Origin of the sequence: Methylosarcina fibrata AML-C10 (assembly GCF_000372865.1) — a bacterium.
In the GTDB taxonomy this organism is placed as follows: Bacteria; Pseudomonadota; Gammaproteobacteria; order Methylococcales; family Methylomonadaceae; genus Methylosarcina; species Methylosarcina fibrata.
In genome coordinates, this window is the sequence record NZ_KB889965.1 from 2,517,607 (window position 1) to 2,575,277 (window position 57,671).

50 protein-coding genes and 1 pseudogene are annotated in these 57,671 nt (G+C 54.8%); 15 read left to right on the top strand and 36 right to left on the bottom strand.

Features of this window, described 5'->3' with window-relative positions; all coding sequences use genetic code 11:
• Positions 1-212: 212 nt before the first annotated feature.
• The 4 genes from A3OW_RS0111850 to A3OW_RS0111870 form a co-directional block, all read right to left on the bottom strand.
• Positions 213-2,126 carry an LTA synthase family protein gene (locus A3OW_RS0111850; RefSeq protein WP_020563655.1) on the bottom strand — a complete coding sequence of 638 codons (1,914 nt, stop codon included), beginning with the start codon at positions 2,124-2,126 and terminating at the stop codon, positions 213-215.
• Between the two features lie 405 nt (positions 2,127-2,531).
• Positions 2,532-2,960, bottom strand: coding sequence for a YqaA family protein (locus tag A3OW_RS0111860; RefSeq protein WP_033411722.1), 429 nt, complete (start codon positions 2,958-2,960; stop codon positions 2,532-2,534).
• Positions 2,961-2,962: 2 nt separating this feature from the next.
• Positions 2,963-3,625 carry a gamma-glutamyl-gamma-aminobutyrate hydrolase family protein gene (locus A3OW_RS0111865; RefSeq protein WP_026223529.1) on the bottom strand — a complete coding sequence of 221 codons (663 nt, stop codon included), beginning with the start codon at positions 3,623-3,625 and terminating at the stop codon, positions 2,963-2,965.
• Positions 3,598-4,611, bottom strand: a complete 1,014-nt coding sequence (locus A3OW_RS0111870; protein ID WP_026223530.1) for an amidoligase family protein — start codon at positions 4,609-4,611, stop codon at positions 3,598-3,600. The genes A3OW_RS0111865 and A3OW_RS0111870 overlap by 28 nt, the downstream gene beginning before the upstream one ends.
• Before the next feature lie 625 nt (positions 4,612-5,236).
• Between A3OW_RS0111870 and A3OW_RS0111875 the strand changes: the two genes are divergently transcribed.
• From A3OW_RS0111875 to A3OW_RS0111885, 3 genes are all read left to right on the top strand, one after another.
• Positions 5,237-6,676: a PAS domain-containing sensor histidine kinase gene (locus tag A3OW_RS0111875; RefSeq protein WP_020563660.1), complete on the top strand. Its 1,440-nt coding sequence runs from the start codon at positions 5,237-5,239 to the stop codon at positions 6,674-6,676.
• A 252-nt stretch (positions 6,677-6,928) separates the two neighbouring features.
• Positions 6,929-7,240 (top strand): DUF962 domain-containing protein, encoded by a 312-nt coding sequence (locus tag A3OW_RS0111880; protein ID WP_020563661.1) that lies wholly within the window; start codon positions 6,929-6,931, stop codon positions 7,238-7,240.
• A 96-nt stretch (positions 7,241-7,336) separates the two neighbouring features.
• Complete coding sequence (locus A3OW_RS0111885; RefSeq protein ID WP_020563662.1) at positions 7,337-7,726, top strand: group II truncated hemoglobin; 390 nt, start codon at positions 7,337-7,339, stop codon at positions 7,724-7,726.
• 86 nt (positions 7,727-7,812) lie between these two features.
• Here A3OW_RS0111885 and A3OW_RS0111890 read toward each other — a convergent pair whose 3' ends face one another.
• From A3OW_RS0111890 to A3OW_RS0111900, 3 genes are read right to left on the bottom strand one after another with little or no spacing between them, the layout of a single operon-like run.
• Positions 7,813-9,072, bottom strand: a complete 1,260-nt coding sequence (locus A3OW_RS0111890) for a sensor histidine kinase (RefSeq protein WP_020563663.1) — start codon at positions 9,070-9,072, stop codon at positions 7,813-7,815.
• Positions 9,056-9,745 (bottom strand): response regulator transcription factor, encoded by a 690-nt coding sequence (locus tag A3OW_RS0111895; protein WP_020563664.1) that lies wholly within the window; start codon positions 9,743-9,745, stop codon positions 9,056-9,058. Before A3OW_RS0111895 ends, A3OW_RS0111890 begins: the two co-directional genes overlap by 17 nt.
• 42 nt (positions 9,746-9,787) lie before the next feature.
• Positions 9,788-10,252 (bottom strand): hypothetical protein, encoded by a 465-nt coding sequence (locus tag A3OW_RS0111900; protein ID WP_020563665.1) that lies wholly within the window; start codon positions 10,250-10,252, stop codon positions 9,788-9,790.
• A gap of 427 nt (positions 10,253-10,679) precedes the next feature.
• Here A3OW_RS0111900 and A3OW_RS0111905 point away from each other — a divergent pair, with 427 nt between their 5' ends.
• Complete coding sequence (locus tag A3OW_RS0111905) at positions 10,680-11,261, top strand: cytochrome b/b6 domain-containing protein (protein WP_020563666.1); 582 nt, start codon at positions 10,680-10,682, stop codon at positions 11,259-11,261.
• A gap of 26 nt (positions 11,262-11,287) precedes the next feature.
• Positions 11,288-13,213, top strand: coding sequence for a heavy metal translocating P-type ATPase (locus A3OW_RS0111910; RefSeq protein WP_026223531.1), 1,926 nt, complete (start codon positions 11,288-11,290; stop codon positions 13,211-13,213).
• 193 nt (positions 13,214-13,406) lie between these two features.
• Here A3OW_RS0111910 and A3OW_RS0111915 read toward each other — a convergent pair whose 3' ends face one another.
• Positions 13,407-14,285: a hypothetical protein gene (locus A3OW_RS0111915; RefSeq protein ID WP_026223532.1), complete on the bottom strand. Its 879-nt coding sequence runs from the start codon at positions 14,283-14,285 to the stop codon at positions 13,407-13,409.
• 612 nt (positions 14,286-14,897) lie between these two features.
• Here A3OW_RS0111915 and thiO point away from each other — a divergent pair.
• Both thiO and A3OW_RS0111930 read left to right on the top strand, forming a co-directional pair.
• Complete coding sequence (gene thiO / locus A3OW_RS0111925) at positions 14,898-15,998, top strand: glycine oxidase ThiO (RefSeq protein ID WP_020563670.1); 1,101 nt, start codon at positions 14,898-14,900, stop codon at positions 15,996-15,998.
• A 77-nt stretch (positions 15,999-16,075) separates the two neighbouring features.
• The gene (locus A3OW_RS0111930; RefSeq protein ID WP_020563671.1) at positions 16,076-17,107 is read left to right on the top strand and encodes a quinone-dependent dihydroorotate dehydrogenase; all 1,032 of its coding nucleotides are present in this window, start codon (positions 16,076-16,078) and stop codon (positions 17,105-17,107) included.
• 8 nt (positions 17,108-17,115) lie between these two features.
• On the opposite strand, the gene A3OW_RS0111935 is transcribed toward A3OW_RS0111930, so the two are convergent.
• The 5 genes from A3OW_RS0111935 to A3OW_RS0111960 form a co-directional block, all read right to left on the bottom strand.
• Entirely contained in the window at positions 17,116-17,760 is a 645-nt protein-coding gene (locus tag A3OW_RS0111935) for a 2-hydroxychromene-2-carboxylate isomerase (RefSeq protein WP_020563672.1), read from the bottom strand.
• A 44-nt stretch (positions 17,761-17,804) separates the two neighbouring features.
• Positions 17,805-19,304 carry a TolC family protein gene (locus A3OW_RS0111940; protein ID WP_020563673.1) on the bottom strand — a complete coding sequence of 500 codons (1,500 nt, stop codon included), beginning with the start codon at positions 19,302-19,304 and terminating at the stop codon, positions 17,805-17,807.
• Positions 19,297-22,404 (bottom strand): efflux RND transporter permease subunit, encoded by a 3,108-nt coding sequence (locus A3OW_RS0111945; RefSeq protein WP_020563674.1) that lies wholly within the window; start codon positions 22,402-22,404, stop codon positions 19,297-19,299. The genes A3OW_RS0111940 and A3OW_RS0111945 overlap by 8 nt, the downstream gene beginning before the upstream one ends.
• The gene (locus A3OW_RS0111950; protein ID WP_020563675.1) at positions 22,401-23,552 is read right to left on the bottom strand and encodes an efflux RND transporter periplasmic adaptor subunit; all 1,152 of its coding nucleotides are present in this window, start codon (positions 23,550-23,552) and stop codon (positions 22,401-22,403) included. The genes A3OW_RS0111945 and A3OW_RS0111950 overlap by 4 nt, the downstream gene beginning before the upstream one ends.
• Positions 23,553-23,740: 188 nt before the next feature.
• Positions 23,741-24,202: a MarR family winged helix-turn-helix transcriptional regulator gene (locus A3OW_RS0111960; RefSeq protein ID WP_020563677.1), complete on the bottom strand. Its 462-nt coding sequence runs from the start codon at positions 24,200-24,202 to the stop codon at positions 23,741-23,743.
• Positions 24,203-24,407: 205 nt separating this feature from the next.
• Here A3OW_RS0111960 and A3OW_RS28615 point away from each other — a divergent pair.
• Positions 24,408-24,822 (top strand): annotated as a pseudogene (locus A3OW_RS28615) (recombinase family protein).
• A 202-nt stretch (positions 24,823-25,024) separates the two neighbouring features.
• Here A3OW_RS28615 and pmbA read toward each other — a convergent pair.
• The 15 genes from pmbA to pcnB form a co-directional block, all read right to left on the bottom strand.
• On the bottom strand, positions 25,025-26,356 hold the full coding sequence (gene pmbA / locus A3OW_RS0111970; protein ID WP_020563678.1) for a metalloprotease PmbA: 1,332 nt from the start codon (positions 26,354-26,356) through the stop codon (positions 25,025-25,027).
• Positions 26,357-26,609: 253 nt separating this feature from the next.
• Positions 26,610-28,049: a metalloprotease TldD gene (gene tldD, locus A3OW_RS0111980; RefSeq protein ID WP_020563680.1), complete on the bottom strand. Its 1,440-nt coding sequence runs from the start codon at positions 28,047-28,049 to the stop codon at positions 26,610-26,612.
• An 87-nt stretch (positions 28,050-28,136) separates the two neighbouring features.
• On the bottom strand, positions 28,137-28,748 hold the full coding sequence (bamC, locus tag A3OW_RS0111985) for an outer membrane protein assembly factor BamC (RefSeq protein ID WP_020563681.1): 612 nt from the start codon (positions 28,746-28,748) through the stop codon (positions 28,137-28,139).
• A 3-nt stretch (positions 28,749-28,751) separates the two neighbouring features.
• Positions 28,752-29,570 (bottom strand): carbon-nitrogen hydrolase family protein, encoded by an 819-nt coding sequence (locus A3OW_RS0111990; RefSeq protein WP_026223534.1) that lies wholly within the window; start codon positions 29,568-29,570, stop codon positions 28,752-28,754.
• A gap of 11 nt (positions 29,571-29,581) precedes the next feature.
• Positions 29,582-33,415, bottom strand: coding sequence for a YhdP family protein (locus tag A3OW_RS0111995; RefSeq protein WP_020563683.1), 3,834 nt, complete (start codon positions 33,413-33,415; stop codon positions 29,582-29,584).
• Between the two features lie 70 nt (positions 33,416-33,485).
• Positions 33,486-34,940 (bottom strand): ribonuclease G, encoded by a 1,455-nt coding sequence (rng, locus tag A3OW_RS0112000; protein WP_020563684.1) that lies wholly within the window; start codon positions 34,938-34,940, stop codon positions 33,486-33,488.
• Positions 34,941-35,516 carry a Maf family protein gene (locus A3OW_RS0112005; RefSeq protein ID WP_020563685.1) on the bottom strand — a complete coding sequence of 192 codons (576 nt, stop codon included), beginning with the start codon at positions 35,514-35,516 and terminating at the stop codon, positions 34,941-34,943.
• Positions 35,516-35,983 (bottom strand): 23S rRNA (pseudouridine(1915)-N(3))-methyltransferase RlmH, encoded by a 468-nt coding sequence (gene rlmH, locus A3OW_RS0112010; protein ID WP_026223535.1) that lies wholly within the window; start codon positions 35,981-35,983, stop codon positions 35,516-35,518. Before rlmH ends, A3OW_RS0112005 begins: the two co-directional genes overlap by 1 nt.
• Positions 35,984-36,086: 103 nt before the next feature.
• Entirely contained in the window at positions 36,087-39,233 is a 3,147-nt protein-coding gene (gene recC / locus A3OW_RS0112015; RefSeq protein WP_020563687.1) for an exodeoxyribonuclease V subunit gamma, read from the bottom strand.
• 118 nt (positions 39,234-39,351) lie between these two features.
• Complete coding sequence (locus tag A3OW_RS28305; RefSeq protein ID WP_198291316.1) at positions 39,352-39,498, bottom strand: hypothetical protein; 147 nt, start codon at positions 39,496-39,498, stop codon at positions 39,352-39,354.
• Between the two features lie 128 nt (positions 39,499-39,626).
• Positions 39,627-40,013 (bottom strand): aspartate 1-decarboxylase, encoded by a 387-nt coding sequence (gene panD, locus A3OW_RS0112025; protein ID WP_020563689.1) that lies wholly within the window; start codon positions 40,011-40,013, stop codon positions 39,627-39,629.
• A gap of 98 nt (positions 40,014-40,111) precedes the next feature.
• The gene (panC, locus tag A3OW_RS0112030; RefSeq protein ID WP_020563690.1) at positions 40,112-40,951 is read right to left on the bottom strand and encodes a pantoate--beta-alanine ligase; all 840 of its coding nucleotides are present in this window, start codon (positions 40,949-40,951) and stop codon (positions 40,112-40,114) included.
• Between the two features lie 4 nt (positions 40,952-40,955).
• Positions 40,956-41,753, bottom strand: a complete 798-nt coding sequence (gene panB / locus A3OW_RS0112035) for a 3-methyl-2-oxobutanoate hydroxymethyltransferase (RefSeq protein WP_020563691.1) — start codon at positions 41,751-41,753, stop codon at positions 40,956-40,958.
• A complete protein-coding gene (gene folK, locus A3OW_RS0112040) occupies positions 41,754-42,257 on the bottom strand; it encodes a 2-amino-4-hydroxy-6-hydroxymethyldihydropteridine diphosphokinase (RefSeq protein ID WP_026223536.1) in 504 nt (167 codons plus the stop codon).
• A gap of 70 nt (positions 42,258-42,327) precedes the next feature.
• Positions 42,328-43,734, bottom strand: coding sequence for a polynucleotide adenylyltransferase PcnB (gene pcnB / locus A3OW_RS0112045; RefSeq protein WP_020563693.1), 1,407 nt, complete (start codon positions 43,732-43,734; stop codon positions 42,328-42,330).
• Positions 43,735-43,918: 184 nt separating this feature from the next.
• Here pcnB and A3OW_RS0112050 point away from each other — a divergent pair, with 184 nt between their 5' ends.
• From A3OW_RS0112050 to ubiD, 4 genes are all read left to right on the top strand, one after another.
• Entirely contained in the window at positions 43,919-44,098 is a 180-nt protein-coding gene (locus A3OW_RS0112050; protein WP_020563694.1) for a hypothetical protein, read from the top strand.
• Entirely contained in the window at positions 44,099-44,569 is a 471-nt protein-coding gene (locus tag A3OW_RS0112055) for an RDD family protein (protein WP_020563695.1), read from the top strand.
• Positions 44,570-44,720: 151 nt separating this feature from the next.
• Positions 44,721-46,859: a M3 family metallopeptidase gene (locus A3OW_RS0112060; RefSeq protein WP_020563696.1), complete on the top strand. Its 2,139-nt coding sequence runs from the start codon at positions 44,721-44,723 to the stop codon at positions 46,857-46,859.
• On the top strand, positions 46,856-48,322 hold the full coding sequence (gene ubiD, locus A3OW_RS0112065) for a 4-hydroxy-3-polyprenylbenzoate decarboxylase (protein WP_020563697.1): 1,467 nt from the start codon (positions 46,856-46,858) through the stop codon (positions 48,320-48,322). Before A3OW_RS0112060 ends, ubiD begins: the two co-directional genes overlap by 4 nt.
• Before the next feature lie 328 nt (positions 48,323-48,650).
• Here ubiD and A3OW_RS0112070 read toward each other — a convergent pair whose 3' ends face one another.
• The gene (locus tag A3OW_RS0112070) at positions 48,651-49,292 is read right to left on the bottom strand and encodes a hypothetical protein (protein ID WP_020563698.1); all 642 of its coding nucleotides are present in this window, start codon (positions 49,290-49,292) and stop codon (positions 48,651-48,653) included.
• A gap of 319 nt (positions 49,293-49,611) precedes the next feature.
• On the opposite strand from A3OW_RS0112070, the gene A3OW_RS0112075 reads away from it, so the two are divergent.
• Complete coding sequence (locus A3OW_RS0112075; RefSeq protein ID WP_020563699.1) at positions 49,612-50,376, top strand: exodeoxyribonuclease III; 765 nt, start codon at positions 49,612-49,614, stop codon at positions 50,374-50,376.
• Between the two features lie 33 nt (positions 50,377-50,409).
• Entirely contained in the window at positions 50,410-51,003 is a 594-nt protein-coding gene (locus A3OW_RS0112080) for a uracil-DNA glycosylase family protein (protein WP_020563700.1), read from the top strand.
• A gap of 94 nt (positions 51,004-51,097) precedes the next feature.
• Here the strand turns inward: A3OW_RS0112080 and ypfJ are convergent, their stop codons facing one another.
• Together ypfJ and A3OW_RS0112090 are read right to left on the bottom strand one after the other, a co-directional pair.
• The gene (ypfJ, locus tag A3OW_RS0112085) at positions 51,098-51,955 is read right to left on the bottom strand and encodes a KPN_02809 family neutral zinc metallopeptidase (RefSeq protein ID WP_020563701.1); all 858 of its coding nucleotides are present in this window, start codon (positions 51,953-51,955) and stop codon (positions 51,098-51,100) included.
• A 79-nt stretch (positions 51,956-52,034) separates the two neighbouring features.
• The gene (locus A3OW_RS0112090) at positions 52,035-52,736 is read right to left on the bottom strand and encodes a YidB family protein (RefSeq protein WP_020563702.1); all 702 of its coding nucleotides are present in this window, start codon (positions 52,734-52,736) and stop codon (positions 52,035-52,037) included.
• Between the two features lie 290 nt (positions 52,737-53,026).
• Here A3OW_RS0112090 and A3OW_RS0112095 point away from each other — a divergent pair, with 290 nt between their 5' ends.
• Positions 53,027-53,533: a C40 family peptidase gene (locus A3OW_RS0112095; protein ID WP_020563703.1), complete on the top strand. Its 507-nt coding sequence runs from the start codon at positions 53,027-53,029 to the stop codon at positions 53,531-53,533.
• 58 nt (positions 53,534-53,591) lie between these two features.
• Here the strand turns inward: A3OW_RS0112095 and A3OW_RS0112100 are convergent, their stop codons facing one another.
• The 5 genes from A3OW_RS0112100 to rluC all read right to left on the bottom strand — a co-directional run bounded on the left by A3OW_RS0112100 (position 53,592) and on the right by rluC (position 57,255).
• A complete protein-coding gene (locus tag A3OW_RS0112100) occupies positions 53,592-54,269 on the bottom strand; it encodes a response regulator transcription factor (RefSeq protein ID WP_020563704.1) in 678 nt (225 codons plus the stop codon).
• A 25-nt stretch (positions 54,270-54,294) separates the two neighbouring features.
• Positions 54,295-54,549 (bottom strand): PepSY domain-containing protein, encoded by a 255-nt coding sequence (locus A3OW_RS0112105; protein WP_020563705.1) that lies wholly within the window; start codon positions 54,547-54,549, stop codon positions 54,295-54,297.
• Between the two features lie 125 nt (positions 54,550-54,674).
• Positions 54,675-55,655 carry a signal peptide peptidase SppA gene (sppA, locus tag A3OW_RS0112110; RefSeq protein WP_020563706.1) on the bottom strand — a complete coding sequence of 327 codons (981 nt, stop codon included), beginning with the start codon at positions 55,653-55,655 and terminating at the stop codon, positions 54,675-54,677.
• Positions 55,656-55,664: 9 nt separating this feature from the next.
• On the bottom strand, positions 55,665-56,312 hold the full coding sequence (locus tag A3OW_RS0112115; protein ID WP_020563707.1) for an HAD-IIIA family hydrolase: 648 nt from the start codon (positions 56,310-56,312) through the stop codon (positions 55,665-55,667).
• A complete protein-coding gene (gene rluC, locus A3OW_RS0112120) occupies positions 56,296-57,255 on the bottom strand; it encodes a 23S rRNA pseudouridine(955/2504/2580) synthase RluC (RefSeq protein WP_020563708.1) in 960 nt (319 codons plus the stop codon). The genes A3OW_RS0112115 and rluC overlap by 17 nt, the downstream gene beginning before the upstream one ends.
• Positions 57,256-57,671 lie beyond the last annotated feature (416 nt).

Here is a 57,671-nt window from a genome sequence, read left to right on the forward strand (position 1 = left end):
AAAATCGGGCGAAATTGCCTTTTAACTTCCTGCATCAACCATTTTACGGATCGTTTTTCGGCAGCCGGAGATTTCCTTTCGGTCCGAACCTTTATCAAAGGCTCGGCACTCGCAAAGAATTCGATTTCATCCGTTCATGGTGGATGCACTGCTTAAAAGATAGCGCATTTATGCGGATTCGGTGTTTTTATTGATGGTGCCGCAGTTGAAGACTATCGGTAACGGCTCAAGCGATGAGTCCAGATATAATCCGCGGACTGATAATACGCCATGTCTTCGAGAAGAATCCGGGGCTCGGCATCGGCAGCTAAAGGCTTGTGCGCGCCCAACGGATCGGCGATGACTTCTATCTTTTGTTGAGGAGACAAAATGACCAGTTTATTGTCCTTGAATAATCCGAGCTTCTGATAGTTGCTGATTAATGCCCTGCCTTCGCCCTGCGGCATCTGCATGATGTTGCGCCCGTAAAACTGGCTTTCATAGCTGAAATTCAATAATCCTAAAACCGTCGGCGCGACGTCGATCTGACTGGACAGCGTGTCGTTCCTGCCCGGCTTTACGTATTTGGGCGCATAGATCAATAACGGGATATGGTACCGATCGACCGGAAGATCGACTTTGCGGGCGCTGCCGGCGCAATGATCGGCCACCATCACGAACACGGTATCGTCGAACCAGGGTTTGCCGTGGGCGGCGCGGATGAACTCGCCCAGGGCGTAATCGGTGTATTTGACGCCGCCTGCACGGCCCGTCCCCGACGGTATGTCGATCCTGCCGTCGGGATAGGTATAAGGGCGGTGGTTGCTGGTCGTCATGATTTGAAAAAAGAAGGGTTTGCCGTTTCGATAATCGTTGTCGGCTTCCTTGATCGTGCGCTTGAAGATAATATCGTCGGATACGCCCCAGGCATTGGCAAAGGTGACTTCCTCGGGGGTAAATTCGGTTTGATCGACGATGCGATAGCCGTTCCCCGAAAAAAACGCGTTCATGTTGTCGAAATAACCTCTGCCTCCATATAAAAAAACGGTATCGTAGCCATGCTGTTGAAATACCCGCCCCAAATTGAACAATTTGCCGTTGTCGGGGCGTTTGACGATGGACTGTCCCGGTGTCGGCGGAATGGACAAGGTCAAGGCTTCCAGTCCGCGGATGGTTCGAGTACCGGTCGCATAAAAATTGGTAAACAGCAAACCTTGTTTCACCCATTCGTCCAGGAAAGGGGTCCATTGTTCCGAACTGCCGAAAGCCCCTAAAAATTCGGCGCTCAGGCTTTCCACTGTGATCAGGATCACGTTCAGCCGCTTTTCCGCTCCGGACGGCTTGATCATTCGCCTGATGTCGTACAACCCTTCTTCCTTCGTTGCCGGCGACTCGGCCAGTTCCGAGCGGATAAGGTCGGACAAGCTCCGGTCGTCCGCCAGCCTGTAAAAGTGGCGGTAATCCAGTTCGTTGTTTCTGTACGCCGCAAAAAATTGATACGGACCGTTGCCGGCGATTTCGTTGAGATAGGTATTGGCGGAAAACTGATGCCAGGTCTGGCCGACCACGGCATAGCTAAGGGCGGGAAAAAACAGCAATGGGACGGCGATTTTCGAGCGCGAAGAAAAAGCTTCACGGGCGTGAAAGCATTCGAACAGCCATTTTTTCACGAAGATAAAGCAGGCGGCGCTCAGTATCAAGAGCCCCGTCAGAATCCATGCCAACGGATACGATTCGACAATATTGCCGACGACTTCATGAGTGTAAACCAGATAATCGACCGCAATGAAATTAAACCGGACGCCGAATTCGTCCCAGAAAGTCCATTCGGCCGTTTCAATAAAAAACAGCAGATACAAATGAATAAAAAAACCGGCAGACACCAGCCGTTTATTCAAGTTGCTCCGGAAGAGAGAATCCGGAAGGATCAGCAAATACAACGTGAACGGAATCGATACGTAACTATAAAAAGCCAGGTCATTAATAAAGCCCAACATAAAAGCCGAACCGATTTGATCAAGAGAAGTGTCGATGTCAGGCCACTGCTTTACCAGCAACGCCAGCCGAAGCAGGGCGAATGCGGCCAGATTAACCAGCAAGAACAGTAGAATGAGAGAAAATCTGGACTTTTTGAATAGTTTTGACATTGCCGTGAATTTTTTCGAACAAAAAATTAACTCAAAGACGATCGGCCCGCCTCTAATTACCCGAATTCATGACTTCGGCCTGGAGTAAAAAAGCGCACGCCGTTCCACTGCCGAAGCGGACGAAACGCTCCGGCTCGGAACAAGAAATTTCTTGGGCCATGTCGAGAAGAAAATAGGGAAAAAATGCAGCGGATGCCGTTCGAACGAAAACTGCCGGCACTCTACTCGATTCCGGATTAACCGGAGGTTAATGGAGGGTTAATTTTGTGTTAAAAAAAGGATTTGCCGGGAGGAATCCGAACTCGATCCGGTCTGTCCGGAATTAAGCCTTTGTTTTTCATGCGCTATTAACACGGCAGAATTCGTTAAATTGAACTGTCTGACCCTTTCCTAACCAAGCTCCGTTCACCGCCACAGCGGAACGGTGAAATAAACCAGGAAAATATAACGCAGCGCCTTGCCGGCGCCGACCAACAGCAGAAAAAGCCACAACCTTACTCTCATAATGCCGGCAATCAGGGTCAGCGCGTCGCCGCCCACCGGCATCCAGGCCAGCAGCAGCGACCAGTAACCGTAACGCTGATACCAGCGTTGGGCCTGTTCGATCTGCGCCTTGCTGAAATAAAACCAGCGCCGGCCCTGAAAATGCAATAGATAAAGTCCCAAAATCCAGTTCACGACCGAGCCCAGGGTGTTGCCGACCGTGGCGATTACCGTTAAAACCCAAGGATCGCCGCCCTGGCGCAGCAGCGCCAGCAGGGTCACCTCGGAATAAAAGGGGAAAAAGGTCGCCGCAAGAAAAGCGGAACCGAAAAGTAACAGATACGACGCCATCATTATTCCTTATGTAAAAGCCATCTGAAAAGAGCAAATTGGGAAGGCAGATACAACAGATATTCCGGATGCCACTGAACGCCGAGAATCCGGCGTTCCCCGCAGGATTCCACCGCCTGGACAATCCTGTCAAGATCCCATCCCACCACCTTGAGCCCCGCGCCCGGCCTGTGGATGGCTTGATGATGCAGGCTGTTGACCCGAAATTTCCATTTTCCACAGATTCCGGCCAGTTGCGAATCCGCCTCCAGGCGCACGCGCTTGGTCGGCAGCAAGCCGGGCCGGTTGTGGGTATGCACTCGGAGCGAACGGATGTCCTGATAGAGGCTGCCGCCGAGCACGACGTTGATCAACTGAGCGCCGCGACAGATGCCCAAAAGGGGCAAGTTGTCCCGCAAGGCTTTGTTGATCCATTCAATTTCCAGGAGATCGCGGTCCGGATCCAGCTTGACCCTGGCGTTGAGATCGCCGTCGTAATGCTCCGGACTGATGTCGTTGCCGCCGCCGATGATCAAGGCATCCAGAGGCTCGCCGCTGGGCGGATGGCGAACGCTGATGCGTTCAGGCACAGCTCCGGCCAGACGCAAGGCCAGCGCGGTGCACCACCAACCGGGAGCCCACCGCCGGGCGTTTCCGGTTACACCCACTCGTTGCCTTTTAGCCATCGATCCATATACTCCACCCAATCGCTGCGGTTTACGCCGATCACAAGCCGGTCGGCATGTAAAAAATCCGCACCCAGCTTGTCAAGATCGGCCGGCCGATAAGCCAGTTGTTCCACGATCCACCATTTATTCCAGGCCTCCGACAGCGACCAGTTTTTCCGGTCGATCCGGCAATTCGGCAGACGGTAATGAAAGGCGGGACGGGGCTGCACCTTCGGATCGTTCACGACCCGATGCACGGCGATGCTGTCGATATGCGCCAGCATCGGCAATAAATCCAGGGCCCGGTTGCGACTCGGGTTGTATTCGAGATAATCGGCAACAATTTGTTCCATCGACGGTTTCGGCTGAGACAGCAATTTTTTCAGGTAGGCTTCCGGATAAAGATCGATGTATGGACTTATTTTGCGAGTAACGTCGACTTCATGCGCATCCACCAACCACCATTGCAGCAGGGCAAACGCCTTCAAATAAGAAAGCAGAGTTTCGGCATCCAGGCCGGGAATTTCGGTATTGACGTGCACGCCATAGGCCGCCAGAAGCGATTCCTCGGTGCCGACGGCGCCGGCGTTGCGCAAGGCCTCGACCATAGGCAGCAAGGCTTCGACGTCGGTAAAAACAATCGGCGGGCAGGCAATTTCGACAGGAACCAGAAGCATCGCTCCCTGAGCCAAAAAATCGACCCAGGCTTGATTCAGCAGGCCGGCCCAGTGTTCGTTCGGTTTGTCTTGTTCATTCTCTTCGGCCAACCGTTTCAGATAGCTCCAGTCGAGCTCCAGTTTGAAATCGCCCAGTTTCTCCTGATGGAAGATCCATTCTACCGCCGTTTTCTTTTTAAGTGTACCGCCGAGAGAGGTTTTGAGCACCTCGGCCGTTTGTTCCAGGCTTAAACCGGAAAACTCCAATTCGAACCCGACCCGCCTGGGGTGGCCGTCCTGTTTATGGGTAACGGGCGGAGACTTGAAACACACACCGGAACATGACATAGCACACTTTGCATCAATTGAATTCGGATTTTTTAAGCGTCTCCAAAATGGAAAAGCCAATATTGAATAATACGCCAAAGCCGCCCGATTTTACCTGCGGATAAATGGCGGCTTTCGAGTCTGCGATTCAGGCCGTTAAAAAACGGTGACTCATCTAAAGACTCCTGCCGGGATAAAAAAATCCCCCGGAGAAAAACGGAAAAGCGCCTCAACCGGGATTTCTCGCCGCACGAAAGCATAATAAAAACTCGTATGACCGGAAGCGGCTCGGGTCTAATCGCAGGATTTTAAGAGCGACGGTTTGAGCAACTCAAATTCCATTGGTCGAGCGGCATCGGCGCATGCAATTTTCTCTTTTAGTACTTCAGTACAATAGGTATCCTGTGCAAGTTTCGGTATATTTCGAATCAGCCAGGTTTATGGGTTAGCGTCAGAAAAATTCTGCCCCCGATTCAGTTGAACGGATGTCGGTTTTCATCCTTGGCGGCTCTTGAGTTCAATCGGTCGAAAGAAGCTGCTCAAGTAATAGGGATATAACTATAAAAATATTCCGGGCTTGGATCCGAGCTCCCTAACGTCAATCGCTACAACGAATACGCAAATACAATCATAGGAAGTCTGAATTATGTCGTATTTAGATAATTATCAAACGCTCGACAACCGCATGAGCGGCCGGCGGAAGCATGATCAGTTTTTCATGAAACTGGTGGAAACCATGAATATCGGAGTGGCGGTAACCGACTCCGAACGCAAGATCATCTATTCCAACAAAAATGTCGGGGTAATAACCGGCCATTCCGATAATAACCGGATCGGAATGGATTTGGCCGATTCGTTTGATTATTTAAATGGCGAGATTGTCAAAATCACCTATCAGGATTGTCTTAAAGACACCAAAGCCTCAGTGGAACTCTCCTGGCAGCAGCCGAATGGAAAACCCGTCAATGCCCGTATTTGCATAACCTCCTTCGATGCGCCAAGCCAGAAAAACCGGCTCTTTCTAGTAGCGATCACGGACATCACGGAGTTTAAAAATGCGCAAAGGGCCATCGTTCATTCAGAAAACAAATACAAAGCCGTAGTGGAAAACTCCCTGACCGGCCTGTTCATCGAACAAGACGATAAAATCGTCTTTGCCAACGAACGGTTGAGTGAAATGTTCGGTTTTGAAAAGGATCAATTGATCGGCACGGAAACCCATCGTTTTCTTCCACTCCGCGCCAAGGGATTTACCGAAGAAATCCAGACGCACCGGAAAGACGGCAAATCCATCTGGATTAAATTGAAAAGCCGTAGCATAACTTATCATGGCAAGCCCGCCGTTTTATGCAACATCATTGAAATTTCCAGAGAAAAAATGATGGAAAACCGTCTGCTCGACCTCGAACGCAAACTATGCGATCTATCCGATAGCCGGCATGCCGATCATCTGAATCAAAGAAAAAAAACCGCCGCAGACATTCATAACGGAGTCGGAAGAGCGCTGGCCACAGCCAAAAACCTGCTGGAAAAAGCGATGGCGTCCCGGACGGACGATCAGGATCTTCTGAAGGATTTGAATAAAATTAACGTCATTCTGCAAAATGCTTCGTCTGAAACCAGAAGAATTACGCGTCTCCTTCATCCGGCGTTGCTCGACGATTTGGGGTTGAAAGCAACCATTGTCTGGCACTGCCACCAGTACCAGGACCTTTATCCTTCGATAAAAATTTCTTTAGCCGTGACGATCGAGGAAAATAAACTGGCCGAGCCGCTGAAAACGGCGATTTATAGGATTCTACAGGAAGCTCTCAACAACATAGCCGAACATTTGGGCACGACCCGGATCAAGATTCATTTGTTCTCGGGCATGGGAAAGCTCAATCTGGTCATTAAAGACGACGGCTTGAGCCTTTCGTTTCTTACCGATGAGCTCCTCGCTCCGCACCGTTTCGGCCCAGGGCAAACCGACATAAAGGAAATAGCCCGAAAGACCGGAGGAAAATTCGCCACCGGCAAAAACATCGATAATCAGGGGCAATATCTCTGCTTTTCCTGGCCCATGGATTCTTCTCATCGCGGATGAGTTCGGGAAAGACCGGCCGCATAGGCCGGCTTTGCCGGAAAAAGGAGCCTGGTCAGGGACAAAAAACAGTGTTTCGCTTATCCTTCCGTTGAACGCTCCTTTGTTCAGATTATCGACCGTGCGTTCAAAAAAGGGAGAGAATGCCGCCAAGGCATGTGTTTTAATCCGAACCCAACGGGCTGTTAACTGTTGCGAGGATACAGGCCGGCTCTCCGTAACAAGGGCAGTGCGTCGAATCGAAGGAGTTCTCCCATGAGCAAACCCCAAAGTTACCGCACCTTCAATGAGTTTTATCCGTTTTACCTTGGCGAGCACACCCACCGGGTTTCCCGCCGGCTGCATTTCGCCGGCACCTCGATAGCTCTGGTTCTGCTCGTTGCGGCCGTCGCCGCTTCGATTTGGTGGCTGGCGGGTCTGGCCTTCCTTCAGGGCTACGCCCTTGCCTGGTGCGGGCATTTCTTTTTCGAGCACAACCGGCCCGCCACCTTCAGATATGCCTGGTTCAGTTTTCTTGCCGACTGGCGGATGTGGTGGGAAATTCTAACCGGCAAGATTCGCTTGTAAAACATCGAATCTTTTTGAAGGGGTAAAGAGCGCCTTGAATAATGCTGATGCCAACCCTACTATAACGGATTACCCTGACTTGAAGAGCACTATGCCATGACCTCTCTGACGCCTTACCGCCTGCTCGGCGGCGAACCGGCCCTGCGCTGCCTGGTCGACCGCTTTTATTTTTATATGGATATTCTGCCCGAGGCTCAAGGCATCCGCACCATGCACCAAGCCGATCTGGCCTCCGCCAGGGACAAGCTGTTCAAGTTTTTATCCGGCTGGCTGGGCGGCCCCAATTTGTTTATCGAAGAATTCGGCCATCCCATGTTGCGGGCCCGCCATTTGCCGTTTGCCATCGGCGAGGCGGAGCGCGACCAGTGGATGCTGTGCATGAACAAAGCGCTGGCGGAAATGACCATGGATTCCCAGTTGAGAACCACCATTCAAAACGCCTTGCAGCAGTTGGCGACGCACATGATTAATCGGGAGCCGGATTAAAACCCGCCAGCGCTGCGCCAAGCTTTGATAAATAAACCCTTGCGCTCTTCGGCGCCGTCCGGCCCGAGAGCCTGCCTTTCGATGCGTTATCCGAACCGCCATCGAACCAGGGTACCGGCCTGTTTCACGCTGTCCACGGTAAGCCGCCAGCGGTAATGCTCACAAATGCGTTTCGATATGGCCAGGCCCAAGCCGCAGCCCCGGCTCAAGGAACCGCGAAACCCTCGATCGAATATCCGCCCGAGGTCTTTCTCGTCGATTCCTTGTCCGGTGTCTTCCACCGCAAACTCGTGCTCGGTCAGACGGATCGTTATCGATCCTTCCCGGGTATAAAGAAACGCATTTTTTATCAAATTGCCCATCAACATCGATACGATCGGTCTGGGTGCCAGAACGGCGGGATGACCCTGTATTTCCTTGATCACCTTGACCTCGCCGGCCAATAAAACGCTATGGTCGTCGACGAGTTGCTCGACCAGGTCGGCCAGATCGGTTTTATCGGAGTCCTCATCGGCCGAAACCGGGGTTCTGGCCAGCGTCAATAGCGTATCCAGGCGATCGGCCATTTCCCTGGCCGCTCTGTGGATGCGCTCGACTCGCCGGGCGGTATCGGCACAGATGTCCGGCTTCGCCAACAATCCCTCGCTGGCCGCCATGATGACGGCCAACGGCGTTCTTAACTCATGGCTGGCGTTGCCGGTGAATTCTCTTTCCCGCTGAATCAGCGCCTGCAGGCGCCGGCTGTAGGCGTCGAATTCCAGCGCCAGAATGCCGACTTCGTCGTCGGTATAATCCTCGGCCAAATAGCCGCTGGCCTTTTCCGGATCCAGCAACTTGATCCGGGACGCCAGAGAGGTCACTGGTTCGATCACTTTTTTCGAAAACCAAAGACCGTACCAGATCGCCAGGCAAAGAATGATCAACACGGCGGTCAGCAGATACAGAATCAGGCTGTGCTCGAGCTCTTCGAAGTCGGTGTCGTCGTAAATCAGGGTATAACGCATCCGGTTTTGCGTCTTGATGGCGACATCGTAGCCGTGCTGGTTTCGCACCACGTCATGGATCCCGTCGCGGTAACGGGATAAGAACATCAATTCGGGATAAGGATTGCTGTCGTCGCCTTTGAACACCACCCAATTTTTCGAGCGCGTGAGAGTCAAATCGGGATCTTTTTCGGCTAGGTTGATGAAGTGATCCAGTTCCTCGGTCAGATAGGAGTCGAGAAACCGTCTTTCCAGCGATTGAAAGGAAATTTTCAGGAAAACCAGCATGAACAGGCCGAGCAACAGGCCCAGGACCGGATAGGTGACGAAGATCCGGAAGCGGATGTTATGACGGTAGGGCATTGTCCGCCTTCAATTGATAGCCGACGCCGCGGATGGTATGCAGCAACGGCGGAGTAAACGATTTGTCGATGGCCTGGCGCAGGTGATGGATATGAACGCGCAAGGCTTCACCGTCCGGCGGCGTATCGCCCCAGACGGCATATTCAAGATTCGGCCTCGTGACGACGCTGGGAGACTTTCTCATCAGCAATTCCAGAATCTGAAATTCAATCGCCGTCAGCTCGATGGGCATTCCGCCCCGTCTGACTTCGCGGGTATCCGGCTGAAGCTCCAGGTCGGCGACGCGCAACATCGCATGCTGATGGACCCCGCTGTGCCGGCGCACCAGAGCATTCAGCCTGAGTTTGAGTTCCTTGAGTGAAAACGGCTTGACCATATAATCGTCCGCGCCCTGCTCGAACCCGTCGATTCGGTCCGCCAGCGTATCACGGGCGGTCAGCATCAAAATGGGAACCCAGTTGCCTGCATCCTGACGCAGCCGTCGGCACAATTCCAGACCGTCGATGCCCGGCAGAGTCAGGTCCAGCACGATCGCTTCGTACGGGTTGACCACCGCCAAATGCAGGCCGGTGATACCGTCCGCAGCGGTATCGACAATGTCGCCCTGACTTTCCAGATAGTCCGTCAGCTCGAAAGAGAGATCCTTGTTGTCTTCAATGATGAGTAACCGCATAATCGCACCGGCAAAGCCGAACGCCGGCTCATTCCGTCCGGCTCAGGGTTCCTTGCCGACGATTTTACCTTCGCCGTCCACAGAGACATTCCACTCGCCGTCCGAAGAAGTCACGGTAAAATCGTATTCTTCGCCCGGCCCGTTCGGATTGACCACCAGTATCGCTTCCTTGATTTTGTAATCGTTGAAAGCGGCTTTCAAATTGTCGAAAGCGGCGGGTGGAACCATGCCGGAGGCATCGACCAGTACGCCGTTGACGTAAAAGGGACCGTTCGCGCGATACAGTTCGATCCGTTTCTCGTCGCCTTCTTTAAAATAAAGTTCGTAAAGATCCTGACCGAAATGTTTTTTCTTGCGCGCGGTTAAATCGACGATGTCCGGATGTTTTTTGGAAAACTGGGCCAATATTTTTTCGGGGATGGCGTCCTTATTGAGAATTTCGGCGTAAACCGATGAAGCGCCGAGCGCGGTGACCGCAAAAAATAAAGCTGACAAACAGTTGCGCATGATTCTATCCTTTATAAATTAAAGAGGTGAAGAAGAGGCTGCCGAGAGAATTTGATGATCCCGGACAGTTTGAGAAATTGTAAAATGACGACAAAGGTTGACATAAAAAGCACCGTTTCCGTTTATCTCGAACGAGCTTTCAAAAAGCCGCTGCAACCTGGTTTTTTCTCAAACAATGCAGTTCCAACGCCCCATTGATAACTCGCCCGCAAATCTTGCCTATATTAACTGCCCTCTTTCAATTTTTAAAGCCTGTCAGCTCCGGATACCTATTGCTCTTTCAATCGCTGCCGAGGTCCCGTTCCACTGTGCGAGCCGACCAGCCGGTGCGAAAATCCTCAGGAAAATGCATAAGACGGGCCTTTTTTCAGCTACATTTCATCTTAATTTTCTATCATGGCCTTTATTGTCAAATAAGGAGCTGATTATGCAGACAAAAAATTACATTAAAGTCTGGGACCTGCCCATCAGGATTTTCCACTGGCTGCTGGTCGCAGAATTTTTTACCGCTTATTTTACCGAGGATGACTTATTGCCGGTTCACGTCGGGGCCGGCTATCTGGTCATTGCCCTGCTGATCTTCCGATTGATCTGGGGTTTTGCCGGCAACCGCTACGCGCGCTTTTCCGGTTTTCTGTGCAGTCCGGCGCGCTCCATGGCCTATGTCAGGGATCTGATTTCGCGCAAGGCCAAACGGTACGTCGGCCACAATCCCGCCGGCGCCGCGATGATTCTGCTGTTGCTGCTCAGTCTGGCGCTGACCTGCGCCAGCGGACTGGCGGTTTATGGCGCCGATCAAGGCGCGGGGCCTCTGGCCTTTATCGGCGACCGACATGAAAAAATATGGGAAGAAGTTCACGAGTTTTTTGCCAATGTCACCCTGTCGCTAGTGGGCCTGCATGTGTTGGGCGTTCTGCTGGAAAGTTACCTGCATCGGGAAAATCTGCTCAACGCCATGTGGACAGGAAAGAAAAAACCCGACGATGAGCCGGATCTTCCCTCCAATTGAATGAAGACTTTATTGAAGCCGGGCACATGACCTCATCCAGAAGCGAACATCTTATCGCACTCCTGAGCATTGCCGGGATCGCGGCTTATCTGATCCTGCATTACGCGGTTGAAACCGGATTCGATGCCTATACGGTATCGCTGGATGCGTCCGTGAGTTCCGCCGCCGGCCGAATTGTCACGGGACAATGGCATTTCCAACTGCTGCCGGTGCAGTTACCGCTGATTGCGGTCCTGGTCCTCGGCGGAGTGCCCTTGATTTACCGGATTGCCGCCAAACTGCTTCGGGGAGATTTCGGCGCCGACCTGCTCGCCGCCCTGGCCATTGTCACGGCCGTGCTGTTGCATGAATTGCTGGCAGGAAGTCTGGTGGTGCTGATGCTGTCGGGCGGAGCGGTACTCGAATCGTATGCGGTGCGCAAGGCGTCTTCGGTGCTCGAAGCCCTGGCCCGGCGCATGCCTTCGATCGCGCACAGAAAATCGGGCGAAAACTTAAACGACGTCGGCACCGAACAAATCGGAATCGGCGATATTCTACTGATCCTGCCGCATGAAATCTGCCCGGTGGACGGCACGGTCCTGGAAGGATCCGGGACCATGGACGAATCCTACCTTACCGGCGAACCCTATTTGATGTCGAAAATTCCGGGCTCTTCGGTTCTTTCCGGCGCGATCAACGGGGATTCTGCATTAACCGTTCGCGCGGACAAGCTGGCGATCGATTCCCGTTACGCCAAAATTATGGAGGTCATGCACGCCTCCGAACAGGATCGTCCCCGAATCCGGCGTCTCGGCGATCAGTTGGGCGCGATTTATACGCCGCTGGCGGTCGCAGTCGCGGCAAGCGCCTGGTGGGCGAGCGGCGAGATCCTGCGTTTTTTGGCGGTGCTCGTCATCGCCACGCCCTGCCCCTTGCTGATCGGCATTCCGGTCGCCATCATCGGCTCGATTTCTCTGGCCGCCAAACGGGAAATCATCATCAAGAATCCGGCGGTACTGGAAAACCTGGCGTTGTGCCGAACCGCCATTTTCGACAAAACCGGGACGCTGACCTACGGACGTCCTTCCTTATCGGCTCTGATCCCTTCGCCTGGACATGACGAACGGGAAGTGCTGACTTTAGCCTCCAGCCTGGAGCGCTATTCCAAACATCCTCTGTCCGGAGCCATCATCAAGGCAGCCGACCAGACGGCCCTACCCGTTCTGGCTGTCGCCCACATCCGGGAATTGCCGGGCGAAGGTCTCCAAGGCGACGTCTCGGGACGGCACGTTCAGATCATCAGCCGCAAACAGTACGGAGAAAAACTCAACGGGGATCCGGGCTTACTGCCGCCGATTTCGGGCGGCCTGGAATGCCTCGTGCTGATCGATCGTCACTACGCGGCGACCTTGCAGTTCAGGGATGAAATCCGCACGGACAGCTCTTCCTTTATCACTCATTTGCAACCGAGTCACTTGTTCGAACGGGTCATGCTGGTCTCCGGAGACCGGGAATCGGAAGTCCGCTATCTCGCGGATGAGGTCGGCATCCGGCATGTGTTCTTCGGACAAAGTCCTGAACAAAAACTGGAACTGGTGCGCAAGGAAACAAAAGCGGCGAAAACGGTGTTTTTGGGCGACGGCATCAACGACGCGCCGGCCTTGACCGCGGCGACGATCGGCATCGCCTTCGGTCAGAACAGCGACATCACCTCGGAAGCGGCCGATGCGGTGATCATGGACAGCTCGCTGTTAAAGGTTGACGAACTGTTCCATATCGGCGAGCGCATGCGCAAAATCGCTCTGCAAAGCGCCGTGGGCGGCATGGCTTTCAGCATGATCGGCATGATCGCGGCCGGCTTCGGCTATCTGACGCCGGTCGCAGGCGCGCTTGCGCAGGAAGTCATCGATGTACTCGCAGTGTTGAATGCATTAAGAGCCGCGATTCCGCCCAAGTCGCTTTCGGATTTTTGATCGAAGCCTACTCTGTAACGAGCCGCCGCATTGATTGACCACGCCAGAGCCGAACGACACCGCCCTTCTGATCGTTCGGGATGAATTTCTTGGCTGACAAGAACTGCCGAAAAACTTCCGACAGTTTCTTAAAGGCATAAAAAAAGGAGGACCGAAGCCCTCCTTTTGTTGGACAGGAAACGAAGCGTTACGCTTAGAAGCCTATGCCGATGTATCCGCCGGCAGTATAGCCATCGGTGTTAACACCGTCGGAAGCACCGCCGGTCAAGTGATAACGAGCATCGACACCGATGAAGATGTCTTTCCACAATCTGTAGTCAGCACCGCCGCCGAACATCAGGCCTGGATTCAACACGGTAATGGATTCGGACGGTGGGCTGATGACATGCAAACCCAAACCGATAGGTATGATCCACGGTCTCAGTGGGCTGTCTTTCATGAATTTGATTTTGGGGGCAGCCGTTATGGTCAACTGGTTGACGGTAACACTCCGAGGCGTACCGGCAGCAACCAATCCGGTCGGGTCCTGAGCGATCGCGTTCCCTTGAACATGACCGCCGAATTCCTTGTATTCAAACATCAACTCAGCGAGCACTTGAGTATTGTCCATCATGCCCCAGACGTCGTCAGTCAAGCCGAAATCAAACCCTGCGCCGATATACCATGCGTCGGTATCCGACTGGTCCTGAGCGCCCACCGGAACAACATCGCTTTGAATGGAGACGCCGTTTCTGGCCTGATCAGAGTGAGCAAAACCGCCGCGGAAGAAAATGGTATTATCATGATGGTCCTGTGCTTTGACAGGAGCGGATTTGACCTGCTGCATCCATTCGTCCAGTTCCTGGACTTTTTGAGCATCGGCACTGGGCGCGCCTTGAGCCGCTCTCAGGCTGTTCAACTCAGCCTGCATGGCCTGCAATTGAGCTTCCAGGGCATCGACTTTGCTGCTCGTCGCTTCGGCAATACGCTCGGCTTTCGAATGTGCTAAAGCTTGCGGAGAAACCAAAGCGCCTGCCATTGTGAGTGTTGCTGCGGCAATAGCACAGCCCGTTTGAGTTTTTTTAAATGTCATTGATCCCCCCTCATGAGGTTGTTATTTTACAAAATTTAGCTTTTTAACAACAAAGCCTATTTCACGGAACTAATAGTAGCAGTAAAGCTGGATGAGTTCAAGTTTTTATTCCATTTTTCCCAAATAAGAATTTACTAAAATATCAATTGCTTACACAACTTCATTCACTTCAATTATTTCCTTGTGTAAAACTTACAACAAATTATTGCGTGTTTCCTACAGGGTTCAACCGATTTTATCGAGTCCGTTTTTTATCTGATTCGACCTTCGTTCGTCCTTCTCCGTTCAATCGAAGCCTTTCGCCAAAAAATGATAAATCGCCCAGACTGTCGGAAAGCTTTGGCCGCAGTTATCCCTCTTGCATTTTCAATTTAAAGCTTCGGTTTGGAACGGTTTCAGGCCAGAAATGCGCCTTACTCTAATAAATAAACTGATGATCCGCAAGAAAAAGAGAATGAAACCGGCCGATCATCCGCAAGGCCTCCGGCACGGCAGCGCAGGAAAAAAGCACAACGGACAGAAAATTTGGAGCAGTCATGGTAAATTATGGCGCAATGGGTCCAGCCGGAACCATTGCTAATTTGTCTATATCCCCTAACGCGATAGACCTTCATGACTTCAACTTCGGATATCACTCTTATCGGCGGCGGCATTATCGGCCTGATGACCGCACGAGAACTATTGGCGGCCGGAGCCTCCGTCACAATTCTGGAAAGAGGCCTGATCGGGCAGGAGTCGTCCTGGGCGGGCGGAGGCATCCTGCTGCCGCTTTATCCCTGGCGGCAAAGCGATGCGATCACGCGCCTGGTCGTCCAGAGCCTGCAACTTTATCCGGCCCTGGCTTCCCGGCTCAAAGCCGGCTCCGGCCTGGATCCGGAGTGGACTCCCTGCGGCCTGCTGATCACGAAAAATCCCGATGTCACCGCGGCCGTAAACTGGTGCAGAACCAACAACATCCGCCACGAACCGGCCGGCCCGCAATTTTTCGACCGCTTTGACACCGAACCGGACCATCCGCTCTGGTTGCCGGATATTGCCCAGGTGCGCAATCCCAGACTGGTGAAGTCGTTGAAACAGGATCTTCTTAACCAAGGAGCCGATATTCGGGAACATTGCGAAATCACCGGCCTCGTCCTTGTCGGCAACCGGATCACGGCGATAAAAACCGCTTCCGGCCACTTGCCGGTCCGTCAGCTTGTCCTCACGGCAGGCGCCTGGACAGGGCGGCTTTTCCGGCAGCTTATTCCCGAATTGAGCGCTGCGGCCCCGTCGATCGCGCCGGTCAAAGGACAGATGCTGCTGTTCGAAGCCCGGCCCGACACGCTGCCTTACATGGTTCTGGACGGCGATCAATATCTGATTCCGCGGCGCGACGGCCGGATTCTGGCGGGCAGCACGGTGGAGCGGGCGGACTTCGACAAAAACCCTTCGCCGGAAGCCCGGGAGCGGCTGCTTGAATTCGCCTTCCGCCTGATGCCGTCGCTCAAGCCATTTCCTCTGATCCACCACTGGGCAGGCGTCAGGCCCGGCACCGAACACGGCATTCCTTACATCGACCGGCATCCCGACATCGTCAATTTGAGCATCAATGCCGGACATTTCCGTAATGGCCTGGCGATGGGCCCGGCTTCGGCCCAGTTGATGGCCGATTTGATTTTGAACCGTCCGCCCAAAGTCGACCCGGAACCTTACCGGCTGAGCAGCCCGCATTAGCAGGATCGGGCCCCGGCCGTCCTGCTTCGCTCGAACTTGATGTTCTTCTAAACGATTATCCCCTTAATGCCGAATTCATGAATCCATATCCTCTGTTACGCCCTCTGTTATTCTCTCTCGATCCCGAAACTGCGCACGAGATCACACTCAATCTGCTGAAGGCGGCTCATCGCGCCGGTTTGTCCCGGCTGACCCATCCGGCCATCCAAGACAAACCGGTACGGGTCATGGGCCTGGAATTTAAAAATCCGGTCGGCCTGGCGGCCGGACTCGACAAGAACGGAAATTATATCGACGCTCTCGCCGGCCTGGGTTTCGGTTTCATTGAAATCGGCACGGTAACGCCCAGACCGCAGCCCGGCAACCCGAAACCGCGCCTGTTCCGGTTGCCCGAACACCAGGCCATCATCAACCGGATGGGTTTTAACAATCTCGGCATCGACCATTTATTGGCGCAAGTCGCCCGGAGCGCTTATTCCGGAGTTCTCGGCATCAACATCGGCAAGAATTTCGATACGCCGATCGAAAACGCCGTCAACGATTATCTCGTCGGTTTACGGAAAGCCTATCCGGCCGCCGGCTATATTACGATCAACATTTCCTCGCCGAACACGAAAAATTTGCGGCAGTTGCAACAAGGCGACGAAATTAAAACGCTGATTTCGGCATTGAAGGTAGCACAGCTTGAATTGCACCAGGAACACGGAAAATACGTGCCGCTGGTGTTGAAAATCGCGCCCGATCTGAGCCCCGAGGAAGTCCGCCATATCGCCCGGCTGTTGCTGGAATTTGCCGTCGACGGCGTCATCGCAACCAACACCACGATAGACCGCGACGCCGTGGCGGGCCATCCTCTGGCCGAGGAATCCGGCGGACTGAGCGGCGCGCCGGTAAAAGAAAAGTCGACCGCCGTCGTAAAAATGCTGGCGGACGAATTGCAAGGCCGCTGCCCGATCATTGCCGCAGGCGGCATTCTGTCGGCCGAGGACGCCCAGGAAAAACTGGCGGCGGGCGCCAGCCTGATCCAGGTCTACACCGGCCTGATTTACCGGGGACCGGCGCTGATCGCCGAGATCCTGGAACAGTCCGGCGCAGGGGCTTATCGGTAATTAAAGTTTTATCTTGTTTTCAATGGATGAGCAAAGGCATCGTCAATCAGATTAGGCACATCAATCCCGGACTGAGTAAAAATATCTCGCAATAACCATTCAAGTCGATCATTTCCCCAATAACGGGATCCCCGATATATAAAGAACGGTACGCCGAAGATGCCCTCTCGCTGACCACGAATGGCCCCCTTCATTACCCGGCGTTGAAAGAAGCTATCATCGGCACTTCGAATGATGGAATCCGGTTGCAGCCCGCATTGTTCGGCAACTCCGGCGAGAGTATCATCCTCACCGATATCCTTACCCTCCGAAAACCGTGCCATAAATGCAGCCAGGCCAAATTCGACAACACATCCTTGATCGAGGGCGTATAAAATGCTTGAGTGAGGGCGTATCCAGTCGGTATCGAAGGGTTTTGGCCATTGCAGATCAAGTCCGTAGGCATTCGCGAATCGATTAATATCTTCTGTTACATAAGCAGATTTGTTGGGATTCCCCATTGGATCGCCAGTAACTGACTTTGGTGGAAATAGTGGAACGTATTCGATAGCCATCGGTAAATTTGAGGCTATCTTGCTAAGCCTGTAAAAAGCCAGCCAGGCATAAGGACTGCGAAAACTGAAATAAAAGGTCAAGTGATTAGATGCGTGCATAAAGACTGTTTTCCGCTGAACGGGTATGAATGTTAATTCAGATATTACTGTTGAGTTTTAGCCGATGAGGGTGAAATTTTTCTCGCTATCCCCTCATTTTCGGTTCGGCTAACCGAGCCGTCGTCCCACCCACCGCCGAAGGCTCGGTAAAGCGACACCATTGAGACACACATTGCGGTTTGGGCCTTGGCTCGCTCGTCGCCGACAGTCAATGTATTACGCCGGGCATCAAGCAGGGATAAGTAATCTTTCACCCCCCGTTGGTATAGGGCATCAGTAGACTGGTAGGCTTTTTGAGCGGATCTTTCGGCTTCCGAAAGCTGCTTTTTTCGTTCCTTGGACGTGGTATGTGTTACAAAGGCATTTTCAACATCTTCAAGCGCCAGCAAAAAGGTTTTTTCGTAATTCAATGCCGCTTGATCAAGCCTTGCATCCACTGCTGCAATATGCGCCCGAATACGCCCGGCATTAAACAGCGGCATGGTCAGACCCGAACCCAGCGTGTAAACGCTTTCCGCAAGGCTGGAAAACCCGCCAACGGCCAGTGCGCCGAAACCGCCGCTTGCCGATAATACCAATTTAGGGTACAAGTCGGCTCGGGCAGCACCCAGATTGGCAGCGGCGGCGGTGACCTCGGTTTTGGCGAGACGCAGGTCGGGGCGCTGTGATAGCAAGTCGGCAGGAAGAAGCTCGGGAATGCCCGGTAAAGCAACGAGTAGCGGCATGGCTTGGGATAAGCGGGTTTCAAGGTTTTCGGGAGGTTCACCCAATAACACCCCAAGCCGATGCGTTAATGTAAGAGCTGAGCTTGTTAGAACCGGCAGAGCAGATTCGGTACTTTTAAGCAAAGCATCCTGATTGGCAACATCGGCTTCAGTAGCTAGACCGTTTTTTGCAAAAAGCTGTAACGCCCTTAGCTTTTCCTTTTGGACTTCTATCTGTTCTTGCTGAAGGTTAATCCGCTTCTGTAAACCTCGCAGCTCCAGATAATTCGTGGCGACTTGCGCCAGTAATCCGACCTGGACGGCATGTAAAGCTTCTTCGGTTCCTGCCGATTGGGCGATAGCGGCCTCCGCTTCGAGGTGCCTGCCGCCGAACAAATCGATTTCCCAGCGCGCAGCCAGTCCGCCGCTGATGGCGTCGGCAGTTGGCGTTATCAGCTCAATGCCTTGCTTGCCGGGCACGCCGATTATCCGGTCGATCTTTTTTTCCCGGCCGCCCGATGAGAACAGGTCGATGCTGGGATAGAGCGCCGACTCGGCGATGGTCACTAAGGTGGCGGCTTCCCGAACCCGCGCTTTAGCGATCCTAAGGTCGTGGTTGGCGTTCACCGCTTTAGCGATCAATTCATCGAGCAGGGGATCCTGGAATCCTTTCCACCATGACTTTATATCTGCGAGCATTAGGTTGATGGGATCAACGGGGGCATGATGCCAATTATTCATGTCAGCCAGTTTTACCTGATCGCTCACGCGCGTTGGCGTGCAGGCGTTCAAGACACTGATCGTCAACAGTGCAAATACTATTGGAATGAACTTATTCATGAGAATCTCCCGGTTCAGGATTTTCGCTGTTTAGTCTTGTGCCAATATCAGGCTGAGCCCGCCGCACCCTGAACCAGGCCGCATACAGTGCCGGCAGAAAAAACACGGTCAGCACCGTAGCGACCGTCAAGCCGCCCATGATGGCGATGGCTTGCGGCCCGAAGAAGTCGTTACGGGATAATGGAATCATGGCTAAAATGGCGGCGGCGGCAGTCAACAAAATAGGGCGGAAACGCCGAACCGTCGATTCGACGACAGCCGTCCAGGTATCCATGCCGGCTTTTTCGTCCTGCTCGATCTGGTCCACCAGAATCACGGCATTACGCATAATCATCCCGGCGAGGGCAATAATCCCCAATAAGGCAACAAAGCCGAAAGGTGCGCCGAAGAGCATGAGGGCAAACGCCGCACCAATCACGCCCAGCGGCGCAGTCATAAACACCAGAAAGGTTCGTGACAAATTCTGCAACTGCATCATTAATAAGATAAGCGTGGCAATGACTACCAAGGGAATCCAGATCAGAATCGATTTTTGGGCCGTCCAGGCATCTTCTTTTGCCGCGCCGGTCTCGATGAAATAGCCGGCTGGCAATTGTTTTTGAATATCTTCCAGTTTGGGAACAATCTGCGCTGCGACATCCGGGGCCAACATCCCCTCTACGACATCGGCACGTATGGATATTGAGGGAAATCGGTTTCTTCGCCAACGTACGCCGTCTTCAAAGACCGTTTCGGTGGCGACCAATTGCGACAAGGAAACCGATTTGCCTTGGCTAGTCGGTACATTGACATTGGGCAACTCATCTATACCTATGCGTAACGGATGCTCCGCCCGCCAGACGATATCAATTAATTTATCTTCCTCACGAAACTGGCCAACCGGAATACCGGTGTAATGCGCCTGTAATACTTGCGAAAGGCTGGCGGTCGAAACCCCGAGCGCACGCGCCTTATCCTGGTCTAAAACCAGGCGGACCGAGGGTATGCGTTCATGCCAGTCGTCATTCACATCGACCGTATTGGCGTTAGCCCGGACAATTTCCGCCACCTGATCGGCGATCGTCCTGACCCTGCCGGCATCTTCGCCCAGAACCCGGAATACGACGGGATAATCCATCGGCGGCCCGACGTTGAGGCGCATCACCCGCCCGCGCACTTCCGGAAAATCGGTGGCCAAGGTCTGTCTGATCCGTTGCATGACCCGTTCACGGGCGCTATTGTCCTTGGTCACCAACACGAATTCAGCCAGGTTGGTACTGGTCAGTTGTTGCACAATGAGCAAGAAAAACCGGGGCGTGCCGCCGCCGATATAGCTCGCATAACTCGTTATTTCTTCATCTTTAGCGAAAATGGTTTCCATGCGTTTGGCAACGGTTTCAGTTTGCGCGAAGGCGCTGCCTTCCGGTAGCCATAGATCGACGATCAGCTCCGGCCGATTTGATAGCGGAAAGAATTGTTGTGGGACTTTGGCCAAGGTCGCCGCACCCACGCCAAATAGCGCGATGGTGGCAACGATGATTTTTTTACGGTGTTCCAGACAGTAGTCAACCCAGTGCCGTAAATGCTGGTAGAAAGGGGTAACGAAGTGATCGTGCTTGGCTTGCTCAGGGCTCACTTTAACCTTGAGGATGAGATAACCTAAGAAGGGCGTAAATACCACGGCGCCCAGCCAGGAAAGGATCAGCGAAATACCGACCACCTGAAAGATGGCAACGGTATATTCGCCTGCCGACGATTTCGCCAAGCCCACCGGCAAAAAACCTGCGACCGTAATCAATGTTCCGGTCAGCATGGGAAATGCGGTAACCCGGTAAGCGTAGGTTGCAGCACGCATTCGATCCCAGCCGTCTTCGAGTTTTCGTGCCATCATCTCAATGGCAATCATGGCATCGTCCACCAGCAACCCCAAGGCGAGAATGAGCGCACCCAAAGAGATACGATGAATTTCCAGACCGAACAGCAACATACAGAGCAATGTTGCGGCCAACACAATCGGTACGGTCAGGGCGACGACCGAACCTGCACGCATGCCAAGGCTCAAAAAGCTCACCAACAGCACCGCCGCCAGCGCTTCCCAGAAAGTACGCAAAAATTCGCCGATAGCGGTATGAACCACCCTGGATTGGTCGGCTACTTTCTCAACATCAACGCCAATGGGTAGGTTTCCTTCGATAGAAGCCATGGTGTTTTCCAGTAATTTACCCAAGGCCAAAACGTCACCTTTTTTATTCATGGTGACGCCCAAGCCGATGACGTCCTTGCCGTTGAACCGCATTTTGAATTCGGCAGGATCAACGTAGCCTCGGCTAACCTTGGCAAAATCACTGACCCTGAAGGTTCGCCCTTCGAGACGGACCGGAAGGTTCGCAATAGCATCCACCGAATCAAATGAACCGGTCAGCCGAATAGGTATATTCTGATGGGGAGTGATGACCGTTCCTGCCGGCACCATGCCGTTTTGCGTTTGCAGAACCTGGGCAACCGATGCCACATCCAACCCCAGTTCAGCCAGCTTCTTATCGGAAAACTCAACATAAATCTTTTCATCCTGCACACCGATGAGATCGGCTTTTTCAACATCTTTTACCCGCAGGATTTGTTGCCGTGCCGAATCGACCACCTCTTTGAGTTCAGCATAGCTAAAACCTTCACCGGAGAAGGCATACAGTAAACTGTAGGTATCGCCGAACTCGTCGTTGAAAAAAGGGCCGATCACATCGGGCGGCAGGGATAATTTTATGTCGGCAATCTTTTTGCGGACTTGATACCAAAGATAAGCAATTTCGGTAGCGGGAATGTCTTCCCGTGGCGTAACGAAAATGACGGATTCGCCAGGCTTCGAATAACTGCGGACATAGTCCAGATTTGGCAGTTCCTGTAGCTTTTTTTCCAGCCTGTCGGTCACCTGGTTCTCGACTTCAAGTGCGGTTGCGCCCGGATACAGGGTTTTAACGACCATTAACCGGAAGGTAAATTTCGGGTCTTCCCGCTGTTCCAGCGTGAAATAGGCAAATATCCCTCCTAGCAGCAGCAACACCATGACAAACCCCGTAAAAGCGCGATGTTTCAGCGCCCATTCGTTCAAATTGAAGTGCTTCATGATGGTTTATCCAGGTTGGCAACGTCCTGATTTTTCGATATACGCGGAAGCGGCTCTGGTAAGCGTACGGTCTGACCTTCCTTTAAACGCTGCCCCCCTGCGCTGACTATCAATTGTCCGGTCTGAAGACCTTCAATTGAAACCAATTCGCCGGGCAATGCAGTTCCCAATTGAACCGGTACGGCTTTGACTGTGCCAGCGGCTTCATCGATTAACCATACTTGCTGCTGTTTAAGCTGAGCCTGGGAAGTGAACACGGCTGCAAGCGGTACGGCAATCAATTCGGTTTTATCCGATGCAATCCACACGGTTGCGGTCATGCCCAGATGCGCATCCTCTTGCCCTTCTAACAGCTTCGCCTTGACCCGATAAGTACGGCTAGCCGGATCGGCAGAAGCGCCTATTTCGCGAATTTCCGCCTTGAACCTATGCTCATCATCTGACCATAAGCTGATAGCCGCTATCTGGTGGTTTTTGACTGCAGTGATGCGCTGCTCAGGTATGTCGAAGTGAATTTCTTTTTCGTCAAGTTGCGCCAGTTTGACTACCGGCTGACCGGCGGCGACGACCTGTCCTTTTTCAACTTCCAAAGCGGTGATAACACCCTCGCGATCGGCTGATAATTCCGTGTAATGGAGTTGGTTTGTCGTTTGTTTCAACTGGGCTTCGAGTGCGGCAACCCGTTCCTGTGCGTTGGTGTAGGCGGTTTGGTGACGATCAAAGTCGGGGTGGCTGATAACCTTTTGATCTAACAGTTCCCGATAACGTGTCAAATCATCCTTGGTAAAATCCCGATCTGCGACCGCTGACTTGAGTTGGGCTTTCAGGGTTTGCACGGCAAGCTGAAAATCGCTGTTATCGAGGCTTGCCAGTAGCTGCCCCTTAAGGACACGATCCCCGACTTCGACAGGTCTTGCTAGAATCTTGCCCGTCACCCGAAAGGATAAAGTTGTTTCAAAACGTGCCCGAACTTCTCCGGCATACGGCGTAACAGACTCTGCTCTGGTATTGCCAACCCGAAATACTTTTACCGGACGGGGAGTCAATTTAACTTTCTGATCTTGTCGAGAACACCCCGCCAACAAAGAGATAAACAAGAACAGAGAGGCCAATAATTTGAACAAACAAAATTTATTGCGCTTAGCCATAAATCACCCATATAAATGTATATACACGTTTTTTGCAAAAAATAGCCTGTCTTAAGGTAAACTTTTCCGCAGCTATACGCCCGATGCCTGACGATACGCCGGTAACAATTACGACTTTGTTATCGAATTTCATTATCTTGCTCATAATCCTTTCCCAGTAAATGTATATACACCTAAATACCAAAAAATTATTCCGCTTTGGCTGCCTCAATTAACGCAGATAAATCTGTCATTAAAGTCTGTAAGCGTTCCTGGCTCATAGTTTCTCGAATCTTGGATTGTGCTTGCTGCCATAGCGGGTAGGCTTCTAACAGGACGGCGGAACCTGCCTCGGTAATCGTCACCATCCGGGTACGGCGATCTTCACCTGGGGTAACATTAACAAGCCCCTGCTTTTCCATAACCTCCAGATTACGGGTTAAGGTTGTTCTATCCATTACGGCATGTTCAGCAAGTTGAGTAACCAACACCGAACCACTGATCTTTAAAGCCACAAGTAGCGAATACTGAGTTCCACGGATGCCAGCCGGACGAAGCATTTCATCGTACAGTTGACTTACCGCACGGTTTGCCTTACGGAGATTGAAACCCGTGCAATTCAGACAACAGAGATAATCCGGCATTTTTGATGATTCATTTACATCGGACATATTTAATTTCGAAGTGATTTTAAATAGGAGTATATACACGTATTATTTTTTGTCAAATTTTTCTCAATTCGCTGTTACCTTAAGTGATCTAATCTTTCCATAAATTGGTCATTTGAATTGCTCTATCTGCACAGTCAAAAAACATGTTAATTAGGCATTTGAGTTGAAACAAGCCAAATTTTTTTGTGCGTATTCCGATCAAAATATGGCCACCCAGTTGGAATGGCTCCACAAAGCCGGCTGCGATGAGATATTCAAGGAAAACCTGTCGGGAAGTCAGATTGATCGACCCGAGTTAAAAAAATTGTTGGCTTGCATCCGTACAGGCGATACCGTCACCGTGACAAAACTGGACCGGTTAGCACGCTCAACCAAGGATTTGTTGGGTATTGCCGAAGAGATAAAAGAAAGGCGCTAACTTTGAAGCCCTTAATATCAATTTGGATATTAAATCCTCAACCGAGCAATTGATGCCGACCATACTGGCCGCTATTGCTGAATTTGAAATGGGTATTATGTTGGAACGTCAACGGGAAGGCATCGATATCGCAAAAGTGGAAGGCAAATACAATGGCCGTCAACCAATTGAAGATACTTCTCATCGAGAGCAGCAAGAGTAACAGCAAAGCGGTATCCGAGGTAGGCATTGATAGGTGCACTTAATTATAAAGCCATTGAAGAAGGCCGTATTTAGTTCCTATTTTGATTGGAAGTTTGGACCGAAACTTACGGTTTCGCTATTAGTTTCCCGTTAATAACCGTAAGTTTCTGTCCAAATAATCCCCCTAGTCCTACCTTCAGAACAGGGTTATGAATTCGGAATTACTGTCCGGCCACGGCCAGGCTTTCCACCAGAATCGATCCGGTCCGGATGTTGCCGCGATAATCGACGTCGCTGCCGACGGCGACGATGTTTCTGAACATGTCTTTGAGATTGCCCGCGATGGTGATTTCTTCGACCGGATACTGTATCCGGCCGTTTTCCACCCAGAAGCCGGCGGCCCCGCGCGAATAATCGCCGTTGACCATATTGACGCCCTGCCCCATCAGCTCGGTCACCAAGAGGCCTGTGCCCATGGTCTCGAGCATGCCCTGAAAATCGAGCGCGCCGGGATCGATGGTCAGATTATGGACCCCGCCGGCGTTGCCGGTGCTGACCATCCCCAGTTTGCGGGCCGAATAGGTGTTCAGGACGTAGCCGCGAAGCACCCCCCGGCTGACGATGTCACGGGCTCTGGTGGCGACGCCTTCACCGTCATAGGCGGAGCTGCCCAGCGCGCCTTTTAAAAAAGGCTGCTCGTGAATACGGACGAATTCCGGGAACAACTGTTGATCGAGCGCGTCCAGCAAAAACGTGGATTTCCGGTACAGCGCGCCGCCGCTGACGGCGCCCACGAATGCCCCCAGAAGACTGCCGGCGATTTCCGCCGAGTACATCACCGGGCAATGCCGCGTGCTCAAACTGCGGGCTTCCAGCCGCCGCACGGTACGCTCGCCGGCTTTTTTTCCCACCTCGGCGGCCGGTTCGAGATCGTTCGGATTCCGGGCAACGCTGTACCAGTAATCGCGCTGCATGGAACCGTGGCGCTCAGCCAGCACCGAGCAGCTCAAGGAATGCCGGCTCAGCATCACGCCCTGCAGAAAACCGTGGGTATTGCCAAGCACGCGGATACCCTGATGCGTATTCACGGTGGCTCCTTCGGAATTGCTGATGTCGGAATGAATCTTGCGCGCCGCGTCTTCGCATTCGATCGCCAGATGAATGGCTTCCTCCGCGCCGATGGGCCAGGGATGGTTCAGATCCAGATCGGGAAACTCGGTGGCGAGCGTCTCAGGGTCGGGCAAACCGGCGTATTCGTCGATGTTGGTATAGCGCGCGATGCTGCACGCCGCAGCCACGGTCTCCCGGACCGATGCCGGCGACAAATCGGTGGTGTTGGCGGAGCCTTTCCGCTGGCCGAAATAAACGGTGATTCCCAGGCCCTGATCGCAGTGATGCTCGATGGTTTCGACCTCGCCCAGCCTGGCCGTCACCGACAGGCCGCTTTCCTGGGACAAGCCGGCTTCCGCGGCGGTGGCGCCCTGTTGCCTTGCCTCGTCCAGCAGCGTCTGGACCAGGGATTTCAATCGGTTGATCTGTTCCTGATTATTCACGATAGTGTCTTGATGAGTTTATTAAGGATTTGGGCGTAAATTATTTCCCTGTTTAAAGCATAGGAGGCGCACCGATGCGCTTCACTTTGTTCAGCACACTCTATCCTATGATTTTGGTTAAGGAAGTTATTTTTGATCATATCCTGAGGAGTAGACCCGTTCAACGGCGGAAAGATACGTTCACAAGCGCTATTAAGTACCGCACTGACAACTCCGCCGTTTTTCGATAAGAATGAGAAAAAGCGAAGTTCATCTAGACGCGGGTTCCGCCCACGGTCAGGCCGTCGATTTTCAACGTCGGCTGCCCGACGCCGACCGGAACGCTCTGCCCTTCCTTGCCGCAAGTGCCGACGCCGCTGTCGAGTTCCAGATCGTTGCCGACCATCGACACCCGCGTCAGGACGTCGGGTCCGTTGCCGATCAGGGTCGCGCCCTTGACCGGACGAGTGAGCCTGCCGTTTTCGATCAGATAGGCCTCGCTGGCGGAAAAGACGAATTTCCCGGAGGTGATGTCGACCTGGCCGCCGCCGAAATTTTTTGCAAACAAGCCTTTATCGACCGAGCGGATGATTTCTTCCGGATCGTGCGCGCCGGGCAGCATGTACGTGTTGGTCATCCTTGGCATCGGCGCATGGGCGTAGGATTCGCGCCGGCCGTTGCCGGTCGGTTTGACGCCCATCAGCCGGGCGTTGAGCTTGTCCTGCATGTAGCCTTTCAGGATGCCGTTCTCGATCAGGACGGTTTTTTCGGTGGGCGTGCCTTCGTCGTCGATGCTCAGCGAACCCCGGCGCCCCGACAAGGTACCGTCGTCGACCACGGTGCATAAATCGGAAGCCACCCGCTGCCCGACCCGGCCGCTGAACGCGGAAGTGCCCTTGCGGTTGAAGTCGCCTTCGAGGCCGTGCCCTATCGCTTCATGCAGCAGAATGCCGGGCCAGCCAGGCCCCAGCACGACCGTCATGCTGCCGGCCGGCGCGGCCACCGCCTCCAGATTGACCAGCGCCTGGCGGACGGCTTCACGCCCGTAGGCCAGGCCCTTCTCCTGATCGAGGAAAAAACCGTAATCACTTCGGGCGCCGCCGCCCATGCTGCCCTGCTCCCGTTTGCCGTTTTCAGAAACGATCACGCTGACGTTCAAACGCACCAGAGGTCGTACATCCGCGGCCATCGAGCCGTCGTGGTTGACCACCAGTATCGTGTCGTGAACCCCGACCAGGCTGACGATCACTTCTTCGATCCGCGGGTCCAGCTTCCGGGTCTCCGTGTCGATCCGGCGCAGCAGATCGATTTTTTCCTGGTCGGCCAGCGATTTCAGCGGATTCAACGGCTCGTAATAGTGCGGCCGAATAGCCGGCGCCCTCACCCCGATGCGGGCCATCTGGGCCTGCCTGACGATGGCCTTGACGTTGTTGGCCGCTTCCAGCAGGGTAGGCAGTTCGATCATGTCGCTGTAGGCAAAACCGGTCTTGTCGCCCGCCACGGCGCGGACGCCGGCGCCCTGGGCGATGTTATGGCTGCCGTCCTTGATGATGCCGCTTTCCAGCAGCCACGACTCGGCATGGCTCGACTGAAAATAGATGTCCGCCGCATCGAGCCTTGAACTGAGCAAGCGGCTCATCACGGTTTCGATGTCGCCGTCCCCGATTCCGGCAGGCGCCAGTATCGCCTGTCTTGCAATATTGATTAATTCCATCGCATCGTCAATTTAAGTTCATCAAAAAACCTGCACGGCCCAACCGCCAGGTCTCGTTCGTGCGCCATTCGTCCGCCTCCGTCCTGCTCACTCTTTCTCGGTCCAGCCGTCGCGCAGCTTCCGGTAAAGGAACAACAACAGCCGTTCGGCGCCGTCCGGCTTTTCCTTTTCATCCATGGCTCCTGCAAGGCCTCCCTGTTCGGCGCTGCCGGCCTTGGCCGCGGTAACCGCCGTTTTGCCGTCTTCCCGGGTTACCGTCAGCACGTAGACCGCCTTGCTGTAATCGTCGGCCAGAAGATTTCCCATCCGGCCCCACACCGATGCATCCTCGGGAACGTAGTCGTCCGGATCGAACTCGACATAATAAAGCCCTTTATCGCGGTCCCGATCCCGGATTTCAAGCTGGCTTTGCCGGAAGGCCGACGCCAGGGTGTTCCAGGCAACGTCGAAAGGCTGTTCAAGCTTCAGCGCCGGCGGCTCGGCAGTGTTCATGGATACCAGGGAACCCAGTCCTTTCCGGCCGTCGTTGTCCCTGATCACGCCCTCTTCGTCGGAAGTTTTCTGTTGAATAGACTCCCGGCCGGGTTGTAAGTTCGGAGGCAGTTCCAGTCTGGAGGTGTCCCGGTAATGCGGATCTTCGACGGTTCCGCAGGAAACCAGGCACAACGAGACAAGCACAGGTTTTAAGTAGAATCGCATCGATTATTCGCAAAAGAATAGACGATGATTCAGCACCGGAAAGGCCGAGCGCACTTTTTCCAGCCGCTCGAAATCGATTTCCGCCGAAACGAAACCGCTGCCCGTTTTATAGCAATCCAGCACCACGCCCCAAGGATCGACGATCATGCTGTGGCCGAACGTCCTGCGGCCGTTGAGATGGAAACCGCCCTGATTCGGCGCGATGACGTAACACAGGTTTTCCACGGCCCGTGCGCGCAGCAATATTTCCCAATGCGCAGCGCCGGTCTCCGAGGTGAACGCCGACGGTATCACCAGAATTTTCATGCCCATCGCGACCAGAGCCCGGAAAAATTCGGGAAAGCGCAAGTCGTAACAGACCGCCAGGCCCACCCGGCCGAAAGGCGTATCGAACACCACCGGTCCCGTTCCGGGCTCGATCGAGTCGGATTCTCGGTAGACTTCGTTGGTGCCGGGAACGCTGACGTCGAACAAATGCATCTTATCGTAGCGCGCCACCCGCTCGCCCGAGTCGTTGTAAACCAGGCAGGCCGCCCTGACTTTGTTGTCGTCGGTGCCGCTGATCGGCATGGTGCCGCCGACGACCCACACGCCGTATTTTTTGGCCACGTTGGACAAAAAACTCTGAATCGGGCCGGTGCCGTCAACTTCCTTGATCCTGATTTTATCCAGTTCATGATCGCCCATCAGCGCGAAGTTTTCCGGCAAAGCCACCAGCCTGGCGCCGGCGTTGGCCGCTTCGGCGATCAGCTTTTCCGCTTCCAACAGGTTGGAACTGACGTTCGGACTGGACGCCATTTGTATGGCAGCGCATCTACTCATATGATCTCTCTTTATTTCGGGTCCTGTGGATTAAGCCAGGGAAAATCGGTAATTCCGTCCCAGGTTTTCTGTAATATTCCATCGTTTTCGTGCAGCGAACTGATTTGCACGTTGTCCCAACTGCCCTGCACCAGATATTGGGAACCGAAGAAAAATCCCTGATGTTCGGCTCCGGTCAGCGATTTGGCGACAAAGGCAGCCACCTTGCTCATAATTGTACCAGCAATAGGCAAGGCTTCGGCACTTTTCGGCGTGACGTCGACAATGTGGTCGACCGTGCGATTGATCAAGTCGGTGTTGCCCGAAAGCGTAATTTTAGCGGGAATCGCATCGACCACCAGATTATGGGTGACCGCCTTGCCTTTGGACAGCTCGAAACGGCCTTTGATGCTGTTAAAGCTCAGCCCTTCCTTGAAGACGTCGCTGAAATCAAGCTGCAGCCGTTTAATCCATTGCGCCATGGCCAGAAAACCGAGCAACCGGCCGAATCCCGGCTCGATGCTGAGGATGCGGCCGCTTTTCAAATCCGTATCGAGCCGGCCTTGCAATTCTCTCAGCGAAAAACCGTAAGGCGGCGCCAGCCAGCGCAAGTCGAAATCGATTTTACCGCGGGTTTCGACCAGATCGTTACTGATGCCCAGCTTTGAAAACAGCCGGCCGCCTTTGAGCAATTCGAGAGTCCCATTGACCTCCGTGAGCGACTGGTTGCCCTTGAGGCTCCAGTTACCGGAAGCGACCAATCGCTGATCCGCTCCGGTCAGTTCGATCCGCTTGAAATTGAGACCGTTCGGCCTGCGTTCCGTTTCCAGCAACAACCGGCCCAAAGGCTCCGCTTTCCATAAGGTGTTTTTAGAGATGACCGACAGCATAGGAAAAAAATCGGACGCTTCGGACAAAGCCGCATTACTCTCTTTCGCCTGAAACCGGGTTAACGCCGACAGTTCGAGCCGGTCGAGATCCAGCGTAATCAGGCCGCCGCTTTTCGGAGCCACAGGCAATTTGACCGTGCCGTTGGCAAACGCACTGTTCAGGCTGCCGTTCCAGTAATCTCCTTCCCTTTTCAGTTTAAGATCGAGGCTGCCGAGTCCGGAGTCCTGCCAGACCGCCTGGCCGGCGTGGAGAAGAATTTCCTTGACGTCGTCGAAGGCGCCGTTCCTGTCACCGCCCGCCAACGACAAGGCCACCCAATCCTGGATGGCCAGTTTTTCCTGATTGATCTCGAGCGCCACGCCCGGTTCTTGCCGATGAAACAGTTCTCCCTTGCCCAGCAGGATCCGTCCCGAGTAGAGGATTTGCTTGGCAATATCGATTTTGACCGCAACTTTGAGTTTATTGTCGTAATCGATCATGACCGGCAGCAAATTCCGGTCGGCCAGGTTGAACGTCAACGACAGCTTTTTCCGTTGTTCGGCAGTTTTGCTCAAGGACGCGGGTAAATCCAGAGCGATGCCCTGAAGGTCCGATTCGACGTACAACTCCGGCAAGCCCTCGTCGTAAGGCAGACGCAACTGCAACCGATAGCGGGTTTCTCCCTCCGCCATGTGCCACCAGGGCATTTTGAACTGAGCCTGAAGTTCGCGGATACCGGCAAGCCCCGTCACGTCGACCAGCGTTTGCCAGCCGGGGCTTTTAATACCGATTTTTATCGGATGGCCCAGGGCGTGGGCCTCGATGGCATCGCCGCGGATGCCGTGCTCGTCGAACTCAAGCAAGCCGTTGACCTGGCTGACCGGCAAACCCAACGAATTGACCCATAATTTTGCATTCGTCAATTGCGCGGAACCTGTCACTTGCACGTCCGCTTCGGCCAGCAGAGGAATTGTTATATCCAGTTTAATCCGGGTAGCGCCTTCCGGGCGCGTGGCCTGTAATAGAGTATCGACCCTGGTGTGGAGCGGAGTTTGCTGTAAAAAACCTAAAGCTTGATCGACGCCTCCTTCCACTTCGCCCCGAATCAGCAATTGCCCGCTCCGGCTCAGCGACGGAATCGCCACTTCGGCCTGCCGGATGATCAGATTGTCGCTGCGCCCTCCCGACAGAGAAACGCCCAGATCCTCCCCTTCGAACGACACTTCGCCGCTCACGTCGTGCAACGGCGGCCATGACGGACTGTAGTCGAGGTCCAAACGATCCAGATGAAGCCGGGTTTCAAAGACTCCCGAGCCGTCCTTGAAGGGAAAATCCTTCGGTTTGCCGTAGAATAGCAAACCGCCGTCGCTCACCCGTCCCTTACGGAAAGCCCGATCCAGCCAGTCGACCGCGGCGGCGGGCATTATTTTTGCCGGCAGATAACGCGAGATCTGGCCGGCCTCTTCCATCGAGAAAGCGCTTTGCAGGTCCAGAAAAACGTCGCCGCCGCCTTTGGGAAAATCCACGCGCAAACGGTTCCTGCTTTTGAAGCTCAACGAATCCAGCTCAAGCAACGGACTCGAAACAGTCCAGTGCGTTTCAGTCTGCCGCCAGCTTAACTCCCCGTGCACCCGATCCAGCGCCAAAGACTGCCGAAACAGGTCGGACAACCATTCGGCCTTGCTGGCGGCCAGGCGCACCGTGCCCTGTGTCTGATCGCCCCGAATCCGGCCGCTCAGATTTTTCAGCCCGGGGAAGGACGCCGTCGGCGCCAGGCTCAAATTCGAAAACTGTCCGTTCACGGCGAACACACGGTCATCGGGAACGGCAAACAGCGAAAAATCCTGGAGCCGGCCGTACAATTGCGCCTGCCGGATCCATTTTCCCTGCTCTTCCGAGGCCGGAACAAGAAAGCGGGCGATCCGACCGGCTTCTTCCAGATCGAGTTGTCCGGCATGAAAGGCAAGATGACGCACCGGATGGGCTCCGCGCCATCCCGAAAGACTGAAAACGGCGTCCGGCCAGGACTGGCCGGCACCGCCGGAAGACGCCGGTGTTTCCAGCAAAAATTGGCCGACGTCAAGCCGCCACCGCCAGTCCGTCAGGTTCAGCCGAAACCGGCTGTTCAGATGTTTCGCGGTCAGCGGTTCGGCATCCGGACGATGCAGCGATAAGTCCTCCAGTTCGGCGATGGCGGCCACCGACGCCAGCCCGAACGGCTGCCATTCGCCCCATACCCGAAAATTCCCTTTGCCGGACCGGATGGAAATAGCCGAAGGCAATTCCATGCCGCTCCATTCGGGCAACTGGATGCCTCGGCCCTCGATGTAGGCTCGGCCGTGAAGATCGGACAACGCCAGCAGGTCGCCGTCCATGTCCAGCGAAATCCTGAGCCTGTCGCCGTATTTCTTCGGCAGGCGCATCAGGATGTTGATCCGGTGACGCCGGCCTTCATTCATCAGCGCCATGTCGACCGATTTGAAAGTCAGCGCCCGCCCCTTCTTTTGCTCATCGCGCCAGATAATCTCGCTGTCCAGCAATTCGTATTGCCTTCCTTCCAGCAGCCACAGCGGTTTGGCGTCGCCCGCCTTGAGCCCGGCGATGGCGAGGGTGCCGTCGCTTTTGCGAATGATCGAAAGCCTGGCACCCACCAGTGTTATCCATGAGGAAGCCAGCAACTCCCTGTTGAACAGGACGGCCCCTAAATCGATGCCCACCCGAATTTCCTTCAATGCCACGGCGGTTTTATCGGCAGCGAAGGCGGAAGCGATGTCGATATCGGAAAGCACCAGCTCCGGACTGAATCCTCGCATTTTCGCCCGCAAATGGCCGATGCTGACCGGCGCATCGAGCACTTCGCCGAGTTGGGCGGCGAGCCGGGTTTTATAACCTTCGATCCCGATCAGGGTCAGGCGGATGCCGGTCATCCCGATCGCTGTTGCGATCAGGCTCCAGAAAACGAGATGGCGCGTTGCCCGGGTAAAATGATGGATCATCAATACGGTTCGGAATTCAGGCGGGGAGCGGCAAGGACATTTCCTCCCCGTTCATTTTATTGATCGTTCCTTACAAAAGCACCACGTCGTATTGTTCCTGATTGTATTCCGCCTCGGCCCTGAACTTGATCTGGACGCCCAGAAATGCTTCCAGCTCGGCCAGCATGTCGGCTTCTTCATCGAGCAGCATTTCCACCACTTCGTTGGAAGCGAGCACCAGCAATTGCTTGACCTTGTATTGCCGGACCTCCCGGATGATTTCCCGAAATATTTCCAGGCACATGGTTTCGGCGGTTTTCAGAACGCCGCGGCCGCCGCAGGCGCTGCACGGCTCGCAAAGAATATGTTCGAGGCTTTCGCGGGTTCTTTTACGGGTCATTTCGACCAAGCCCAGCACCGACACCTCGGTAATCTTGGTCTTCGCGTGATCTTTTTCGAGATTGCGCTCCAGAGCCTGGAGTACCTGTTTTTTATGGTCCTCGCTCTGCATGTCGATGAAATCGATGATGATGATGCCGCCGAGATTTCGGAGCCGGAGTTGCCGGGCGATCGCCTGGGCCGCTTCCAGATTGGTCTTGAATATGGTTTCTTCCAGATTGCGGCCGCTGACGTAGCCGCCGGTATTGACGTCCACGGTGGTCATCGCTTCGGTCTGGTCGAACACCAAATGGCCGCCCGACTTCAATTTGACCTTGCGGTCCAGTGCTTTCTGGATTTCATTCTCGACATTATAGATGTCGAACACCGGACATTCGCCGGTGTAATGTTCGATGACCGGCACGATCTCGGGCACGAACACCTCGGCGAACTCCACCAGGCGATGGTAAGTCTCGGTCGAGTCGACCCGGACCCGATCGATGCCTTCTTTGTACAAATCCCGCAGCGTGCGAATGCTGAGCGGCAGATCCTTGTGAATGAATTGCTTGGCTTTGGCGCTGGCAATCTTGGCCGAAATGGAACCCCACAGCTTGAGCAGGAAGGTCATGTCGGCGATCAGCACCGATTCGTCGACGCATTCGGCGGCGGTGCGCGCGATGAAACCGCCGCACTTGAACTCTTCCCGGAAAGCGTCGAGGCAGGCTTTCAGGCGCACCCGCTCTTCTTCGCATTCGATCCTATGCGAAACCCCGGAATTGTTCGCGTAAGGCATGTACACCTGATAGCGGGAAGGAATCGAGATTTCGGTGCTCAGGCGGGCGCCCTTGCTGCCGATCGGATCCTTGACCACCTGCACGACGATGTGCTGGCCTTCGTACAAATAATGCTCGATGTTCTCCGAGCCTTTTTTTTCCAGATCCTTGCTGCACAAGTCGGACAAATGCAGAAAGGCCGCCCGGGGCAGGCCGATGTCGACGAAGGCCGCCTGCATCCCCGGCAGCACCCGGCACACTTCGCCTTTATAGATGTTGCCGACCAGCCCCCGCTGCCGGGTGCGTTCGATGATCAGTTCCTGCAGGATCCCGTTCTCGATGACGGCCACCCGGGTTTCGGGCGGCGTCACATTGATTAAAATTTCTTCACTCATTCAAAAAATTTCTATCCCTTGTTGAGATAACAGTTCGGCCGTCTCGAATAAAGGCAAGCCCATGACCCCGGAGAAACTGCCCCGGATGGATTTCACGAAGACGCTGCCCAGCCCCTGAATTGCATAGCCGCCGGCTTTGTCCAGTGGCTCGCCGCTCTGCCAGTAGGCCAGTATTTCCTGCTCGGTCATATCTCTGAACGTCACCTCGGTGATGTTGAGCGCTTGCGCGTGCCGGCGCCCCCGGATCGACACCGCACTGTAGACCCGGTGGGTTTTGCCCGACAATTTGCGCAACATGGCGAGCGCGTCCTCCCGGTCTCTGGGCTTGCCCATGATCCGGTTGCCCAAAACCACTGCGGTATCCGCCGCGAGGACCGGCAAATCCGGCTTTCCACAACGCGCGAGGCAGGCGGCCGACTTTTCGGCCGCGATTCGGCGGACATACGCCTCCGGCAACTCGCCGGGAAAAGGCGATTCGTCGATGTCGACCGGCAAAACCTTATAACGGACTCCGATCTGGTCCAACAGTTCCCGCCGACGCGGAGAAGCGGAAGCCAGAATGATTCTGGGCGCCATTAGCGGTGATACGGATGATGGTGCAGAAGACTCCATGCCCGGTAGATCTGTTCGGCCACGATAATTCGCACCAGAGGATGAGGAAAAGTCAGCCGGGACAGGCTCCAGGATTCGCGGGCGCTGCGTCTTGCGGCCTCCGACAGGCCGTCAGGGCCTCCGACCAGAAGCGCTATGTGTTGCCCGCTTTCCAGCCAGCGTTTCAACGCTTCCGCCAATTCGGCCGTCGACCAGGTTTTTCCTGCCAGATCCAGCGCTACCGGATGGGCTCCCGACGGAACGGCCTGCAGCATTCTTTCGCCTTCGTCCCGGACGATTCGGGCGATGTCGCTGTTCTTGCCGCGGCTGCCCGGTGCGATTTCCTTGAGGAGCAGTTCGCATTCGCGGGGCATGCGCTTGGCGTAATCCTGATAACCCTGTTGTACCCAGAGGGGCATACGGTTTCCTATTGAGATCAAATGAATTTGCATACCGTGCAGAATACAGAGAACGGACCAAGGATGCAATGCGCCCGAAAAGACCTCCGCCATCGGCCATTACTCGCCGGGTATTTCAAAGCGGGCAGCTTGGCCGTCAATCGTGGGTGGCCTCCCATACCGGCTGCAACAAGGTTTGACAGGTCTCTTCGAATGAATCCGCCAAAATCGCGGAAGAATCGGTCGCATGGGCATACAGACGCCGAAGTTCGGGTTCGTAGGGCTGATCGCAAGCCTGCGCCAGACACTCCCTGGCGGCGTCCAGCGGAGATTTCGAGCTCCGGCTCCCTTTTTTCAGTTTGTAAGCCTGTTTGACGTACGCCAGGGCCGCCTCGACGAAAAACGCATCGGGCTGATGCAGCCCTCGCCGGAAAAGATCCAGCCATTGCGCCAGAAATTCGGCCTCGGCCATGTCCGGCGTCAATACCAATTGATCGTCGATGCTGAGCAGGACGGTGGTGCGCGGCTCCAGCCGATTGGCGACCAGATGATGCAGCAAGGCGCTCAATAAATCCTTGCCTTTAAGTTCGGCGTAGCGGTACAGCAGGTTGACGTGCTCGTAGCGATGGCCGAGTCTGCCGACCAGGCGACACTGGTCGAGCTGGAGATCCACCGGCAGATCGATCATCAGGTCGCCCGACCGGAGCGCCCTGATGCGTTCGACGAACGGATCCAGCAATTGCTGCTGACGGACGAACGCCAGATCCCCGACGGTTCCCGGCGGCCATCGGCCCTGCGCCTGGATTTTTCCGAGACACAGCTCGCGGCCGCTTAATTTCTCCCGGATCCATTCGTGATCGAGCGCGTAGCCTTCGAGCCTGTCCAGTGCAAACGGCTCCCGCTCCTCGGCCAGGGCTTCAATGCCGTTGAAATACAAATCCAGCCGTCTGCGCATGAAGTAGCGCTGCGGATGCTGGAAAAAACTGAACAGCTCGCTCAGCTCGATGACGTCGACAAGCGCCCGGTCTTTCTGGTCTTGTTGGCCGCCCGGCCACCAGGCTTCCGAAACCGGGGGCGTTCGACCCCTTGCCGACAGCGCCTTGGCCGTTTCCAGACCGGTCTCGGAAAAACTGAACAAGTTCGTGGATCCGTCATAATAGCGGTAGCTGAAAGACTGCAAGGAATGGCGCGTGATCAAACCGGTCAGTCCGTAACTTTGCTCCAGCACTTCCAGCAGTTCGCTGACCGTCACCGACGGCGGAATGATTTCATTGCCGCCGAACGACTGGCCGACGAACGTCACGATCAACCGCTCCCTCGCCGCCAGAAGAATTTCGAGGAACTGATAGCGGTCATCCGCCCGCCGCGAACGGTCGCCTTTCCGAAAGTGCTGCGCCAGCAAATCGAACGTCGGATGGCGTTCGATTTTCGGAAATTCGCCCTGATTCATGCCCAGCAGGGCGATCACCCGGCAAGGAATGGAACGCATCGGCAACATCGAGCAAAAGGTCAACTGGCCGCGAAGAAAGCCGCTGGCCGACTTCCGCTCCACCAGGATGCCCTCCAGCCAGGCCGTTATCACGGCAAGCTCCACGTCGTCGTGATGGACGGGCGCCATATCGTCCGACAGTCCCGCCAGGAGCTCATAGAGCTCCTTCAGTTCGAGAGGATCTGCCGCCGCCAGTAACCGTTCGGCATAATAAAAGAGTCTTTTGCTCCAGTCCGCCAGCGTTCCGGGCTGTTTGAACTCTGTACAGGCCTCGAACAAAAGCTCGATAAAATCGCACAATCCGCCCAGAGCCAGCGCCGAAGAGCCTTCGATTTCGGGATAAGGCAGGACGCCGTCGACGAATTCGTCGTCGCGGCCGACCGCATAGCCCATCAGCAGCCGGTCAAGCGCCGCCTGCCAGGTGTTCTCGCCCAGTTCCGGCAGGCCGAATTCCTTTTTGTGTTGCGCCGACTTGCCCCAACGAATCCGGGTTTCCCGAATCCAATGCCTGATCAGATCGAGATCGGTTTCGGTCAGTCCGAATCCGGCATAGACCAGCGGCCGGTCGAGCAGATCCAGGACGCTTTGCCAGCCGAAACGGCTCCGGCTGAGATTCAGGAAAACGATGAAGGCATCCAGCGCATGATTGGTCAGGCGCAGGCTGCGGTCGGCCACCGCATGCTGAATGTCGTGAAAGACTGCCGAGATAAACGGTTCATACACCTCAATATCCGGCGCCATCACGACGACGTCGCGCAGTTCCAGCGAGGCATCCTGTTCCAGAACCATCAGCAACTGATCGCGCAGCACCTCGACTTCGCGCATCCGGGAATGACAGGAGTGAACGCTGATCGAACCGTCGCGTTCGAGAGGCCGCGGGTCCGCCGAATTGTTCAAAATGTCGTTTTGCAGATGCTGCAACACGTTCTGCGCCTGATTGAGTTCAAAACTGGCCGGTTCGAAATCGAACTGCGCCTGCTCCAGCAGCATTTCCTGGAATTCTCGGCCCTGCTGCCCCAAAGACGACAACAACGGATGACCCAGGAGATTTTCCTCGAGAATCCGCTGCTTTTTGCCGGAGAGATCGGCCCAGTAAGCCTCGGCCGGATTCAGCAAAAAAAGATGCAGTTGGCAGTGGCGGGAAAGTCCCTGCAAATAGTTCAAGAACAAGGGCGGCATCGTGTTGAGCCCGAATACCGAAATCCGCTCCGGCAACAGCTCGCTGTAGGCGTCGGGGTCTGCTTCGTGCAAATGCCGAATCACGTCCAGCCACAGCTCGCCGCGATGCCGGTCGCCTAGCACAGCGGTTATTTTCCGCCACAGAGGCATTTGCCACGATTCGGCTTCGGCGCGATAGAAAAGGCGCCCTTCCCGCCATTCCGCCAGCATATCGGGCCGCATGATCTGATACTGATCGAAAATCTGAGCCAGTTGCCGGGCCAGTTGAAATCGTTTCAAGGAAGCCTGGCCGCCGGTGAAATACTGTCTTAAAGGCTCGAATTCGGGCTCGTCGAGGCGGCGCAGCGCGGCTTCCATCCGCCAGAGCATCCGGTCTCTGTCGAAAGCCGAATCGGACAGCGACAGCGCCATCTTTTCCGCCAGATCGCTGAAAAACCGGGCCGGAAACAGAAACTCGAAATTGGCGAAAACCTCGAACCGGCTCGCCAGTTGCTGGCAAAGCCAGCGTTCCATGCCCTGGCTCTGAATCAGAAACGTCTCTTTGGCAAACGGCGAGGACAACGGCGCATTTTCGACGACCGCGCACAGATGGGCGAGCAGGTTTTCGGTTTTATTGGAGCTGTGCAGGATAAACATGAAAATCGTCCGGGCCGGGTCGGCAACGATTATAAATGAGCTCCAGTTGCAATTTCCACTTCGGGCGCAGACGTAAAGTCGTTGCCCGGAGCCGACCGGATCGGTTTAAGGCCGTTGTTTACGGATTAGAAAAAAGACGGATCCAGAACCACAGCTCGAAAGCGGCACCTGCGGCAACCGCCAGCCAGCCGGCGCCGGCATAGCCCAGCGCATAGCACGACAGTGCGATCATCAGCAGCAAGGCGGTGATTGAATGGTATTTCATTGGCCTGAAAAACGGCAGGGAATGCGTTCCGTTCGTGCCGGGCTGCAAGCGCCTCGGGCTCAAACAGCAGAGGAGCGCTTCCGGCAGACCTGCCAGGTTTCTGAAACCTGGCAGGTCTGCCGGCAAGGTCACGCAGCCACGGGCTGGACTGGTATGGACGAGGCGGTGCGCAATACCTCGTTCTTTTCGTTAAAATAAATCAGGGTAGGATGGTAATTTGCCAGTTCCTTCTGATCGTACAGCGCATAGGCGCAAACGATGATCAGATCGCCCGGACAGGCCAGACGCGCGGCGGCTCCGTTGACGGAAAATACGCCCGACCCTTCTTCCGCACGGATTGCATAGGTGGTAAAACGCGCGCCGTTATTGATGTTGTAAATTTGTATCTGCTCGTATTCCCTGATTCCCGACAAATCGAGGATATTGCCATCGATAGCGCAAGATCCTTCATAACCCAGCTCGGAGCGGGTTACGGTGGCCCTGTGCAGTTTCGCTTTAAGCATCGTGGTTTGCATAAATAACGATATAAAAATAAGCAGTATAAAGGAACCTTATATTATCTCTCAATAACAAGAATCCGGCAACTTCCGGCCGGCCCGGCCGAAAACTTCGCTCACCGGTCGAACCGGACATTGTCGATCAGACGGGTTTTGCCCAACCTGGCCGCGGCCAATAGGACCAGTTCCAGGTCGTCTTTTCCGGCTTTCTCCAGATCGCTACGGCGGCAAATAGCAAAATAATCGGTATCGAATCCCGATTCCCGTAAAAAAGCCTGCGCCTGCCGTTCGATTTCGGCGTAATCCCGGCCCGCCAGCACCGCGTCTTTCGCATCGCACAAAGCCCGGTACAGTCTGGGCGCGATATGCCTTTCCTCATGGTTCAAATAGCCGTTCCTCGAGCTCATGGCCAACCCGTCGGCTTCCCGCACGGTTTCTACCGGAACGATATCCACAGGAATGTTCAAATCCCTGACCATGGTCCGGATCAACGTCAATTGCTGAAAATCTTTTTGACCGAAGAAAGCGCAATCCGGTTGCACGATATTGAATAATTTGCATACCACGGTGGCGACGCCGTCAAAATGCCCCGGCCGAAAGGCGCCGCAATATCTTTGGGACAAACCGGCGACAGTCACTCTCGTTTTGGCATCCGGCGCGTAAATTTCGGCCGCCGGAGGCAGAAACAGCAGATCGGCCTCGGCTTCGTTCAATTTGTTCCGGTCTTCGTCCTCGGTGCGGGGATAGCTTTCGTAGTCTTCGCCGGGGCCGAACTGGGTGGGATTGACGAAGATGCTGACCACGACCCGGTCGGCTATTTTTTTAGCCTCGGCGACCAACCGCAAATGCCCCGGGTGCAGGTTGCCCATGGTCGGCACAAAAGCGATCCTCTTTCCGCCGAATCGCCATTCGCGAACGGCCGCTCTGACTTCGGATACGGCATGAAGCGTTTGCATCGGCTCAGTAACTGTGTTCGGCTGCAGGAAAGCGGCCTTCTTTGACCGCCAGACGGTAGGCCCGAATCGCTTCCTCGACCCCGGCCGCGCCTTTCATGAAATTCATCGAAAACCGGGGCCGCCGGAGGATGCCGATATCCAGCATGTCGTACAACACCAGGACCTGGCCGTCACAGTCGGCGCCCGCGCCGATGCCGATGACCGGGATGGCAAGCTGTTTGCCGATTTCTCCGGCAAGATCCGCAGGAACGCATTCCAGCACCAGCAGAGCGGCGCCGGCTTCCTGCACCTGAAGGGCTTCGGTCAGGATTTTTTCGGCATCGGCCGGTTCCCTGCCCTGAACCCGATAGCCGCCGAGCTGGTTGATCGATTGCGGCAACAGCCCCAGATGGCCGCATACCGGGATGCCCTGATCGACCAGAAAACGGATGCAATCGGTTCGGGCTCCCTCCAGCTTGACCATTTGCGCGCCCGCCCGCATCAATTTGGCGGCGTTTTGGGCAGCAACGAGCGGTGTCGGATACGTCATGAACGGCAGGTCGGCAACGACAAAAGCCCGTCTTCGAGCCTTGCAGACCGCTCGGGTATGGTACGCCATGTCACGGATGGACACCTGGAGGGTGGCGTCGCTGCCCTGTATCACCATGCCCAACGAGTCGCCCACCAGCATCAGGTCGATGCCCGCCTGGTCGATGATCGCGCTAAAACTGGCGTCATAAGCGGTCAGGCAACTGATTTTTTCGCCCCGCTGCTTCATCGCCGACACGTCTCTGATCGTCAGCATTTTGACGGACTGATTCATTTATTCGATCCTTTTCAGTCCATCCAATGGACAATGTGCAATTAAATCAACAAGAGGGCCCTTGCCGGGAACCACCAGGGCGGGAGCAATTTCATACAACGGGTATAAAACGAAAGCTCTCTCGGCGAGACCTGGATGAGGTACCGTCAGATCGGCCTGGTCGATCTTTCGATCGCCATAAATCAGCAAATCCAGATCCAGCGTTCTTGCGCCCCAGCGCTCGCCCGTCCGAACCCGCCCCTGATCCTGCTCGATGCCCTGCAAGGCGCGCAGCAATTCCGTCGCACCCAGTTCGGTCGCAACCGCCATCACGGCATTGACGTAATCGGGTTGATCCTGGGGACCCATCGGCGGACTACGGTATAAGCCGGAAAAAGCCACCTCTTTTACTCCGGTCAGAGCGGCGCAGGCAGCCCGCGCGTTTCCGATTTGCGCCACGGGATCGGCCAGATTGCTGCCCAATCCGATAAAAGCAATGACCTCGCCCGCTGCCGAGAAATTCATATTCAACCCGATATCCATGAAATTTTGATTAAAAACGGAACTTCCGATTCCGGCCTTGAATCGGGATCTTTTACTCCTCTTTCTTTCCGGGCCCCGAGCGGGTCTTTTTGGAGTACATCCTTTTTCTTCCGGTCTTGCTTCTTCCCCCGCCCCGCGGCGGCTGCGTCATTTTTTTCTGCTCGTTTTCATCGGCCATCTGAAACCGCGTCCACCAATCCGCCATTTCGGCGTCCGCACCGCCCGTCTCGGCACGCAGCAGCATGAAATCGTAGGCCGCCCGAAAACGGGGATGCGACAATAAACGAGCGGGCTTGGCGCCGGTGCGCACGTTGAATTTGGACTGCAAGCCCCAGACTTCCCTCATGGCCAGACTGATGTGGCGAGGAAACGCCGTACTTTTGACTTGCCGGGAAAGAACCTCGCCGACCGCATTTTGAAACGCCATGTAATCGTCCTGGCCCTGGGCGCGATTGGCCGCCGTCCGCATCTGCACCGGCTCCCACAAAAAAGCCGCCAGCAAAAAATAAGCAGTCACGGTTTTACCCTCCCCGATCCGGTTGTCGGAATTTTCCAGGGCCTTCATCAGCAGCAGCTTGGGAAAGCCGTTTTCCTCGACCGACAGACTGCTCTCGGTTTCGGGAAACAAAACCCGAAACAATCCGTACTGCCTCAACATTTCGAAGGTCTGCAGGCCGTATCCGGACAAAAACAGCTTCAGCACTTCATCGTAGAGCCGGGCGGCCGGAATGCCGTACAGCCATTCCGCGCCCTTATGGATGGCCTTCTGGCAGCCGGGATCCAGATTGAACCCGAGTTTGACGGCAAACCGCACCGCTCTCAACATGCGCACCGGATCCTCCCGAAAGCGCGTTTCAGGATCGCCTATCAGCCTGAGAATACCAGCTTTATGATCGTTCATGCCGCCGGTATAATCGACCACCGAGAAATCCTTGATGTTGTAATAGAGCGCATTGACGGTGAAATCACGGCGCCAGACGTCCTCGTCGATCGTGCCGTACACGTTGTCCCGAAGAAGGCGTCCTTCCTTGTCCTGCATCTGCTCGTCGCTCTGCTCTTCTCCCGAGCCGCGAAAAGTGGCAACCTCGATTACTTCCCGGCCGAAATAGACGTGCGCCAGACGAAACCGCCGGCCGATCAATCGGCAGTTCCGGAAGATCTTTTTGATTTGTTCGGGGTCGGCATCGGTGACCACGTCGAAATCCTTGGGTTCCCGCCCCAGCAGCAGATCGCGCACGCAGCCGCCGACCAGGTACGCCTCGAATCCGGACTTCTGCAGGCGGTATAACACCTTCAGCGCATTTTCGCTGATCTGACTGCGGGAAATGCAATGTTCGGAGCGCGCATAAATCCTTGGCTCCAAGACTTCGGCTTCAGTCTCGTTTTCAGCCGATTTAAAAAGATTTTTAAAAAAGTTTAAAATGACCTTAATCCCCAGGTTGAATTCAAATAGCGTCAATCATAACATTCCGCGCATTTTAGCCCAAACGCCACGATTCTTTTACAATGAGTCGCGGTATATAGTAAAATTGATAACTGCATTTACACAAGTCATCCTGATCAAACAGACGTTCGATTAGACAACAGGATCAGGCGATTTTTTCATTACCTTCACGCCTTCACGCGTGCGAAACGAGATTGTTATGTACAAAAAGATTATCAACGGCTTTATCGACCACCCTCTCGTCACCAGCATTTTCGTTGTGGATTTTCTGATTCTGCTATTCCACCGCCCTCCTTTTCTTTTCTCCTTGCTGATGCTCGGCGGCCTTGCAGTCTGCTGTATGTATCTCGGTCAAAAAGTAGCCGCCTTTAAAGAATAATTGTCACGTCCGCATTCGAATAATCCCCTGAAATCAGGCGGCGTTCCGGATTCGGCGCCTGGTTTTCTTCGCCGGCTGGCGGCCATCGTTTACGACCTCTTTTTGTTACTTGCCCTGTTATTCGCCGCCACTCTGATCGTCCTGCCGTTGAACAACGGCGAGGCTTTCTCGTCAACCCAGTATTTTTATCCGCTTTATCTGCTGGCGGTCAGCTTTCTGTTTTATGCCTGGTTCTGGACTCACGGCGGCCAGACCTTGGGCATGCGCGCCTGGAAAATCAAAGTATTGACCTGCGACCGAAAACCCATCGGCTGGAGCCAAGCTTGCCTGCGCTTTGCCGCCGCGCTGCTTTCCGTGGCCGCCTGCGGGCTCGGTTTTGTCTGGATCCTGATCGACCCGCACCGGCGGGCCTGGCATGACCGCCTATCGGGCACCGCTCTATTTTTCGATGCCGGAAACCCTTCGGCCTGATTGCCCTCATGATATCATAGCCGCCCAGGCGCCGTTCAGACTCAGGACGACTTAGCCCGAACAGCTTGAAATTTTGCCGGGGAAAATCGGTCGAACTTTTGTATTTATCCCGATACCCGGCTTCGAGAGTTATTTATATCAGGACCCTTCCATGACGAACCCTTTACTAACCGATACCCCTTTGCCTTTATTTTCGCAAATCCGTCCGGAACACGTTGAACCCGCGATCGATCAACTTCTGGCCGAAGCTCGCGCCGTAGTCGAACAGCAGCTCAAGGCGACCGACCGGTACACCTGGAAGAATCTAATCGAACCGATAGAGAACATCGAAGACAAGCTCAACAAGGCCTGGTCGCCGGTCAGCCATATGAACTCGGTGGTCAACAGCGACGCGCTCCGGGCGGCTTACAACGCCTGTCTGCCGAAACTCAGCGAATACGCAACCGAAATGGGGCAGAACGAAGACTTGTTCAAAGCCTACCGGGCCATCGCCGCAAGCGACGAGTACCCTTCTCTGGATACGGCTCAAAAGAAAATCATTCAGAACGCGCTGCGGGATTTCAGATTGTCAGGCATCGATCTGGTCGTCGAAAAAAAGCGGCGCTTCAAGGAAATCAGCCAGGAATTGTCGAGCCTGGCCAGCCGGTTTGAAGAAAACGTCCTGGATGCCACCAATGCCTGGACAAAACTGCTTACCGACGAACTGGAACTGACCGGCCTGCCCGAATCGGCGCTGGCCCAGGCCCGGCAGACCGCCGAACAGAACGGCCTGGAAGGCTGGATGATCACGCTGCAATTCCCGTCGTACCATGCCGTCATGACCTATGCCGACAACCGGGAACTGCGCCGCGAGCATTACGAGGCCTACACGACCCGCGCTTCCGACCAGGGACCTCACGCGGGCCGCTGGGACAACAGCGAGATCATGGAAAAGATTCTGGCCTTGCGCCACGAAAAAGCCCGGCTCTTGGGTTACAACCATTACGCCGAACTGTCGCTGGCCACCAAAATGGCGGAAACGCCCGACGACGTCATGAGTTTTCTGGAAGATCTGGCCGACAAGTCCTGGCGGCAGGCGCGCCGCGACCTGGCCGAGCTCCGCGAATTCGCGCGGGTTCATTACGGTACCGCCGATTTGCAGCCCTGGGACATCGGTTATTACTCGGAAAAAATGCGCCAGCATGACTATCAATTATCGCAAGAAGAGGTAAAAGCCTATTTTCCGGTAACCAAGGTATTGCCCGGCCTGTTCGCGGTCGTCGAGAGATTGTACGGCCTGACCATCTCCGAAATTCACGACTTCGACGCCTGGCATCCCGACGTCCGGTTCTTCGAGATCACCGATCAAAACGGCGAATTGCGCGGCAAGTTCTACATCGACCTGTACGCGCGCCCGAAAAAACGCGGCGGCGCCTGGATGGACGATTGCGTCGGACGCAAGACCATCGACGGCGCCGTACAGACCCCGGTCGCCTATCTGACCTGCAACTTCACTCCGCCGATCGCCAGGGAAGGCGTGAGTGCGCCAACGGATCGGGAATCCGTGGCGTCGATCGCCAGGGAAGGCGTGAGTGCGCTAACGGGTCCGGAACCCGTGCCGACCGGCAGTGACCCGGCGCTTTTAACCCATGACGAGGTCACCACGCTGTTTCACGAATTCGGCCACGGCCTGCACCACATGCTGACCAAGGTCGATCATCTCGGCGTCTCCGGCATCAACGGCGTGGAATGGGACGCCGTGGAACTGCCCAGCCAGTTCATGGAAAACTGGTGCTGGGAAAAAGACGCGCTGGCGCTGATGTCGGGCCATTACCGCAGCGGCGAACCGCTGCCCGACGCTCTGTTCGACAAAATGACCGCGGCGAAAAACTTTCAGGCCGGCATGCAGATGGTCCGGCAACTGGAATTCAGCCTGTTCGATTTCCGCATCCACCGCGATTACGATCCCGACAAGGGCGGCCGCATCTACGAAATCCTGAACCAGGTCCGGGAGCAGGTCGCCGTCGTGCAGTCGCCCGCATTCAACCGCTTCGCGCACGGCTTTTCGCATATTTTCGCCGGCGGCTACGCGGCGGGCTACTACAGCTACAAATGGGCGGAAGTTCTGTCCAGCGACGCCTTTTCGCTGTTCGAGGAAAAAGGCATCTTCGATCCGGACACCGGCAGCGCGTTTCTGGCCAATATCCTGGAAAAAGGCGGCAGCGAAGAGGCCATGGACCTCTTCGTGAAATTCAGGGGACGCAAGCCGACCATCGACGCCTTGCTCAGACACAACGGCATCGCGGCATGAAATACAAGGATTTGCGCGACTTCATTGCCCAACTTGAAAAGCAGGGCGAACTGAAACGGATCTCGGTTCCGGTCGATCCGTATCTGGAAATGACCGAAATCTGCGACCGCACCTTAAAAAAGGGAGGCCCTGCCCTGCTGTTCGAACGCCCGAAGGGATACGGCATTCCGCTGCTGGGCAATCTGTTCGGCACGGCCCATCGGGTGGCGATGGGCATGGGCGCCGAATCGGTCGGCGAACTGCGCGGCATTGGAGAGCTGCTGGCCTACCTGAAAGAGCCCGAACCGCCCAAAGGCATGAAGGATGCCTTCGAGAAGTTTCCGGTATTCAAGCAGGTGTTGAACATGGCGCCGAAGCCGGTCAAGGATCCGCCCTGCCAGGAAGAAGTATTTCAAGGCGACGAGATCGATCTGGGCAATTACCCGATCCAGACCTGCTGGCCCGAGGATGCGGCGCCGTTGATCACCTGGCCGCTGGTCATTACTCGCGGCCCCTATAAAGAGCGGCAAAATCTCGGCATTTACCGGCAGCAGGTCATCGCCAAAAACAAGGTCATCATGCGCTGGCTGACACACCGCGGCGGCGCTCTGGATTTCAGGGAATGGCAACAAGCGCATCCGGGCACGCCGTTTCCGGTCGCCGTCGCGCTGGGCGCCGATCCGGCCACGATACTCGGCGCGGTCACGCCGGTGCCGGATTCCCTTTCCGAATACGCCTTTGCCGGTCTCTTGCGGGGCGGCAAGACCGAGGTCGCGGCTTGCCTGAGCAATACCACGCTACAGATTCCGGCCAGCGCCGAAATCGTGCTCGAAGGCTTTATCTATCCCGGAGAAACCGCGCCCGAAGGCCCATTCGGCGATCATACCGGCTATTACAACGAAGTCGACGAATTTCCGGTGTTCACGATCGAGAAAATCACCCAGCGTCATAACCCGATTTATCACAGCACCTACACCGGCCGTCCGCCCGACGAACCGGCGATTCTCGGCGTCGCGCTGAACGAAGTGTTCGTACCGATCCTGCAGAAACAGTTTCCGGAAATCGCCGATTTCTATCTGCCGCCGGAAGGCTGCTCGTACCGCATGGCCGTAATCAGCATGAAGAAACAGTATGCCGGCCATGCGAAACGGGTCATGTTCGGCACCTGGTCGTTCCTGCGCCAGTTCATGTACACCAAGTTCGTCATTGTCGTTGACGACGACGTCGACGTACGCAACTGGCAGGACGTGATCTGGGCGATCACGACCCGGATGGACCCGGCCCGCGATCTGACCGTCCTGGAAAACACCCCGATCGATTACCTCGACTTCGCCTCCCCGGTCTCCGGTCTGGGCTCCAAGGTCGGCTTCGACGCCACCAACAAATGGCCGGGGGAAACCAGCCGCGAATGGGGCAAGCCCATTGCAATGACCGAGGAAGTAATCAAAAAAGTGGACAGTTTGTGGGACAGCCTGTTTTGTTGATCCGGTCCGATGACGTTTTAATCCCGTTCCTGCGAGCTTGTGCCTTCGACTGAGGCCGGGGAAGCCTTTCCGGCTTCGCAAGTGGCGGGATGCATACCGCGTCTCCCAGGCGCCGGAGCAAGAAAGACCTGCCAGGTTTCGAAAATCTGGCAGGTCTTTCTTTCCGACCAGTCAAACTGTCATTTCGGCACGATCGAATCAGTCGCTTCAAAAGCGTGGCGGCTGCCCGAGACCAAGGCGATCTCCCGGCAGCCGTTGAAGTCATCCTCCGGAACATGGCTGGACGCTCCGGAATCACAACGGAAAAACGGGACGGGCCGGGTGCCCGTCAGGCCTGCTCGGTTAGAAGCGAGCCTGAAGCGGTATGAGACATGGCGCTGTTGCTGGCGGTGGCGTCGAGCTGTTTTAAAAAATCCACCAGACCTGTATCCGACGTTGAACCGCCCAGGGCGGTGACCAGATTGTTGAAATCCGTTTGCAGTGTGCTGTCGCCGCCGGCCCCATCACTCAGGGAAGCAATCAAGTCCTGAAGATTGGTTTTGACGTTGCTGTATCCGCTTTGCACCGGTGAAGACGTAGTGGAACCGCTTTCAGTACTGCTTTCTGTGCCGCTGTCGACGACGGTTTCGCCTTCGCCGGTAGTCGGAGTCGTCTGGATACCACCGCTTTGATTCAAGGCCTGATGCAAATCACGCAGGAACGCATGCAGTGCCTCGCGCACGTCTTCGGAATTGCCGGCAGACGAGGCGCCGTCGCCGGTGACGTCCTGTAAATTCAAGCCCAGACTGCTTAAAGACGCCATAACGTCCCGCACAAAGGCATGGCCGTCATTCGGGCGGCCGCGATGGGCTCGCTCGATGCGCGAACGGTCGTTCTCGCCATCGGAAACTCTGGGATCATGCGGCCGTATGCCGTTCAATATACGGGCCGGGTTCAATTTGGCAAACAAGCCAATGGCTGATGTATTCATATTTTCACCTTATGTTTAATTGGAGATTGAGGCATCAATTCATTAACAAGCCCGGATCGAAGCGATTCGGGCCGTATAACCGTTAAGCCGTCCCTGTCTAACCTGTATCGGCCCAAATTACTGAAAGTTTAGTAAAAATCCAAAAAATGCCAACACCGGGCCGTGCGCCCAATCAACCGGGACTCGGCTGCGTCTACGGAAAAACGCTTTTCTCTCCTTCGAAAAACCACTGGTTAGCCTTCGGTTCGAAGATTACAATAGCGCCCGATTGGATTTTCGATCAAACCGAAACATTCTCTTACCCAACCGGAATCATTAGATGAAGATAATCTCATGGAACGTCAACGGCATCCGCGCCGTTTTAGGCAAAGGTTTTGCCGAAACGGTGGCGCGGCTCGACGCCGACTGCATCCTGCTGCAGGAAACCAAGGCGCAGGTCGAGCAGATCGACCAGGCGCTGGCCGGCATCGACGGCTACCGCATTGCCTCCAATTGCGCCGAGCGCAAAGGCTACTCCGGAGTTACGTTGTTGACGCGCCGGGAGCCGCTCCATGTCACCTGCGGGATCGGCCTGAACGAGCACGACCAGGAAGGCCGCGTGCTGACCGCCGAGTTCGAAAGGTTCTTTCTGGTCGACGTCTACGTGCCGAACGCGGGAGAAGGACTGGCCAGGCTCGGCTACCGTCAAACCTGGGATATCGAATTTCTGGCGTATTTAAAGCAATTGCAAGGCCAAAAACCGGTGATCGCCTGCGGCGATTTCAATGTCGCACATAAGGAAATCGACATCGCCCGCCCGAAAGCGAACTACAACAAATCGGCCGGCTATACCCAGATCGAAATCGACGGTTTCAGCCGATTGGTCGGAAGCGGCCTGACCGACACCTTCCGCCATCTCCATCCCGATACCGTCGCCTACAGTTGGTGGAGTTTCCGCGCCAATGCCCGCGCCAACAATGTCGGCTGGCGCATCGATTACGTGCTGGTCAGCGAACCGCTGCTCGACAAGGTCAGGCAGGCCTTTATTCTGCCGGACATTACCGGTTCGGACCATTGCCCGGTCGGCATCGACATCGACCTGTAGACGGAACGTCCCATGAATGCATGTGCACAACGGATGAGAGAACACCGCGCGGCGCTGGCGGAATGCCGCCAATGTCCTGCGATGACGGGCCCGGTCGTCAGCGGCAGCCCGGTGCTGTCGCCCATCTTATTGATCGGCCAGGCTCCCGGCGACAAGGAAGGGCTCTTCGGCAAGCCTTTCGCCTGGACCGCGGGCAAGACCCTGTTCAAATGGTTCGAACGCATCGGTCTCGACGAACAGGCTTTTCGGCAGCGCGTCTACATGGCCGCCGTTTGCCGCTGTTTTCCGGGTAAAAACCCGAAAGGCGGGGACCGGGTACCGAGTCCGGGTGAAATCGGCAATTGCAGCGGATGGCTGAAGGCGGAAGTCGAACTGCTCAAACCCGAATTGATTCTTCCGGTGGGCAAACTGGCCATCGGCCAATTGCTTCCGGTAAAAAAACTGAACGAGGTCGTCGGCGGGCTGCATAAGGTCACTTTTCACGGTCATTGCACCGAAGCAATACCGCTGCCCCATCCGTCCGGAGCTTCGACCTGGCACCGCACCGAGCCCGGCCTGACGCTGCTGGAATCGGCCTTGACCACCTTGCAAAACCATTCGGCCTGGCAACGCGTTTGCGCTCTATGAGAGCGGTTATGAGGATATGGATTTCGAGGCTCAATACCGCGATAAAAAATGCCGGAATACAGTCTCTCCAATTGCTTACAAATGTAGGCGGGGCTTATTTTTTCGCCGCCATCGAAAAGGTATCGCAAGAGGCTATATCGCCGCTTTCCATTCCTTTCCGCAGCCAAAAAGCTCGTTGCTGCGATGAACCGTGAGTAAACGATTCCGGGCTCACGGATTGTCCGGCTCTGCGCAACAGGCGGTCGTCCCCGATCGCCGAGGCAGCGTTGAGACCTTCATCGACATCGCCGGGCTCCAGCATGCTGCGGTATTTGTCGGCGTGATGCGCCCACACCCCGGCAAAACAGTCCGCCTGCAATTCCAGCAGGACCGACAGCGCATTGGCTTGAGCCGAACCGCTGCGGACCTGCAAAGCATGCACTTTGCCCGATATGCCGAGAAGATTTTGCACGTGGTGGCCGACTTCGTGGCCGATGACGTAAGCCTGGGCAAAGTCGCCCGGCGCGCCCAGACGGTCCAGTTCGCGGAAAAAACCCAGATCCAGATAAACTTTTTGATCGCCCGGACAATAAAAAGGTCCGGTGGCGGACGACGTGAATCCACAGGCCGACGCCACCTGGTCCGTAAATAAAACCAGCTTCGGCTCGCGGTAATGCTCGCCCAGGCCCGGAAAGATCGCTCCCCAAGTATCTTCGGTATCCGCCAGAACGGCCGAGACGAATTGAGCGGCTTCATCGTCTTCGGGAGACGGAGGCGCTTCGGCCGTAAAGCTGGTTCTTCCTCCGCCCTGAGTCAACAAAGCCAGCAACTCCAGAGGATTTTCACCCAAGACAACGCCGATCAGCAAAACAATGGCCAGCGTTCCGACGCTCAGCTTCAGCCTGGGCCCGCCGAGACGTAGCTGGCGCCGATCTTCCACGTTATCGCTTCGTCTACCTTTTTTCCATAACATGCGCGCTACCTGCTGACATCGTCAGTCCAAACGAATAAACAAGCCTTTTCCGAAACCGGCGTCAATGAGTCGACTTTTCTCAAGGAATGCGCAAATGCTGGCCCGGAGAAATGCGGTCCGGATTGGACAAAACGTCGCGATTCGCATCGAAGATGCGCTGCCACTGATTGGCATCGTGATAAAACTGTTTGGCGATGCCGGACAGCGTATCGCCGCTCACCACGGTGTAGGTTCGGCCGGCCGGTGTTTCGGACGCCTGTTCCCCGGCGGACGCCGCGGTCGGCTGGAAGGTGGACGGCTTTTCCTCTTCTTCCTTGCTGCCGAAATAAGAGGCTGCTGCCGCTCCCGCAGCGCCTGCCGCGGCAACTCCGAGCCCTCCGAGCAGCACCTTGCTCCAGGTCGAGAGGTTGCCGGATTCGGGCTCCTTGCCCTCCGGCGTCAGTTTATCGACCATCTCGGGCAATACCCTGGCAAGCACCGAGGGCGCCTCGGATTCGGGAATGCCGGCTTTTTGGGCCACGGCCGCAATCTGGTCCTTGCCCAATGCATTGGCCAATTGATCGGGGCTTACATTCTTGTTGTCTCCGGTGCTTATCCAGGATTTAGCCGCATCGCCCAGGCCCGATTGCTGAAATTTATTAACCAGTCCGTTGATTCCCCCCATAGAATCCAACATTTGCAAGGCGCCATTGACTAAATTTTGGGATTGGCTCTCAGCTTGCCCCGAAGCCGAAGTATTCGAGCTGATGGCGGATTTGACTAAATCTAAAAAACTACTCATAGCTATCTCCTCGTGTTTTTCTACAGTTGTTTATTTTGTACTCGGATGATTACTAAAAAATTCGGCAAAGATCGAGCTTAATTAAAAAAATTAAGCCTAACTTTAAGAGATAAAATAAAAAACAAAAAGTTTCATCTAAAAATTTTTAAACCGGAAACAATCGGTCTATCTTTGAAAAACGGAGGAAAATTCGTGTCGAAACACGGGAGAAGGAAGAAAAGGACTTATTCGGAGCTTCCTAAATTATTGCTATTATTTCCCTTTCACAGATCCGTAGAGGAATCGCCGGAATGATTTGCAGCCAATGCGACTGTCGGCATGTTTATGTCAAATGGACTCTGGCTTTATTCATAGTTCTGATTGCGGGATGTTCCAGCGTCCCGAAACGAACACCGGCGCCTGTCTTTCCCTCCGCACTGCCGCCCGTTACCCGTTATGCCCTGAGCCTGACCGGAGTTCCATACCGATACGGTAAAGCTTCTCCTTCCGAAGGATTTGATTGCAGCGGATTCGTACAATACGTTTACGGCCGATACGGCGTCCGGCTGCCGCGCACGGCTCGGGAGATGGCCATGATGTTGCCGCCTGCCGAACCCTATTCGTTACGCTCGGGCGATCTGGTATTTTTCGATACGGAAGGAAACGGCTATTCTCACGTCGGCCTGTTCGTCGACGGCGATCGATTCGTGCACGCGTCCAGCAGCCGAAGCGGAAAAGTGATGGTGTCGAGCCTCAACAACCCTTATTGGCGTCAGCATTATTCGGGAGCCCGCCGTCCGTGGGCCGGTTATCGTTAGAACTTTTCTTGCCGCCCGTCATCACCCTTAAAGCTTCCCAATCTTTGGGACGCCGGAATCAGGATGGATTGACGGGAATCCGGTAACCCCGTCCGCGCAGGGTTTCGATCGGCTTGCGGGTGCCGTCGGGATCGAGTTTCTTTCTCAACCGGCCGATGAAAACTTCGATCACGTTGCTGTCCCGATCGAAATCTTCGTCATAAATATGAGCCGTCAGGACCGATTTCGAGATCAGTTCGCCCTTTCGAAACATTAAATATTCCAGCACCTTGTATTCGTAGGCGGTCAGCTCCAGCTTGACTCCGGAGACCGATACTTCCTGGGCGACCGTGTCCAGCTCGATGTTGTCGTGCGTCAGGATGGGGTGTGCCTGGCCCACCGACCGCCTCAGCAGGGCATTGATGCGGGCCAGCAACTCTTCATAATGAAACGGCTTGACCAGATAATCGTCGGCTCCGGCTTCCAGCCCTTCCACTTTTTCCTGCCAGCGGTTACGGGCCGTCAAAATCAGGATGGGAGCCGTCATCTTGGCTTTGCGCAAGCGTTTGATCAGCTCGATGCCGGAGAAATCCGGAAGGCCGATGTCAACGATGGCCGCGTCAATGGGATATTCTTTTCCCATATAGTAGCCGTCCTCGCCCGTATGAGCGACGTCGACGGCAAACCCTTTATTCGCCAGATACTGCTGTATTTGCCTGCACAGCGTTACTTCGTCTTCAACAACCAGAATCCGCATGTTTCCCGCTTCTCCTTTACAACCATTAACTTATGACCGCGCCGGTCTCGGCGTCGATCTTCAGATGCTGGATGCGCCCGTCCGGAGTCAATATCTTGATAATATGAACCTCTCTGCCCTCGATGATCACCGTTTGCGCCCCCAATACCCGGCTTTTTCCGTCTCTGATGATCTGCTGGGTCGCCTGATCGAGGCTCACCCGCGCCGTGAGCAGGGGCGCCTCCGCCAATGCCTGACCGGAAATCAGCAGCAACACCGCAATTTTGATTAAGTTTCTCATTAGAAATCCATGAATGTTCTACTCTAAACCAATTCCTGAGAGTGCTGTCGCTGGACTTCCGGTATCAGAAAATAATTTGGACTGTCATCATTTTAAGCGCACATCCTGAATCCAGACTGAACTCATTACCGTAAAGTCAACCCCTGAAGCAGGCTGCTGATGGATCGACCGAAAGCGGCGCCGATTTTGCCGGCTATTTTATCCAGCAAATGTTCCTGAGGAGTGAAATCAACCTGATTTTCCGCCCCGATGATTTCCTTGGCCACGTACTCGTCCGACCCGTACGCATCCGCAATACCCAGTTTGATGCCCTCCTGGCCGGTCCAGACCAGACCGGAGAACAATTCCGGAGTCTCTTTCAGCCGTTCTCCCCGGCCTGCCTTGACCGCATCGATAAACTGCCGGTGCACCTGATCCAGCAGCCCCTGCATAAAACGGGTCTCTTCTTCTTTCGGCGGAGAAAAAGGATCGAGCAAGGCTTTATGAGTTCCCGCCGTCAATACTCTGCGTTCTATTCCCAGTTTCTGTAGGGTCTCGACAAAACCGAAACCGTCCATTAAAACGCCGATGGAACCGATCAGACTGGCCTGGTTCACGAAAATCTTGTCGCTGGCGGCCGCTATGTAATAGCAACCCGAAGCGCAGATATCGCTGACCACCGCATACACCGGCAAATCGGGATGTTCTTTTTTGATCTTCCGGATTTCATCATAGACATAAGCCGACTGCACCGGGCTGCCGCCGGGCGAATTGGCGTGAAGAATGATCCCTTTGGTCTTCTTGTCCTCGACCGCGTTTCTCAGCCCTTCGATGATGCTTTCGGCGTTGGCCTCCTTGTCTTCTGCGATCATGCCGACCACGTCGACGACCGCGGTATGGTATTGACCGTCGACGCCGAGGTTCTCCTTGATTTTCGGATACGCCATCATCGCCACCAGCACGATCAAATAGACAAAAATAAGAGATTTGAAGAAAATCCCCCAGCGTCTGGCCCGGGTCTGCTCGTTGACGGCAGCCAAAGCCAGTTTTTCGATCACCGAGCGCTCCCAGCTCGGATCGCCGGATGAGCCTGTGTTAGCTTGATTGTTCTGTTGATTGTCTGTCATGTTCAAACCTTAAATAAATTTCAGTAATTCCGTCGGCTGTTGCAGGCACTGCAAGGGTCGGTATCGTTGCAATAGAGATTCCGGATGCGCTCCGCAGGCGACGGCTACGGACGATATTCGGGCATTTTCGGCCATTTGCAAGTCGTGCACGGTATCGCCGACCATCAGCGCGCGCTCAGGAGCAATATCAGCATAGCGGATAATCTCTTTCAGCATACCGGGATCCGGCTTGGAAGCCGTTTCATCCGCGCAGCGGGTGATGCAAAACAACTCTTTCGTGTCCGTAGCATGCAATGCCCTATCCAGTCCTCTCCGCGTTTTTCCGGTGGCGACCGCCAGCCGATAACCGGCGTCTTGCAACTGGACCAGCATGTCGTAAACTCCGGGAAACAAATCGTCCCTATCCAATTCCCGCGCTCGATATTCCGCAGTGTAGCATTCGATCAGCCACTTCCGGGTTGGCGCGTCGGCATCGGGAAACAGGGTTTCGATCGCCCGATCGATGCTCAGGCCGATGACCTGCCTGGCCGAATCCGGCTCGGGGACGGGGCAATGACAGCGTGCTGCCGCCTTTTGTAGACACCCGACGATCCAGTCTATGGAGTTGGACAAGGTGCCGTCCCAATCGAAAATGATCAAATTAAAGCGGTTCTTCATGTTTCAGCAAATCTTCCAGTGATTCAGGCAGGGGCGCATGGACAGTCAATTTTTCCCCGGTGGCGGGATGCTCGAATACGAGTTGCTGCGCATGCAGAAAGATACGTTTGTAACCTCTGGCTCTAAAGGCGCGATTGACCTCCTCCAGTCCGTAACGTTCGTCGCCGACGATCGGATGGCCCAGATACGCGGCATGAACGCGAATCTGATGCGTCCGTCCGGTTTTGGGCGAAGCCTCGACCAGCGTGGCCCCCCGGTACAATTTCAGCCGCTTGAACACCGTTTCCGCCGCTTTCCCGGTCTTGCTGACGATCACCATCCGTTCGCCGCCTTTGGCGACATTTTTTTGCAGAGGCGCATTCACCACCATTTTTTTTCTGGCCCATTCGCCGGCCAGTAAGGCCAAATAGGTCTTTTGAACGTGATCATCCCGGAAAAGTTCGTGAAGCCTGCGCAAGACGCTGCGTTTTTTTGCGATGAGCAGACAACCCGAAGTGTCCCTGTCGAGCCGATGCACCAATTCCAGAAAACGGGCTTCGGGCCTAAGCTGCCTCAGCCCTTCGATAATGCCGGAATCGATGCCGCTGCCGCCGTGAACGGCAAAGCCTGCCGGCTTGTTTAAAATTAAAAAGCCGTCGTCTTCGAATAAAATATTTCTTTGCAAGGCGTCTTTCAAATGCTGGGGAACGAACGCTTCCTCGGCATTTTCGGCCACCCGGATCGGCGGAATGCGGACGACGTCGCCCAACGCCAACCGATAGTTAACGTCCACACGTCCCTTGTTAACTCGAACTTCACCCTTACGGACAATCCGGTAAATCCGGCTTTTGGGGACGCCTTTCAAGCGGGTGATCAAAAAATTATCGAGGCGCTGATCGCAATGATCTTCGGCAATTTCCACCCATTGGACGTTAGCGAATGTACTTTGTAATTGTGTTTTCATAATGCAAATAATACCAGTATCCGTTCCGGTTTGATTCTTTAAATTGATGTTAAACGCTAAGGTTGTTATATTAAGCAGGTAAAAATAGTAAAAAATACGTCGCCCCGGGAATTTCACGTAGAACGGTATCGTCGGGTGCGGGAGAGCAGGCGCCTATCTATGACCGATAAACGGGTCTCTTCCGGAAGAATCACTCAGTCATGCCGAAAACGGCCCGTCAATATAGAATAACCAATATATGGGCCGGGGACCACTCAATGAAGCCGAAAAGGCAAGCTTTAACGCCTTCGCTTTATTGCAAGAATTTCGGGTTTATTGTTCGACCCTTGATGAACAATTTACAACTCCTGTTTAAAAACAGAATTTACAACCAAGACTAGAAGACTGTTTATTTGTCTACTATTTGCCGGCTCCAG

What these genes read in the sequence shown, in the direction of transcription:
- rluC (WP_020563708.1), bottom strand. Translation starts at nt 57,255, where the DNA reads ATGAAAACACAATTACAAAGTACATTCGCTAACGTCCAATGGGTGGAA.
- bamC (WP_020563681.1), bottom strand. Translation starts at nt 28,748, where the DNA reads ATGCGATTCTACTTAAAACCTGTGCTTGTCTCGTTGTGCCTGGTTTCC.
- A3OW_RS0112060 (WP_020563696.1), top strand. Translation starts at nt 44,721, where the DNA reads ATGACGAACCCTTTACTAACCGATACCCCTTTGCCTTTATTTTCGCAA.
- A3OW_RS0111870 (WP_026223530.1), bottom strand. Translation starts at nt 4,611, where the DNA reads ATGTCATGTTCCGGTGTGTGTTTCAAGTCTCCGCCCGTTACCCATAAA.
- A3OW_RS0112070 (WP_020563698.1), bottom strand. Translation starts at nt 49,292, where the DNA reads ATGAATACATCAGCCATTGGCTTGTTTGCCAAATTGAACCCGGCCCGT.
- A3OW_RS0111850 (WP_020563655.1), bottom strand. Translation starts at nt 2,126, where the DNA reads ATGTCAAAACTATTCAAAAAGTCCAGATTTTCTCTCATTCTACTGTTC.
- folK (WP_026223536.1), bottom strand. Translation starts at nt 42,257, where the DNA reads ATGAATTTCTCGGCAGCGGGCGAGGTCATTGCTTTTATCGGATTGGGC.
- A3OW_RS0111875 (WP_020563660.1), top strand. Translation starts at nt 5,237, where the DNA reads ATGTCGTATTTAGATAATTATCAAACGCTCGACAACCGCATGAGCGGC.
- panC (WP_020563690.1), bottom strand. Translation starts at nt 40,951, where the DNA reads ATGCAAACGCTTCATGCCGTATCCGAAGTCAGAGCGGCCGTTCGCGAA.
- ypfJ (WP_020563701.1), bottom strand. Translation starts at nt 51,955, where the DNA reads ATGTTATGGAAAAAAGGTAGACGAAGCGATAACGTGGAAGATCGGCGC.
- A3OW_RS0111940 (WP_020563673.1), bottom strand. Translation starts at nt 19,304, where the DNA reads ATGAATAAGTTCATTCCAATAGTATTTGCACTGTTGACGATCAGTGTC.
- panD (WP_020563689.1), bottom strand. Translation starts at nt 40,013, where the DNA reads ATGCAAACCACGATGCTTAAAGCGAAACTGCACAGGGCCACCGTAACC.
- rng (WP_020563684.1), bottom strand. Translation starts at nt 34,940, where the DNA reads ATGAGTGAAGAAATTTTAATCAATGTGACGCCGCCCGAAACCCGGGTG.
- A3OW_RS0112080 (WP_020563700.1), top strand. Translation starts at nt 50,410, where the DNA reads ATGAGAGAACACCGCGCGGCGCTGGCGGAATGCCGCCAATGTCCTGCG.
- A3OW_RS0111890 (WP_020563663.1), bottom strand. Translation starts at nt 9,072, where the DNA reads ATGCCCTACCGTCATAACATCCGCTTCCGGATCTTCGTCACCTATCCG.
- A3OW_RS28305 (WP_198291316.1), bottom strand. Translation starts at nt 39,498, where the DNA reads ATGAAATACCATTCAATCACCGCCTTGCTGCTGATGATCGCACTGTCG.
- A3OW_RS0111880 (WP_020563661.1), top strand. Translation starts at nt 6,929, where the DNA reads ATGAGCAAACCCCAAAGTTACCGCACCTTCAATGAGTTTTATCCGTTT.
- A3OW_RS0111905 (WP_020563666.1), top strand. Translation starts at nt 10,680, where the DNA reads ATGCAGACAAAAAATTACATTAAAGTCTGGGACCTGCCCATCAGGATT.
- A3OW_RS0111930 (WP_020563671.1), top strand. Translation starts at nt 16,076, where the DNA reads ATGAATCCATATCCTCTGTTACGCCCTCTGTTATTCTCTCTCGATCCC.
- A3OW_RS0112050 (WP_020563694.1), top strand. Translation starts at nt 43,919, where the DNA reads ATGTACAAAAAGATTATCAACGGCTTTATCGACCACCCTCTCGTCACC.
- A3OW_RS0111935 (WP_020563672.1), bottom strand. Translation starts at nt 17,760, where the DNA reads ATGCACGCATCTAATCACTTGACCTTTTATTTCAGTTTTCGCAGTCCT.
- A3OW_RS0111910 (WP_026223531.1), top strand. Translation starts at nt 11,288, where the DNA reads ATGACCTCATCCAGAAGCGAACATCTTATCGCACTCCTGAGCATTGCC.
- A3OW_RS0111950 (WP_020563675.1), bottom strand. Translation starts at nt 23,552, where the DNA reads ATGGCTAAGCGCAATAAATTTTGTTTGTTCAAATTATTGGCCTCTCTG.
- A3OW_RS0111895 (WP_020563664.1), bottom strand. Translation starts at nt 9,745, where the DNA reads ATGCGGTTACTCATCATTGAAGACAACAAGGATCTCTCTTTCGAGCTG.
- A3OW_RS0111885 (WP_020563662.1), top strand. Translation starts at nt 7,337, where the DNA reads ATGACCTCTCTGACGCCTTACCGCCTGCTCGGCGGCGAACCGGCCCTG.
- A3OW_RS0112075 (WP_020563699.1), top strand. Translation starts at nt 49,612, where the DNA reads ATGAAGATAATCTCATGGAACGTCAACGGCATCCGCGCCGTTTTAGGC.
- A3OW_RS0112090 (WP_020563702.1), bottom strand. Translation starts at nt 52,736, where the DNA reads ATGAGTAGTTTTTTAGATTTAGTCAAATCCGCCATCAGCTCGAATACT.
- A3OW_RS0111865 (WP_026223529.1), bottom strand. Translation starts at nt 3,625, where the DNA reads ATGGCTAAAAGGCAACGAGTGGGTGTAACCGGAAACGCCCGGCGGTGG.
- ubiD (WP_020563697.1), top strand. Translation starts at nt 46,856, where the DNA reads ATGAAATACAAGGATTTGCGCGACTTCATTGCCCAACTTGAAAAGCAG.
- A3OW_RS0111915 (WP_026223532.1), bottom strand. Translation starts at nt 14,285, where the DNA reads ATGACATTTAAAAAAACTCAAACGGGCTGTGCTATTGCCGCAGCAACA.
- A3OW_RS0112115 (WP_020563707.1), bottom strand. Translation starts at nt 56,312, where the DNA reads ATGAAGAACCGCTTTAATTTGATCATTTTCGATTGGGACGGCACCTTG.
- sppA (WP_020563706.1), bottom strand. Translation starts at nt 55,655, where the DNA reads ATGACAGACAATCAACAGAACAATCAAGCTAACACAGGCTCATCCGGC.
- A3OW_RS0111860 (WP_033411722.1), bottom strand. Translation starts at nt 2,960, where the DNA reads ATGGCGTCGTATCTGTTACTTTTCGGTTCCGCTTTTCTTGCGGCGACC.
- A3OW_RS0112095 (WP_020563703.1), top strand. Translation starts at nt 53,027, where the DNA reads ATGATTTGCAGCCAATGCGACTGTCGGCATGTTTATGTCAAATGGACT.
- A3OW_RS0111995 (WP_020563683.1), bottom strand. Translation starts at nt 33,415, where the DNA reads ATGATCCATCATTTTACCCGGGCAACGCGCCATCTCGTTTTCTGGAGC.
- A3OW_RS0112105 (WP_020563705.1), bottom strand. Translation starts at nt 54,549, where the DNA reads ATGAGAAACTTAATCAAAATTGCGGTGTTGCTGCTGATTTCCGGTCAG.
- A3OW_RS0111900 (WP_020563665.1), bottom strand. Translation starts at nt 10,252, where the DNA reads ATGCGCAACTGTTTGTCAGCTTTATTTTTTGCGGTCACCGCGCTCGGC.
- panB (WP_020563691.1), bottom strand. Translation starts at nt 41,753, where the DNA reads ATGAATCAGTCCGTCAAAATGCTGACGATCAGAGACGTGTCGGCGATG.
- A3OW_RS0111960 (WP_020563677.1), bottom strand. Translation starts at nt 24,202, where the DNA reads ATGTCCGATGTAAATGAATCATCAAAAATGCCGGATTATCTCTGTTGT.
- thiO (WP_020563670.1), top strand. Translation starts at nt 14,898, where the DNA reads ATGACTTCAACTTCGGATATCACTCTTATCGGCGGCGGCATTATCGGC.
- recC (WP_020563687.1), bottom strand. Translation starts at nt 39,233, where the DNA reads ATGTTTATCCTGCACAGCTCCAATAAAACCGAAAACCTGCTCGCCCAT.
- rlmH (WP_026223535.1), bottom strand. Translation starts at nt 35,983, where the DNA reads ATGCAAATTCATTTGATCTCAATAGGAAACCGTATGCCCCTCTGGGTA.
- tldD (WP_020563680.1), bottom strand. Translation starts at nt 28,049, where the DNA reads ATGGAATTAATCAATATTGCAAGACAGGCGATACTGGCGCCTGCCGGA.
- A3OW_RS0111945 (WP_020563674.1), bottom strand. Translation starts at nt 22,404, where the DNA reads ATGAAGCACTTCAATTTGAACGAATGGGCGCTGAAACATCGCGCTTTT.
- A3OW_RS0112100 (WP_020563704.1), bottom strand. Translation starts at nt 54,269, where the DNA reads ATGCGGATTCTGGTTGTTGAAGACGAAGTAACGCTGTGCAGGCAAATA.
- A3OW_RS0111990 (WP_026223534.1), bottom strand. Translation starts at nt 29,570, where the DNA reads ATGAGTAGATGCGCTGCCATACAAATGGCGTCCAGTCCGAACGTCAGT.
- A3OW_RS0112005 (WP_020563685.1), bottom strand. Translation starts at nt 35,516, where the DNA reads ATGGCGCCCAGAATCATTCTGGCTTCCGCTTCTCCGCGTCGGCGGGAA.